At 71.9% G+C, this 57,080-nt stretch carries 50 protein-coding genes and 5 tRNA genes (1 of these 55 running past the window's edge); 16 read left to right on the top strand and 39 right to left on the bottom strand.

What is annotated here, in order from left to right; all coding sequences use genetic code 11:
* A protein-coding gene (locus E6R18_RS26965) for a hypothetical protein (protein ID WP_003965961.1) crosses the window boundary here: on the bottom strand, positions 1-328 show its 5' portion. Its footprint begins 266 nt before the window's first position; 328 of the gene's 594 nt are visible here — the first part of the coding sequence; its start codon is at positions 326-328; its stop codon lies beyond the left edge, outside the window.
* Between the two features lie 554 nt (positions 329-882).
* Here E6R18_RS26965 and E6R18_RS26960 point away from each other — a divergent pair.
* Positions 883-1,731, top strand: coding sequence for a methyltransferase domain-containing protein (locus E6R18_RS26960; protein WP_136319492.1), 849 nt, complete (start codon positions 883-885; stop codon positions 1,729-1,731).
* A 58-nt stretch (positions 1,732-1,789) separates the two neighbouring features.
* Here E6R18_RS26960 and ffh read toward each other — a convergent pair whose 3' ends face one another.
* The 5 genes from ffh to E6R18_RS26935 all read right to left on the bottom strand — a co-directional run bounded on the left by ffh (position 1,790) and on the right by E6R18_RS26935 (position 9,504).
* Positions 1,790-3,343 carry a signal recognition particle protein gene (gene ffh, locus E6R18_RS26955; protein ID WP_136319491.1) on the bottom strand — a complete coding sequence of 518 codons (1,554 nt, stop codon included), beginning with the start codon at positions 3,341-3,343 and terminating at the stop codon, positions 1,790-1,792.
* A gap of 110 nt (positions 3,344-3,453) precedes the next feature.
* Complete coding sequence (locus E6R18_RS26950) at positions 3,454-5,907, bottom strand: [protein-PII] uridylyltransferase (RefSeq protein ID WP_136319490.1); 2,454 nt, start codon at positions 5,905-5,907, stop codon at positions 3,454-3,456.
* 50 nt (positions 5,908-5,957) lie between these two features.
* On the bottom strand, positions 5,958-6,296 hold the full coding sequence (locus tag E6R18_RS26945) for a P-II family nitrogen regulator (RefSeq protein WP_003965965.1): 339 nt from the start codon (positions 6,294-6,296) through the stop codon (positions 5,958-5,960).
* Positions 6,293-7,648: an ammonium transporter gene (locus tag E6R18_RS26940; RefSeq protein ID WP_136319489.1), complete on the bottom strand. Its 1,356-nt coding sequence runs from the start codon at positions 7,646-7,648 to the stop codon at positions 6,293-6,295. The genes E6R18_RS26945 and E6R18_RS26940 overlap by 4 nt, the downstream gene beginning before the upstream one ends.
* A gap of 380 nt (positions 7,649-8,028) precedes the next feature.
* Complete coding sequence (locus E6R18_RS26935) at positions 8,029-9,504, bottom strand: hypothetical protein (protein ID WP_136319488.1); 1,476 nt, start codon at positions 9,502-9,504, stop codon at positions 8,029-8,031.
* Between the two features lie 361 nt (positions 9,505-9,865).
* Here E6R18_RS26935 and E6R18_RS26930 point away from each other — a divergent pair, with 361 nt between their 5' ends.
* Positions 9,866-10,525 carry a bifunctional DNA primase/polymerase gene (locus E6R18_RS26930; protein ID WP_136319487.1) on the top strand — a complete coding sequence of 220 codons (660 nt, stop codon included), beginning with the start codon at positions 9,866-9,868 and terminating at the stop codon, positions 10,523-10,525.
* Positions 10,526-10,604: 79 nt separating this feature from the next.
* Here the strand turns inward: E6R18_RS26930 and ftsY are convergent, their stop codons facing one another.
* Positions 10,605-11,804, bottom strand: coding sequence for a signal recognition particle-docking protein FtsY (gene ftsY / locus E6R18_RS26925; protein ID WP_136319486.1), 1,200 nt, complete (start codon positions 11,802-11,804; stop codon positions 10,605-10,607).
* A gap of 124 nt (positions 11,805-11,928) precedes the next feature.
* Between ftsY and E6R18_RS26920 the strand changes: the two genes are divergently transcribed.
* Positions 11,929-13,320, top strand: coding sequence for a cytosine permease (locus E6R18_RS26920; protein WP_136319485.1), 1,392 nt, complete (start codon positions 11,929-11,931; stop codon positions 13,318-13,320).
* A 55-nt stretch (positions 13,321-13,375) separates the two neighbouring features.
* Complete coding sequence (locus E6R18_RS26915; RefSeq protein WP_136319484.1) at positions 13,376-14,341, top strand: LLM class flavin-dependent oxidoreductase; 966 nt, start codon at positions 13,376-13,378, stop codon at positions 14,339-14,341.
* Between the two features lie 70 nt (positions 14,342-14,411).
* Here E6R18_RS26915 and E6R18_RS26910 read toward each other — a convergent pair whose 3' ends face one another.
* The 4 genes from E6R18_RS26910 to E6R18_RS26890 form a co-directional block, all read right to left on the bottom strand.
* On the bottom strand, positions 14,412-15,830 hold the full coding sequence (locus E6R18_RS26910; protein WP_136319483.1) for a sugar porter family MFS transporter: 1,419 nt from the start codon (positions 15,828-15,830) through the stop codon (positions 14,412-14,414).
* A 209-nt stretch (positions 15,831-16,039) separates the two neighbouring features.
* Positions 16,040-19,732, bottom strand: coding sequence for an AAA family ATPase (locus tag E6R18_RS26905; protein WP_136319482.1), 3,693 nt, complete (start codon positions 19,730-19,732; stop codon positions 16,040-16,042).
* Between the two features lie 423 nt (positions 19,733-20,155).
* On the bottom strand, positions 20,156-20,368 hold the full coding sequence (locus tag E6R18_RS26900) for a hypothetical protein (protein WP_018551753.1): 213 nt from the start codon (positions 20,366-20,368) through the stop codon (positions 20,156-20,158).
* A gap of 437 nt (positions 20,369-20,805) precedes the next feature.
* Positions 20,806-21,087: an acylphosphatase gene (locus E6R18_RS26890; RefSeq protein WP_136319481.1), complete on the bottom strand. Its 282-nt coding sequence runs from the start codon at positions 21,085-21,087 to the stop codon at positions 20,806-20,808.
* A 143-nt stretch (positions 21,088-21,230) separates the two neighbouring features.
* Here E6R18_RS26890 and E6R18_RS26885 point away from each other — a divergent pair, with 143 nt between their 5' ends.
* A complete protein-coding gene (locus E6R18_RS26885) occupies positions 21,231-22,256 on the top strand; it encodes a CAP domain-containing protein (protein ID WP_136319480.1) in 1,026 nt (341 codons plus the stop codon).
* Positions 22,257-22,356: 100 nt separating this feature from the next.
* The gene (locus E6R18_RS26880) at positions 22,357-22,764 is read left to right on the top strand and encodes a helix-turn-helix domain-containing protein (protein ID WP_136319479.1); all 408 of its coding nucleotides are present in this window, start codon (positions 22,357-22,359) and stop codon (positions 22,762-22,764) included.
* On the opposite strand, the gene mutM is transcribed toward E6R18_RS26880, so the two are convergent.
* The 8 genes from mutM to recG form a co-directional block, all read right to left on the bottom strand.
* Entirely contained in the window at positions 22,740-23,621 is an 882-nt protein-coding gene (gene mutM / locus E6R18_RS26875) for a bifunctional DNA-formamidopyrimidine glycosylase/DNA-(apurinic or apyrimidinic site) lyase (RefSeq protein WP_136319478.1), read from the bottom strand. The genes E6R18_RS26880 and mutM overlap by 25 nt on opposite strands.
* 107 nt (positions 23,622-23,728) lie before the next feature.
* A complete protein-coding gene (rnc, locus tag E6R18_RS26870; RefSeq protein WP_136319477.1) occupies positions 23,729-24,553 on the bottom strand; it encodes a ribonuclease III in 825 nt (274 codons plus the stop codon).
* A gap of 19 nt (positions 24,554-24,572) precedes the next feature.
* Positions 24,573-24,746 (bottom strand): 50S ribosomal protein L32, encoded by a 174-nt coding sequence (rpmF, locus tag E6R18_RS26865; RefSeq protein ID WP_003965982.1) that lies wholly within the window; start codon positions 24,744-24,746, stop codon positions 24,573-24,575.
* Positions 24,747-24,748: 2 nt separating this feature from the next.
* The gene (locus E6R18_RS26860) at positions 24,749-25,357 is read right to left on the bottom strand and encodes a DUF177 domain-containing protein (protein ID WP_136319476.1); all 609 of its coding nucleotides are present in this window, start codon (positions 25,355-25,357) and stop codon (positions 24,749-24,751) included.
* Positions 25,358-25,566: 209 nt separating this feature from the next.
* Positions 25,567-26,724, bottom strand: a complete 1,158-nt coding sequence (locus E6R18_RS26855) for a cell division initiation protein (RefSeq protein WP_136319475.1) — start codon at positions 26,722-26,724, stop codon at positions 25,567-25,569.
* 110 nt (positions 26,725-26,834) lie between these two features.
* A complete protein-coding gene (coaD, locus tag E6R18_RS26850; RefSeq protein WP_206308436.1) occupies positions 26,835-27,314 on the bottom strand; it encodes a pantetheine-phosphate adenylyltransferase in 480 nt (159 codons plus the stop codon).
* 26 nt (positions 27,315-27,340) lie between these two features.
* On the bottom strand, positions 27,341-27,925 hold the full coding sequence (rsmD, locus tag E6R18_RS26845) for a 16S rRNA (guanine(966)-N(2))-methyltransferase RsmD (RefSeq protein ID WP_136319473.1): 585 nt from the start codon (positions 27,923-27,925) through the stop codon (positions 27,341-27,343).
* Positions 27,926-28,045: 120 nt separating this feature from the next.
* Positions 28,046-30,265, bottom strand: a complete 2,220-nt coding sequence (gene recG, locus E6R18_RS26840; protein WP_206308435.1) for an ATP-dependent DNA helicase RecG — start codon at positions 30,263-30,265, stop codon at positions 28,046-28,048.
* Between the two features lie 175 nt (positions 30,266-30,440).
* On the opposite strand from recG, the gene E6R18_RS26835 reads away from it, so the two are divergent.
* Positions 30,441-32,354 carry an HSP90 family protein gene (locus tag E6R18_RS26835; protein ID WP_136319471.1) on the top strand — a complete coding sequence of 638 codons (1,914 nt, stop codon included), beginning with the start codon at positions 30,441-30,443 and terminating at the stop codon, positions 32,352-32,354.
* Entirely contained in the window at positions 32,351-35,275 is a 2,925-nt protein-coding gene (locus tag E6R18_RS26830) for a tetratricopeptide repeat protein (RefSeq protein WP_136319470.1), read from the top strand. The genes E6R18_RS26835 and E6R18_RS26830 overlap by 4 nt, the downstream gene beginning before the upstream one ends.
* Before the next feature lie 304 nt (positions 35,276-35,579).
* Here E6R18_RS26830 and E6R18_RS26825 read toward each other — a convergent pair whose 3' ends face one another.
* Positions 35,580-37,214, bottom strand: a complete 1,635-nt coding sequence (locus E6R18_RS26825; RefSeq protein WP_136319469.1) for a DAK2 domain-containing protein — start codon at positions 37,212-37,214, stop codon at positions 35,580-35,582.
* Between the two features lie 270 nt (positions 37,215-37,484).
* Between E6R18_RS26825 and rpmB the strand changes: the two genes are divergently transcribed.
* Positions 37,485-37,670: a 50S ribosomal protein L28 gene (rpmB, locus tag E6R18_RS26820; protein ID WP_003965989.1), complete on the top strand. Its 186-nt coding sequence runs from the start codon at positions 37,485-37,487 to the stop codon at positions 37,668-37,670.
* A 119-nt stretch (positions 37,671-37,789) separates the two neighbouring features.
* On the opposite strand, the gene thiD is transcribed toward rpmB, so the two are convergent.
* Positions 37,790-38,599, bottom strand: a complete 810-nt coding sequence (gene thiD, locus E6R18_RS26815) for a bifunctional hydroxymethylpyrimidine kinase/phosphomethylpyrimidine kinase (RefSeq protein ID WP_136319468.1) — start codon at positions 38,597-38,599, stop codon at positions 37,790-37,792.
* A gap of 10 nt (positions 38,600-38,609) precedes the next feature.
* Positions 38,610-39,581 (bottom strand): thiamine-phosphate kinase, encoded by a 972-nt coding sequence (locus E6R18_RS26810; protein WP_136319467.1) that lies wholly within the window; start codon positions 39,579-39,581, stop codon positions 38,610-38,612.
* 242 nt (positions 39,582-39,823) lie between these two features.
* On the opposite strand from E6R18_RS26810, the gene E6R18_RS26805 reads away from it, so the two are divergent.
* Together E6R18_RS26805 and E6R18_RS26800 are read left to right on the top strand one after the other, a co-directional pair.
* The gene (locus E6R18_RS26805; RefSeq protein ID WP_136319466.1) at positions 39,824-40,057 is read left to right on the top strand and encodes an Lrp/AsnC ligand binding domain-containing protein; all 234 of its coding nucleotides are present in this window, start codon (positions 39,824-39,826) and stop codon (positions 40,055-40,057) included.
* Between the two features lie 53 nt (positions 40,058-40,110).
* Positions 40,111-40,566: a DUF3515 domain-containing protein gene (locus tag E6R18_RS26800; RefSeq protein ID WP_136319504.1), complete on the top strand. Its 456-nt coding sequence runs from the start codon at positions 40,111-40,113 to the stop codon at positions 40,564-40,566.
* 49 nt (positions 40,567-40,615) lie between these two features.
* Here E6R18_RS26800 and E6R18_RS26795 read toward each other — a convergent pair whose 3' ends face one another.
* Genes E6R18_RS26795 through E6R18_RS26785 form a run of 3 tightly spaced genes read right to left on the bottom strand, consistent with a single transcriptional unit; the run spans position 40,616 to position 43,593 of the window.
* The gene (locus E6R18_RS26795; RefSeq protein ID WP_136319465.1) at positions 40,616-41,773 is read right to left on the bottom strand and encodes a D-alanine--D-alanine ligase family protein; all 1,158 of its coding nucleotides are present in this window, start codon (positions 41,771-41,773) and stop codon (positions 40,616-40,618) included.
* A 60-nt stretch (positions 41,774-41,833) separates the two neighbouring features.
* The gene (locus tag E6R18_RS26790; protein ID WP_136319464.1) at positions 41,834-42,844 is read right to left on the bottom strand and encodes an NAD(P)H-dependent glycerol-3-phosphate dehydrogenase; all 1,011 of its coding nucleotides are present in this window, start codon (positions 42,842-42,844) and stop codon (positions 41,834-41,836) included.
* The gene (locus tag E6R18_RS26785) at positions 42,841-43,593 is read right to left on the bottom strand and encodes a lysophospholipid acyltransferase family protein (protein WP_136319463.1); all 753 of its coding nucleotides are present in this window, start codon (positions 43,591-43,593) and stop codon (positions 42,841-42,843) included. The genes E6R18_RS26790 and E6R18_RS26785 overlap by 4 nt, the downstream gene beginning before the upstream one ends.
* Positions 43,594-43,754: 161 nt before the next feature.
* On the opposite strand from E6R18_RS26785, the gene cofC reads away from it, so the two are divergent.
* Positions 43,755-44,438, top strand: a complete 684-nt coding sequence (cofC, locus tag E6R18_RS26780; RefSeq protein WP_136319462.1) for a 2-phospho-L-lactate guanylyltransferase — start codon at positions 43,755-43,757, stop codon at positions 44,436-44,438.
* A gap of 9 nt (positions 44,439-44,447) precedes the next feature.
* Positions 44,448-44,651, top strand: coding sequence for a hypothetical protein (locus tag E6R18_RS26775; RefSeq protein ID WP_018551731.1), 204 nt, complete (start codon positions 44,448-44,450; stop codon positions 44,649-44,651).
* 98 nt (positions 44,652-44,749) lie between these two features.
* On the opposite strand, the gene E6R18_RS26770 is transcribed toward E6R18_RS26775, so the two are convergent.
* From E6R18_RS26770 to leuC, 4 genes are all read right to left on the bottom strand, one after another.
* The gene (locus tag E6R18_RS26770; protein WP_136319461.1) at positions 44,750-45,418 is read right to left on the bottom strand and encodes an HU family DNA-binding protein; all 669 of its coding nucleotides are present in this window, start codon (positions 45,416-45,418) and stop codon (positions 44,750-44,752) included.
* 143 nt (positions 45,419-45,561) lie between these two features.
* Positions 45,562-45,789 (bottom strand): hypothetical protein, encoded by a 228-nt coding sequence (locus tag E6R18_RS26765; protein WP_136319460.1) that lies wholly within the window; start codon positions 45,787-45,789, stop codon positions 45,562-45,564.
* Between the two features lie 104 nt (positions 45,790-45,893).
* Positions 45,894-46,487 carry a 3-isopropylmalate dehydratase small subunit gene (leuD, locus tag E6R18_RS26760; protein WP_136319459.1) on the bottom strand — a complete coding sequence of 198 codons (594 nt, stop codon included), beginning with the start codon at positions 46,485-46,487 and terminating at the stop codon, positions 45,894-45,896.
* A gap of 2 nt (positions 46,488-46,489) precedes the next feature.
* Complete coding sequence (gene leuC, locus E6R18_RS26755; RefSeq protein ID WP_136319458.1) at positions 46,490-47,956, bottom strand: 3-isopropylmalate dehydratase large subunit; 1,467 nt, start codon at positions 47,954-47,956, stop codon at positions 46,490-46,492.
* Between the two features lie 173 nt (positions 47,957-48,129).
* On the opposite strand from leuC, the gene ndgR reads away from it, so the two are divergent.
* Positions 48,130-48,846: an IclR family transcriptional regulator NdgR gene (ndgR, locus tag E6R18_RS26750; protein ID WP_003966003.1), complete on the top strand. Its 717-nt coding sequence runs from the start codon at positions 48,130-48,132 to the stop codon at positions 48,844-48,846.
* Positions 48,847-48,929: 83 nt separating this feature from the next.
* Here ndgR and E6R18_RS26745 read toward each other — a convergent pair whose 3' ends face one another.
* The gene (locus tag E6R18_RS26745; RefSeq protein WP_136319457.1) at positions 48,930-49,427 is read right to left on the bottom strand and encodes a DUF4188 domain-containing protein; all 498 of its coding nucleotides are present in this window, start codon (positions 49,425-49,427) and stop codon (positions 48,930-48,932) included.
* Between the two features lie 87 nt (positions 49,428-49,514).
* Between E6R18_RS26745 and E6R18_RS26740 the strand changes: the two genes are divergently transcribed.
* Positions 49,515-50,156 carry a MerR family transcriptional regulator gene (locus E6R18_RS26740; protein WP_136319456.1) on the top strand — a complete coding sequence of 214 codons (642 nt, stop codon included), beginning with the start codon at positions 49,515-49,517 and terminating at the stop codon, positions 50,154-50,156.
* A 69-nt stretch (positions 50,157-50,225) separates the two neighbouring features.
* Here the strand turns inward: E6R18_RS26740 and E6R18_RS26735 are convergent.
* From E6R18_RS26735 to E6R18_RS26695, 9 genes are all read right to left on the bottom strand, one after another.
* Positions 50,226-50,301: transfer RNA gene (locus E6R18_RS26735), tRNA-Glu, on the bottom strand.
* Positions 50,302-50,328: 27 nt separating this feature from the next.
* Positions 50,329-50,400: transfer RNA gene (locus E6R18_RS26730), tRNA-Gln, on the bottom strand.
* Between the two features lie 12 nt (positions 50,401-50,412).
* A tRNA-Glu gene (locus E6R18_RS26725) sits at positions 50,413-50,485 on the bottom strand.
* A gap of 60 nt (positions 50,486-50,545) precedes the next feature.
* A tRNA-Glu gene (locus E6R18_RS26720) sits at positions 50,546-50,618 on the bottom strand.
* A gap of 27 nt (positions 50,619-50,645) precedes the next feature.
* Positions 50,646-50,717 (bottom strand) — tRNA-Gln (locus tag E6R18_RS26715).
* Between the two features lie 85 nt (positions 50,718-50,802).
* Complete coding sequence (locus E6R18_RS26710) at positions 50,803-51,522, bottom strand: HAD family hydrolase (protein WP_136319455.1); 720 nt, start codon at positions 51,520-51,522, stop codon at positions 50,803-50,805.
* Positions 51,523-51,631: 109 nt separating this feature from the next.
* A complete protein-coding gene (gene gltX / locus E6R18_RS26705; protein WP_136319454.1) occupies positions 51,632-53,104 on the bottom strand; it encodes a glutamate--tRNA ligase in 1,473 nt (490 codons plus the stop codon).
* Entirely contained in the window at positions 53,097-53,873 is a 777-nt protein-coding gene (locus E6R18_RS26700; protein WP_136319453.1) for a fumarylacetoacetate hydrolase family protein, read from the bottom strand. The genes gltX and E6R18_RS26700 overlap by 8 nt, the downstream gene beginning before the upstream one ends.
* A gap of 90 nt (positions 53,874-53,963) precedes the next feature.
* The gene (locus E6R18_RS26695; protein WP_136319503.1) at positions 53,964-54,155 is read right to left on the bottom strand and encodes a hypothetical protein; all 192 of its coding nucleotides are present in this window, start codon (positions 54,153-54,155) and stop codon (positions 53,964-53,966) included.
* Between the two features lie 579 nt (positions 54,156-54,734).
* Here E6R18_RS26695 and E6R18_RS26690 point away from each other — a divergent pair.
* Positions 54,735-57,080: nitrate- and nitrite sensing domain-containing protein (locus E6R18_RS26690; protein WP_136319452.1), on the top strand; the 2,346-nt coding region annotated here is incomplete at its 3' end.

Below are 57,080 nucleotides of genomic sequence, written 5' to 3'. Positions count from 1 at the left end.
CCTCGGGGTTGAGCGTGACCAGCGAGAAGCCGCTGCTGGGATGGGGCTCCTCGGCATGGTCGAGGCCCAGCTCCTCGGCGATCGCCAGGAATCGTCGGTTGTGGTAACGGCCGGCGCGTGAGGTGTCGCGGACACCTCTCGCGGCGGCGATGCCGTGGACTGCCTCATGGAGCAGTCGCTCGAAGGAGAGCTCGGCGCCACAGGCGGACGAGGACTCTCCGATCAGGGACTCGGGTGCGGCGAGATCGGGCAGCTCGGGGTGGTACCGCTGAATATCGGCCCACGCCTGCGCCAGCTCTGCGGCAAGTACAGGTGGTGTCGTGCTCACGTCGTGACCAACGAGCGCGGGGCCTCCGGTGTTCCGATTCCGGGCCATCCCAAATATTTTGCACGTACCAGTCAGTTGCCGTTCATGCGTCCTGACGAGGGCGGGTGCGCTGATCTGCGGAGAAGTCTCACAGCTCGCACCAAGCCGGTACGTAGCGGCGCGTACGCCCGGGCGCGTAGACGCGGTACGCGCCCCGGCGCCCGCGAGCGCCCGGCGCCGGAGATCCGGCGGTCGCGGAAACGCAGGTGGAGAGGGTACCCGCAGCGCCCTGACGAGCTCGACGTGCCCGTCCCGGCGTGTCGGGTGAGACTGGGACGGCAGAGACGGCAGAGCACGTGGCGGACTCCTGGGGCGCCCATGCCGTCCGGGTGCCCAGGAGCCGTGGCACGCCCGGGCGGTCTCGCGGGAACCATCCCCCGCAGACCCCTGGACGCGGCGGCGGATGCGCAGTTCTCTGGCATACGGGGGAATCGCGCGTACGGGGACGGGCCAACCGTCCACTCGGCACGACCGATCGGCACAACCGGCAACCTCGGCGGATTGGGGCGCATTCCATGACACCAACGCTCGTCCGGCACCACCGGCACACGGAGTCATCCGCTCCCGCGGACGACGGCTCCCGGGCCCGTGACTGGGCCGAGATCCAGGAACGGATGCTCGCACCGCTGTACGAAGCGGTGTACACGCGGCTGGAGGTCGGGCCCGCCACCCGGGTGCTCGGGCTCGGCTGCGGTTCCGGGCTCGCGCTGCTGATGGCCGCGGGCCGCGGCGCGCGGGTCACCGGCGTGGACACCGACCTCGAACGCCTCGCCCTCGCGCGGGCCCGGCTGCGGCCCGGCCCCGAGGACCGCGGCGCCCCGGCCACCGGCCCCCGCCTCGTGGACTCGGTCAGCGAGGCGGCGGCCGACGGGCCCCACGACCTGATCACCGCGTTCACCCCGATCGGCTGCGCGGCGGGCGACGGGGACGAGCTGGTACGGGCCCTCGGGACCGCGGTGCCGTCGGCGGGCCGGGGCTCCACGGTCGTCCTGGCCGGCTGGGGCCCGCCGGAGCGGTGCGCCACTTCGGCGGTGCTGGGGGTGGCGAGCCGCCTCGCCGAGGACGGGCGCACGCCGGGCAGCGGGTCCTGGCGCGGCCCGCGCCGCGACGATCTGGAGGACGTGGCCTTCCGGTCCGGGCTGAACCCGGACGGCTCGGGCCGGGTGGCCTGTCCGTTCGGTTACGCCGACATGGACAGCGCGGTACGCGGCCTGCTCTCGACCCGGCTGTTCGACGCGGCGGTGCGGGCGACGGACCGGTGGCAGGTGGAGAAGGAAGTGGCGGAGGCCCTGCACCCGCACCGGCGCCCGGACGGCACGGTGTGGATGTCCAACGTGTTCCGCTACCTGGTCTGCACGACGTGACACATGCCGAAGGGGCGCCCGCCGCACGGCGGACGCCCCTCGGTCATCGGCGCGGGCGTCAGCCCATGAACTTCTTGAACTCGTCGGGCAGCTCGAAGTCCTGACCGTCCTGGCCGGCCGGCAGACCGGGGACGCCGCCCTGGGCCGCCTGCTCGCGGCGGACCGCGGCGGCCTGCTCCTCGGCCTTGCGCTTCATCGGGTTGCCGCTCTTGCGCTTGCCCTTGGCCTGCTTGACCTGCTTCTTCTGCCGACCGGGGCCGCCACCCATGCCCGGCATCCCGGGCATCCCCGGCATGCCGCCGCCCTGGGCCATCTTCGACATCATCTTGCGGGCCTCGAAGAACCGCTCGACCAGGTTCTTCACGGCGCTGACCTCGACGCCGGAACCCTTGGCGATACGGGCGCGCCGCGAGCCGTTGATGATCGTCGGCTCGGCGCGCTCCTTCGGGGTCATCGACTTGATGATCGCGGCGGTGCGGTCGACGTCGCGCTCGTCGATGTTGTTGATCTGGTCCTTGATCTGCCCCATGCCGGGCAGCATGCCGAGCAGCTTGGAGATGGAGCCCATCTTGCGGACCTGCTCCATCTGGGCCAGGAAGTCGTCCAGCGTGAAGTCCTTGCCGCCCTTGCTGGACGCCAGCTTGGAGGCCATTTTGGCGGCCTCTTCCTGGCTGAAGGTCTTCTCCGCCTGCTCGATCAGGGTGAGCAGGTCACCCATGTCGAGGATGCGCGAGGCCATGCGGTCCGGGTGGAACGCGTCGAAGTCCTCCAGCTTCTCGCCGTTCGACGCGAACATGATCTGCTTGCCCGTGACGTGGGCGATCGACAGGGCGGCACCACCGCGGGCGTCGCCGTCGAGCTTGGAGAGGACCACCCCGTCGAAGCCGACGCCGTCGCGGAACGCCTCGGCGGTGTTGACCGCGTCCTGACCGATCATCGCGTCGACCACGAAGAGGATCTCGTCCGGGCTGACGGCGTCGCGGATGTCCGCGGCCTGCTGCATCAGCTCCTGGTCGATGCCGAGCCGGCCGGCGGTGTCCACGATGACGATGTCGTGGACCTTGGTCTTCGCGTACTCGATGGAGTCCTCGGCAACCTGGACCGGGTCACCGACGCCGTTGCCCGGCTCGGGGGCGTACACCGCGACGCCGGCGCGGTCGGCGACGACGCTCAGCTGGTTGACGGCGTTGGGGCGCTGGAGGTCGCAGGCGACGAGCAGCGGGGAGTGGCCCTGGCCCTTGAGCCAGAGGCCGAGCTTTCCGGCGAGGGTCGTCTTACCGGCGCCCTGGAGGCCGGCGAGCATGATCACGGTGGGCGGGTTCTTGGCGAACCGCAGCCGCCGGGTCTCGCCGCCGAGGATGGAGATGAGCTCCTCGTTGACGATTTTGACGACCTGCTGAGCGGGATTCAGCGCCTGGGAGACCTCGACGCCGCGCGCCCGCTCCTTGACGTTGGCGATGAAGGACCGGACGACGGGCAGCGCCACGTCGGCTTCGAGCAGGGCGATACGGATCTCGCGAGCCGTGGCGTCGATGTCCGCCTCGGACAAGCGGCCCTTGCCCCGGAGGTTCTTGAAAGTCGCGGCAAGGCGGTCGGAGAGAGTATCGAACACGGCGCTCGTCGGTCCTCAGGGTCGGGGGCGGGTGGAGTCAGTCGGTTCCCAGGGTATCCGGACCCCGGAGAACGCCAAGCCCTCGCCCGGCACCGTACGGGGGGGCGGGTTCAGCCGAGCGCCTTCTCGACCTCCTGGGCCAGCTGTGCCGCCCGCTTCGCGGACAGCGGTTCGCCCTCCGCGTCCGTGACGTAGACCGTGTCCACGGCGTTCGCCCCCAGCGTCGACACATGCGCGCTGCGCACCCGTACCGTGCTCCGCTCCAGTGCGTGGCCGATGCGGTGCAGCAGGCCCGGGGCGTCCTGGGCGCGGACCTCGATCACCGTGGCCAGGCGGGAGCCGGCCGGCGCGACCGTCACCCTGGGCGGCGGGGCCTTCGCACCGCGCCGCCGGGGGTGGGCGGCCTCGCGTTCGGCGAGGCGGGCCGGGATGTCCAGGGTGCCGTCAAGGGCGCGTACGAGGTCGGCGCGGAGCCGGGCCGCCTGGGGCAGTGAGCCGTACTCGGCGGCGACCCGCCAGCTGAGCAGCAGCAGGTCCGCGGTGTCCCCCAGCTCGGTGGGCAGCTCCACGGCCCTCAGGTCGGCGGCGCGCACGGTGAGGCGGTGCAGGGCGAGGACTCCGGCGGCGGCGGGCAGGACGCCCGGCCGGTCCCGGAGCGCGATGAGGAGTTCTACGCCGACGGGTTCCGGGGCGCCCTCCTCGTGCGGGGTCTCGGGCCGGGTGTGCAGGGCGAGTACGGGTTCGCCGGTGCGCAGGGCTTCGACGGCCAGGCGTTCCTGCTCGGTGGTGGGGGCGGCCTGCTCGGGCTCTTCGGGGGCCTCGCCGGCGAGGACCTGGGCGACGCGTTTGACGAGCTCGGTGACGAGGGAGGCGCGCCAGGCGGACCAGGCGGCGGGCCCGGTGGCCAGGGCGTCGGCCTCGGTCAGGGCGTGCAGCAGCTCCAGGGTGGCGGCGGTGCCGACCGCGTCGGCGACGGCGCGGACGGTCGCCGGGTCGTCCAGGTCGCGCCGGGTGGCGGTCTCGACGAGCAGCAGGTGGTGGCGTACGAGGGTGGCGATGACGCCCACGTCGTGGGCGTCGAAGCCGATCCGGGCGGCCATGTCGCGGGCGATGACCTCGCCGGCGACGGAATGGTCGCCCGGCCGGCCCTTGCCGATGTCGTGCAGCAGGGCGGCGACGAGCAGCAGGTCGGGGCGGCCGACGCGGCGGGTGAGCGCGGCGGCACGGACGGCCGTCTCGACGAGGTGGCGGTCGACGGTCCAGGTGTGGACGGGGTTGCGCTGGGGGCGGCAGTGGACCCGTTCCCAGTCGGGCAGGAGGCGGGTGATCAGCCCCTCGGCCTCCAGGGCCTCCCAGACGGGGACGGTGGCCTCGCCCGCGCCGAGGAGGGTGACGAGTTCTTCGCGGGCCTCGGCCGGCCACGGCACCGGGAGCGGCTTCGCGGCGGTGGCGAGGTGGCGTACGAGGTGGCGCGAGAGGGGCAGTCCGGACTGGGCGGCGGCGGCGGCTGCCCGCAGGACGAGGACCGCGTCGCGTTCGGGGCGGGCGGTGCGGGCGAGGACCGCCTCGCCCTCGGCCTCGACCACGCCATCGGCGAGCGGGGTCCGTTCGGGCGCCGGGTTGCGGCCACCGCCGAGCAGGGCCCGCAGCCGGGGCCGGGCCGAGCGGGCGCGCAGCACCCGGTTGACCTCGCGCCAGGTGACGTCGGTGGCGTAGGAGACGGTGCGGGCGGCCTCGTAGACCTGGCGCAGCAGGGCGTCGGCGTCGAGGAGGCCGAGGGCTTCGGCGACCTGGTCCTGTTCCTGGAGGGCGAGGCGGTCGGTGGCGCGGCCGGTGGTGAGGTGGAGGGCGTCGCGGGCGTCGAGCAGGACGCGGCGGGCCTCGGCGAGCCCTTCGCGGGGGGCGTCGGCGACCCAGGAGGCGGCGACGGCGCGCAGGGCGGTGGCGTCGCGCAGGCCGCCCCGGGCCTCCTTGAGGTCGGGTTCCAGGAGGAACTGGAGCTCGCCCTGGCGTTCGGCCCGTTCGCGGCAGAGTTCGTGGAGGGCGGGGAGGCGTTTGGGGGCCTGGTTGCGCCAGTCGGCGAGGATCGCGGTGCGCAGGGAGGCGACGAGGCCGAGGTCGCCGGCGACGGGCCGGGCGTCGAGCAGTCCGAGCTGGACCTTGAGGTCGTCGCCGGCCGTCTTCCGGGCCTCGGCGGGGGTGCGGACGGAGTGGTCGAGGGCCAGGCCGAGGTCCCAGACCGGGTACCAGGTCCGGTCGGCGAGGGCGGCCACGGCAGCGGCGTCGGCGGTGCCGTCGTGCAGGAGGAGCAGGTCGAGGTCGCTGCGCGGGGAGAGTTCGCCGCGGCCGTAGCCGCCGACCGCGACGAGGGCGGCGCCCCGGACGCCGGCGTGTTCGGCCGCGCCGGTGAACAGGGCGGTCAGCCAGGCGTCTGTGAGGGAGGCGAGGGCCGCACGGCGCGGCGGCCCGGGCCGCTCCTTCTCCTGGAGAAGGCGCAGCCGGGCCGCCGCGTAGCCGCTGGGTCCCGGGTCCTCGGGTTCCGTGGTGGTTCCGGTGCTCGTCACCCAGCTGCCCTTCCGTGTGCGCGACCGTGCGAATCAGTGGACCGGAGCGGTCAGAGCGCGTCCGGGCCGCGTTCGCCCGTGCGGACCCTGACCGCGGTCTCGACCGGGACGCTCCAGACCTTGCCGTCACCGATCTTGCCGGTGCGGGCGGCCTTGACGACGACCTCGATGAGCTGTTCGGCGTCCTCGTCCTCGACCAGGACCTCGATGCGGATCTTGGGGACGAGGTCGACGGTGTACTCGGCGCCCCGGTAGACCTCGGTGTGGCCGCGCTGGCGCCCGTAGCCGCTGGCCTCGGTGACGGTGAGGCCCTGGACGCCGAATGCCTGGAGGGCTTCCTTGATCTCGTCGAGGCGGTGGGGCTTCACGACTGCGGTGATGAGCTTCATGCGTCCACCTTCTTGTTCGTCGGGGCGGCCGGCGTGCCGGGGGCGGCGGATGCGGTGGTGCGCGGGGCCGCGCCGCCGCCGGCGCCGCTGAACTCGTACGCGGTCTCGGCGTGTTCGACCTGGTCGATGCCGGAGACCTCGTCGTCCTCGTCCACGCGCATCCCGAGGGTCTTGTCGATCAGGAAGGCGAGGGCCGCGGAGAGGAGCAGAGAGTACGCGAGGACGGCGAGGACCCCGACGGCCTGCTTGCCGAGCTGGCCGAGCCCGCCCCCGTAGAAGAGGCCCTTGGCGTCGGACTGGACCCCGCCGGTGGCGAAGAAGCCGACGAGGAGGGAGCCGATGACGCCGCCGACGAGGTGGACGCCGACGACGTCCAGGGAGTCGTCGTAGCCGAGCTTGTACTTGAGGCCGACGGCCATGGCGCACAGCACACCGGCGATGGCGCCGACCGCGATGGCGCCGAGCGGGCTGACCGCACCGCCCGCCGGGGTGATCGCGACGAGTCCTGCGACCGCGCCGGAGGCGGCGCCGAGGGTGGTGAAGGAGCCGTGGCGCAGCTTCTCGTAGCCGAGCCAGGCGAGCATCGCGGCGCCGGTGGCGACCTGGGTGTTGACGAACATGACCGCGCCGACGCCGTCGTCGTTGCCGAGCCAGGAGCCGGCGTTGAAGCCGAACCAGCCGAACCACAGGAGGGCGGCGCCGAGCATGACGAGCGGCAGGCTGTGCGGCCGCATCGGGTCCTTCTCGAAGCCGACGCGCTTGCCGATCACCAGGATCACGCCGAGGGCCGCGGCGCCGGCGTTGATGTGGACGGCCGTACCGCCCGCGAAGTCGATGACGCCGAGCTCGTACAGCCAGCCGCCCGCGCCCCAGACCCAGTGCGCGACCGGGAAGTAGACGACGGTGGCCCAGAGGGTGATGAACAGGGCCCAGGAGGTGAACTTCACCCGGTCGGCGAGGGCGCCGCTGATCAGGGCGGGTGTGAGGACGGCGAACATCAGCTGGAACACCGCGAAGACGTAGACCGGGATGGTGGTGCCGTCCCAGAGTTCGTTGACGCCGATCCCGCTGAGGCCGAGGAAGTCCTGGCTCCGGCCGATGACCGAGCCGGCGTCGGTGCCGAAGGCGAGGCTGAATCCGTAGAGCACCCACAGGATCGTGACGATCCCGAGGCTGATGAAGCTCATCATCAGCATGTTGAGGGTGCTCTTGACGCGGACCATGCCTCCGTAGAAGAAGGCGAGGGCCGGGGTCATGAGCATCACCAGGGCCGAGCAGATGAGCATGAAGCCGGTGTTGGCGGCAGACAGCGCCGGGGCGTCTGCGGCAAGCGTCGTGGTGCCTGGGGGCATCGGCGTCTCCTCGTCGTCGGTGCGGCCGCGTGCGGGCGATGGGGGCACAACCACGTGCGGGACCACTGGGGAAGGCGTGCGGGCCGGTTATGCGCCCGAGATTCGCGCAGCGCGGTTTCGCCCGTCGCGCCGCGGTGTTTCGCCGCAGTGACCAAGAGGGCCGCCGTGTTACGTCCCCATGAACCACCCGTGCCGTGCCCGCGCTCGCGCCCACTCTGCGGCTCGGGCCGCATACGGTGCGGATACGACGCTCCGGCAGGGGAACGACCACACGAACCGGCCACGGCGATCACCCGTTGACCTGGCAATGGGGGGAGCCGAAGTCGGTCTGTGCGGGGTGATCGTCGTGGCCGGGGCTTGAGGGGTTTTCCGTGGTCGCGCTAGACGGCTTCCACGGTTTCGGGCAGCTGTTCGATGAGGAGTTCGGTGAGCCGGGCGACCTCGGGTACGTCCCCGAAGTCCCTGGCGGCGGTGTCGACGGTCTTGCGGAGCCGGGTGTTGACGCGCTCGGAGCGGACCTTCTTGGCGACGCGCAGCGCCTGCTCGGCCGGCACGGTGGACTCCTCGGGCTCGCCCTTGAGGAGGTGGACGGTGGCGAGGCCGATCAGATTGAGCGCGTAAGAGCGCTGGTGCTCGTCGTCCTCGCCGAAGAGCTGGACCGCCTTCCGCATGACGGGCTCGGCGAGCGAGGCGTACGTGGGGCTGCGCCCGGCCACGTAGGCGAGGTCGCGGAAGGAGTGCGAGTTCTCGCCGTTGAGCTCGGCCTCGGAGAAGAAGCGGATCCAGTCGGGTTCGGGCTCGCCGTCGATACCGGCGTCCAGGAAGGTGTCCTCGGCCATCCGGACCGCCCGCTTGCACTTGCTGGGCCGGCCCATGTTGGCGTAGGCCCGGGCCTCCATCGCGTACAGCATGGCCTGGGTGCGCGGGGTCGCGCAGTCCCGGCTGCCGTACTGGGCGAGGTGGATCAGCTCCAGGGCGTCGTCCGGGCGGCCGAGGTGGATCATCTGCCGGCTCATGCTGGACAGGACGTACGAGCCGAGCGGCTTGTCGCCGGCCTCCTTGGAGGCGTGCAGGGCGAGTACGAAGTACTTCTGGGCGGTGGGCTGGAGGCCGACGTCGTAGCTCATCCAGCCCGCCAGCTCGGCCAGTTCGGCCGCGCATCGGAACAGGCGTTTGGAGGTGGCGGCCGGCTGCGGCTCCTGGAGCAGGTCGGTGACCTCGTGGAGCTGGCCGACGACGGCCTTGCGGCGCAGTCCGCCGCCGCACTGCGCGTCCCACTGGCGGAACATCGCGGTGGTCGACTCCAGCAGGTCCAGCTCGGGGCCGGAGAGCCGGGAGGGGCGGCGGGAGGCCCCGGCGGGCTCCGGCTCGGCCGGGCCGGAGGGCGCGACCGGCACAAGCCAGCGCTGCATGGGCTCGATGAGCCCGGGTCCCGCGGCGAGGGCGAGGGAGCTGCCGAGGAAGCCCCGGCGGGCGAGCATCAGGTCGCTGCGCGAGAACTCGCTGAGCAGGGCGACGGTCTGCGGGCCCGCCCACGGCAGGTCCACCCCGGCTACGGAGGGTGCCTGGTGCGGGGTGCGCAGTCCCAGGTCCTCGACGGCGACGACGCTGCCGAAGCGCTCCGAGAACAGCTCGGACAGGATGCGCGGGATCGGCTCGCGCGGCTGCTCGCCGTCGAGCCAGCGCCGCACCCGGGAGGTGTCGGTGCTGATGTGGTGGGCGCCCATCTGGCGTGCCCTGCGGTTCACCTGCCGCGCCAGCTCGCCCTTCGACCAGCCGCTGCGCACGAACCAGGACCCCAACTGCCCGTTCGGGCGCTTACCGGCATTCGTCTCGCCTGCGCCGCTGCCACTCACGGATAAGCCCCCATCCCGCCGAATACTGTCGCGCGAAGCATTATCAGAATGCCGCGAACTCGTGTCGCCCGTACGGGCGTTGCGCCCGATCGAACAGAAAGTCGGGTTGCCTCCGGCATACCCGTGGGCGCACATACTTCCATGGTTCGTGTACCGACGGTAATCCTACGGTCACCGGCCCGGCGAGCGCCTTTGCGCAATCGCCACCATTCGCCACCCCTTCGACTGAACGCCACCCGCGCGGGGCGCGATTCACTTGACAGGGCGATCAGCAGGAGGCGCAGGGATGCGTCCGGGGGCGCGCGGACGGTTGTGCGCTCCCGTTCGTAACCACCGGCGAGTCCGACCCGTTGGAGGGGGCATGGGCTTCACGATCGGCGGCATCCGCGAGATGCGAACCGGCGCACGGCGCCGCGGCCGTGCCATCGACGGCACCGCGGTGGCGGAGTACACGGGTCTGTGGGGCTGGGCCGTCGTGCCGGGCGCGCGCGCCGCGGACGGCGCCTGCTCCTGCGGGGACACCGGCTGCCCCGCCCCCGGCGCGCACCCGCTGGACTTCGCGCCCGAGGTGCCCGCCGGGGCGACGCTCGACGTGGCGGCGCGCGCCTGGGCCGAGGTGCCGGGCGCCTCGATGCTGCTCCCGGTGGGCCGCAGCTTCGACGTGCTGGACGTGGCGGAGACGGCCGGGCGCCGGGCCCTGGTGCGGATGGAGCGGATGGGGCTGCCGCTGGGCCCGGTCGCGGTGACCCCGCAGGGCCGGGCGCAGTTCTTCGTCGCGCCCGGCGCCGCCGACGAGCTCCCCGGGCTGCTGTACCGGATGGGCTGGGACGACGCGGGGCTGGACCTGCGGGCGCTCGGCCCCGGCTGCCACATCACCGCGCCGCCGTCCGACCGGGGCGGGCTCGGGCCGGTGCGCTGGCTGCGGCCGCCCGGCCCGGAGAGCGCGGAGCCTCCCGAGGCCCGGCTGCTGCTCGGCACGCTGGCGTACCTCTGCCACCGCTGGGCGGCCCCCTGCGCCTGAGCCGCGCGAGCCCGCCCGGCAGCACGAAGCCCGGCCGCACCGCGTGTGCGACCGGGCTTCGTGCGTGGTGTCCTTCGGGTCAGTCCCCGATCAGGGCGTCCACGAACGCCTCGGGCTCGAACGGGGCCAGGTCGTCCGGCCCCTCGCCGAGTCCGACGAGCTTGACCGGTACGCCCAGCTCGCGCTGGACGGCGATGACGATGCCACCCTTGGCGGTGCCGTCGAGCTTGGTGAGGACGATGCCGGTGATGGCGACGACCTCGGCGAAGACCCGCGCCTGCACCAGGCCGTTCTGCCCGGTGGTGGCGTCGAGGACGAGCAGGACCTCGTCCAGCGGGCCGTGCTTCTCCACGACCCGCTTGACCTTGCCCAGCTCGTCCATCAGGCCGGTCTTGGTGTGCAGCCGGCCCGCGGTGTCGATGAGCACCACGTCGGCGCCCTCGGCGATGCCCTCCTTGACGGCGTCGAAGGCGATGGACGCCGGGTCGCCGCCCTCGGGTCCGCGCACGGTACGGGCTCCGACGCGCTCGCCCCAGGTCTGGAGCTGGTCGGCGGCGGCGGCGCGGAAGGTGTCGGCCGCGCCGAGCACGACGCTGCGGCCGTCGGCGACGAGCACCCGGGCCAGCTTGCCGGTGGTGGTGGTCTTGCCGGTGCCGTTGACCCCGACGACCATCACGACACCGGGGGTCTCCAGGCCGCCCTCCGTCTTGACGGCGCGGTCGAAGTCGGTGCCGAGCAGGGTGAGCAGTTCCTCGCGCAGCAGGGCGCGCAGCTCCTCGGGGGTACGGGTGCCCAGCACGCGGACGCGCTCGCGGAGCCGTTCCACCAGTTCCTGGGTGGGGGCGACGCCGACGTCGGCGGTGAGGAGGGTGTCCTCGATCTCCTCCCAGGTGTCCTCGTCCAGGTTGTCCCGGGACAGCAGGGCGAGCAGCCCCTTGCCGAGGGTGTTCTGCGAGCGGGCGAGGCGGGCCCGCAGCCGGACGAGCCGTCCGGCGGTGGGCTCGGGGACGTCGAGCGCGGGGGCGGCGGGCGCCTCCGGTTCGACGGTCTCGGGGGCGGCCTCGGCGGGCGGGGCTCCGACCTCCTCGATGGTGCGGCGCGATTCCTCGCGCGGCGTTTCGGCCTCCTCGCCGACATGGGGCTCGGCGGGAGGAGTGATGGTCGGCGTGCTCGACGGCGCCGGGGGCAGCTGCTTCTTCTTGCGGCTGCTGACCACGAGCCCGCTGATCACGCCGACCGCGACCAGGGCGATGACTACAGCAAGGATGACGAATTCCATAACCCACCCAGTATCAGTCACCCGGCCCGGCAATCGGGGAAGGGCGGGGTGAGGCACAGCTCCGGGGGCGTGCGTGTCCGCCTGTTCGTTATGCGCTGTATGCCGGAAAGGTACGATCCTGGCCGTGGAGACCCGTGGCCTGGACCCCGTGCCCGACGAGGAGCGGACCGGCCGGGTCCGCGCCCTCTTCCCCACCTGGGCCGCGGCGAACATGACGGTGCTGCTGCTCACCGTCGGCGCGGGGCTCATGGTGCTCAACCGGCTGAGCTTTGGGCAGGTGCTGGTCGTGGCGGTCACCGCGCCGCTGCTCTCGTTCGGCCTGGTGGGCTTCATCTCGGTGGCGGGGAAGCGCGGCGGCGCCCCCGGCATGGCGCTGTCCCGGGCCGTTTTCGGCCAGCGGGGCAATCTGGCGCCGGGGGCGCTGATCTGGGTCGCCCGGTGGGGCTGGGAGACGATGAACGCGGTCACCGGGGCGTACGCCCTGCTGACCGTGGGCGATGTGCTGTTCGGCGTACGGAGCACGACCGCCCTGGTCACGGGGACGCTGGTGGCGTTCGTCGCGGGCAGCTTCCTGCTGTCGGGCCTGGGGCTGCGGGCGCTGCGGGTGTGCTGCACCTGGTCGGCGTACCTCTTCGGCGCCTTCAGCGTCCTGGTGCTGGTGCGTCTGGCCGTCACCTCGCCGTGGCGGGAGGTCCTGGAGCGGCCGCCCGGTCCGGTGTCGATGGTGCTCGCGGGCATCGGCACGCTGACGGCCGGCGGGATCAGCTGGGCGCCGTCCGGCCCGGACTTCAGCCGCTATCTGCCGCGTTCGACCTCGGGCCGGGCCATGGTCGCGGCCACCGTGGGCGGGGCGGCCGTGGTGTTCCCGCCGATGGTGCTGATGGGCGCGGTGATGGCGGTGGCGACGCCGGGCCTGGCCGTCACGGGTGATCCGGTCTCCTTCATCGGCGTCCTGCTGCCGACCTGGCTCTCCGTTCCGTATCTGGTCGTCACGGTCACCGGGATGGTGCTGATCAACGCGATGTCGATGTATTCGGCCGGATTCACCGCGCAGACCCTGGGCTTCTCGGTCCCGCGCGCCTGGGCCGTCGGGGTGAACGCGGCGATCAGCCTGCTGCTGGGGTCGCTCCTGATGATGGTGGCGAGCAGTTTCATCGACGCGTTCGTCTCCTTCCTGAATCTGCTGGCGGTGACGTTCTCGGCCTGGATCGGGGTCTTCGCCACCGACATGGTGCGCGGTCGCGCCTACGATCCGGTGGCGCTCATGGACACCACCGCGACCAGCGCCTACTGGTACACGGGAGGCGTCGCGTGGCCCGCCGTCGCGGCCTGGGCGGCCGGTCTCGCGGTGGGGCTGCTCTTCACCGGCGCGGAGTGGTTCACCGGCCCGCTCGCCGGTACCTGGCCCGGGCGCAGCGGCCTGGGCTGGGCGGTCGCGGTCCTCGTCTCGGGCGGCCTGTACGCGGCGCTGCCGCGCCCGGGCACCGGACGCCGGGCCGCATCCCTACACTTCTGACGCCCCGTCAGCTATGGTCGCCGCCCCGTCCCGGCCGCCCGAAGGGGACCGCGTCATGGCCTTCACCGTCGTACGGTTCAACCTCGTCGATCCGGGCGCCACGCCCGAATCCCTCTCGGCCCGCTACCGTGCGGCGCTGGAGATGGCCGCGTACGCCGACGCGCACGGCGTGGACACCGTCCAGACCGAGGAGCACCACGGGGTCGCCGACTCCTGGCTGCCCTCCCCGTTCGTGCTCGCGGCGGCCGTGTTCGGCGCGACGCGGCGGATCGCGGTGACCGTCTCGGCGGTCATCGGCCCGCTGCACGACCCGCTGCGGCTGGCCGAGGACATCGCGGTGCTCGATCTGCTGAGCGCGGGCCGGCTGGCCACGGTGGTGGGGATCGGCTACCGGCGCGAGGAGTACGAGCGGGCGGGCGTCGCGTGGGCGGAGCGCGGCCGGCTCCAGGACGAGCTGCTGGAGACGCTGCTGAGGGCGTGGAGCGGGGAGCCGTTCGCGTTCCGGGGCCGTACGGTGACGGTCACCCCGCGCCCGTTCACCCGCCCGCATCCGCTGCTGCTGGTGGGCGGGAGTTCGCGGCCGGCGGCGCGGCGGGCGGCGAGGCTCGGGCTGCCGCTGTTCCCGAGCGCGCACCTGCCGGAGCTGGAGGCGTACTACCACGAGCAGCGCGCGGTGCACGGTACGGACGGGTTCTGCATGATGCCGTCGGCCGAGACGCCGCTGCTGCATGTCTCCGAGGACCCGGACCGGACCTGGGCCGCGTACGGGGAGCACTTCCTGCACGAGGCGCGTACGTACGCCTCGTGGCAGTCCGATGAGATCCGTTCGGCCGTCCGCTCGGCGGCGACGACGGTGGCGGAGTTGCGGGACGAGGGCGTCTACCGGGTCGTCACCCCGAAGGCGTGCGCGGCGCTGGCCGGTGAGCTCGACAGCCTGGTGCTGCATCCGCTGTGCGGCGGGATGCCGGTCGAGGAGGGGTGGCGGAGCCTGCGGCTGTTCTGCGGGGCGGTCGGCACATGAGACGCGTACGGCCCCGGGTCGCGGGTGCGAGCCGGGGCCGTACGGGTTCGAGGAGCGGGGCAGCGGGGAGTCAGCCCATCTCCTCCAGCGCCTTGCCCTTGGTCTCCTTGACGAACTTGATGACGAAGGGGATCGAGAGCGTGGCGAAGCAGGCGTAGATGATGTACGTGCCCGACAGGTTCCAGTCGGCGAGGCTCGGGAAGCTCGCGGTGATCGCCCAGTTGGCGATCCACTGCGCCGATGCGGCGACGCCGAGCGCGGCGGCGCGGATGCGGTTGGGGAACATCTCGCCGAGGAAGACCCAGACGATGACACCCCACGACAGGGCGAAGAAGAGCACGAAGACGTGGGCGGCGATGAGCGCGACCGTGCCCTGGGTGGTGGGCAGCTTGCCGTCGACCAGGTCGGCGGAGAAGGCCCACGCCTCGAAGGCGAGGGCGACGGCCATGCCGCAGGAGCCGACGAGGGCGAGCGGGCGGCGGCCGACCCGGTCCACCAGGATCATCGCGATGACGGTACCGATGATGTTGATGATCGAGGTGGTGAACGAGTAGAAGAACGAGTCGGTCGGGTCGATGCCGACGGACTGCCACAGCGTCGCCGAGTAGTAGAAGGCCACGTTGATGCCGACGAGCTGCTGGAACACCGAGAGGCCGATGCCGACCCAGACGATGGGCAGGAAGCCGAAGCGGCTGCCCAGCAGGTCCTTGAAGCTGGACTTGTGCTCGCGGCGCATCGCGGTCTCGATCTCCTCGACCCGTGCGTCGAGGTCGACGCCCTTGCCCTCGACCTCTTCGAGGATCTTCCGGGCCCGCTCCCGCTTGCCGATGGAGAGCAGGAAGCGCGGCGACTCGGGGATCGCGAACGAGAGCAGCCCGTAGAGGATCGCGGGCACGACCATCACGCCGAGCATCCACTGCCAGGCTTCCAGCCCGGCGATCTTGCCGCGCTGGTCGCCGTCGGCGATCTGCAGGATGCCGTAGTTGACCAGCTGGGAGATGGCGATGCCGATGACGATCGCGGCCTGCTGGAAGGAGCCGAGCCGGCCCCGGTAGGCGGGCGGTGAGACCTCGGCGATGTACGCGGGGCCGATCACCGAGGCCATGCCGATCGCGAAGCCGCCGATGACGCGCCAGATCGCCAGGTCCCAGAGCGCGAACGGGAGCGCGGAGCCCACGGCGCTGATGGTGAACAGGGTGGCGGAGATCTGCATGCAGCGGATGCGGCCGATGCGGTCGGCGATCCGGCCGGCCGTGGCGGCGCCGATCGCACAGCCGATCAGGGCGATGGCGATGACCTGGGCGAGCGTGCCCGAGCCGATGTCGTACCGGTGGCGGATCGCCTCGACGGCGCCGTTGATGACGGAGCTGTCGTAGCCGAAGAGGAAGCCACCCATAGCGGCCGCGGCGGTGATGAAGATGACGTGGCCGAGGTGGTCCGGGTGGGCCGACCTGGCTCCGGACTCCGGTCCCTGCGATGTGCTGGTCACATGAACTCCTGATGCCTGGCCGCAACGACAGGCGTGGGGGGTGAGCTCCTCCCAGTGGTACACAACTTTTTACCGGCTACCACTTGAAGGCAAAGCAGACGCCGCAGAGACTATGCCTTCAAGTTTTGAAGTCAACACCGGGGTAGGAGCCGAGAACGATCTCCGCGTACCCCAAAGGTCAGGTTGAAGTCCTGAAGATGGGAAAAAGCTCAGCGAAGCCGCTGGCTGATGACCTTGGAGACGCCGTCGCCCTGCATCGAGACGCCGTACAGCGCGTCGGCGACCTCCATCGTCCGCTTCTGATGCGTGATCACGATGAGCTGCGAGCTCTCCTGGAGCTCCTCCATGATCCGGATCAGCCGCTGGAGGTTGGTGTCGTCGAGCGCCGCCTCGACCTCGTCCATCACATAGAACGGGCTCGGCCTGGCCTTGAAGATCGAGACCAGCAACGCCACTGCCGTCAGGGACCTTTCGCCGCCTGACAGCAGGGAGAGCCGCTTGACCTTCTTGCCCGGCGGCCGTGCCTCGACGTCCACTCCGGTGGCGAGCATGTTGTCCGGATCGGTCAGGATCAGCCGCCCCTCACCGCCCGGGAACAGGCGCGAGAAGACGCCCTCGAACTCGCGGGCGGTGTCCCGGTATGCCTCGGTGAAGACCTGCTCGACCCGCTCGTCCACCTCTTTGACGACCTGCATCAGATCGGCCCGGGTCTTCTTCAGGTCCTCCAGCTGCTCGGAGAGGAACTTGTGCCGCTCCTCCAGCGCCGAGAACTCCTCAAGGGCGAGCGGATTCACCTTCCCGAGTTGCTGATACGCCCGTTCGGCAGACCTGAGCCGCTTCTCCTGCTCGGCCCTGACGAACGGCCTCGGCAGGTTGCGCGGATGCTCCGGGTCCTCGGGCAGCTCCTCGCCCTCGGCTGCCGGCGACGGTGGCACCGGCTGGTCGGGTCCGTACTCGGCCGCCAGCCCGGCCGGCTCGACGCCCAGCTCCTCCAGCGCCTTCGTCTCCAGCTGCTCTATCCGCAGCCGCTTCTCGGCACCCAGCACCTCGCCCCGGTGCACCGAGTCCGTCAGCTTGTCGAGCTCCGCCTTGAGGTCGCGGCCCCGCAGCCGCTCGGCCGCCAGCTCGCGCTCACGCTCCCCCTTCGACGCCTCGGCCGCCGCCCGCTCCCGCTCCGCCCGTACGACGGACACCTCGACGTGGGCCAGCAGCTGCCGGGCGCCCGACGCCACGGCGGAGGCCACCTCGGCCTCGTGGCGCAGCCGGGCGCGGCGCCGCTCGGCCCGGGCCCGCGCCTCGCGCTCGGCCCGCGCGGCCCGGTCCAGCGAGTCGGCGCGCCCGGCGAGCGCCTTGACGCGTTCCTCGTGCGTACGGACCTGGAGACGGGCCTCCATCTCGGTCTGGCGGGCGTTGGCACCGTCGGCCGCGAGCCGGTCGCGCACACCGGTGTCCGGCTCGTCGTCCGCGCCGTCCCCGGCCGCCTCCTCGGCGACGAGCAGCCGTTCGGCCAGCTCCTCGGCCTCCTCGGTCGCCCGCTCCAGCGCCTCCTGGGCCCGGGCGGCCGAAGCGTCCATGCGCTCGGCCTCACCGGCGGCGCCCCGCGCCTGCCCGGCCAGCCGGCCGAGCTGCTGGGCCACCCCGGACTTCTCCCGCTCCGCGGCCCGCCGGCGCTCCCCCAGCTCCTCGACCAGCGCCGCCGACGCGGTCCGCCGCTCGGCCGCGAGGCGCTGCGCCTCGGCCAGTTCGGTGCAGCGCACGGCGAGTTCGGCGAGTTCGGCGGCCGCCTCGTCCACGGACGCCTGCACTTCGAGCAGGCTCGGCGCGCCCGCGGAGCCGCCGTGCGCGAAGTGCGCGGAGAGGAGGTCCCCCTCGCCCGTCACCGCCGTCAGCTCCGGATGGGCCGCCACCAGATCCTCGGCGTCCTCCAGTGTGGCGACGACCACCATGTCCCGCACCAGCCTGCGGACGGCGGCCACCAGTTCGAGGGGGCCGCCGACGAGGTCCGCGACGGCGGGCGCCCCGGGGCCGGCGACGACGACCGGAACCGGCTGCCGGTCGGCGGCGGTGCCCGTGTGCTCCGGGGCGTCCGCGGCCTGGGTGCTCTGCCCGGGAAGGACGACCTGCGGCGGATGCGCCTGCGCGCCCTGCCCGGGTACGTGGCCCACCGCGTCCGCGCCCCGCGGCCCGCCGCCCAGGAGCAGGGCCGCGCGCCCCGCGTCCTGCTTGCGCAGCAGCCGGATCGCCTCGGCCGCCGTGGCCGGGTCCGTCACCGCGACCGCGTCCGCCGCCGCGCCCAGCGCCGCCGCCACCGCGACTTCGTGCCCCGGGGCCACCGTCAGCAGCTCCGCCGCCGGTCCGAGCACCCCGGTCAGCCGGTCGCGGGCCCCGAGCAGCACCCCCGTACCGTCCTTGCGCCGCAGCCCGAGGGCGAGCGCGTCGTGCCGGGCCGCGAGGGCGGCGCGCCGGCGTTCGGCGGCGGTGGCTTCCTCGCGGGCGCCGGAGAGCGCCGACTCGGCGTCCTTAAGCTCGCGCCGGGCGGCCTCGTGGCGCTCGCCGAGTTCGGTGTCCCCCGCGTCCAGGCCGTCGACCTCGGCCTTCAGCTGCTCGTACTCCTCCTGGGCCGCGACCGCCCGCTCGCGCGCCTCGTCGCGGGACGCGGCCAGCCGGTCGATCTCCGCCTGGGCCGAACCGGCACGGCTGCGGGCGGCGTTGACCTGGCCGTGCAGCCGGGCGAGCCCTTCGCGGCGGTCGGCCAGGGCGCGGGCGGCGTCCTTGAGCCCGCGCTCCTCGGCCGCCAACGCGCGCTCCAGCTCGGCGCGGTGGGACGCGGTGTCCTCCAGCGCGTGTTCCGCCGCCTCCAGGGCCGCGGTCAGTTCGGCCTCCTGCTCGCGGATGCGGGCGGCCTCCCGCTCCATGTCCTCGGGGTCGCGGCCCCGCCGCTCCTCCTCGGGCGGCGCGCTCGCGCTCTTCACCCGGGCGTCGGCCAGCGAGATCGTGCCGCGTACCCGTTCGGCCAGCTGGGACAGCTCGTACCAGGTCTGCTGGGCGCGCTGGAGCCGGGGCGTCAGCCGCCGCACCTCGTCCTCCAGCGCGGCCTCGCGTCCGAGTGCGGCCTTGAGCTCCGCCTCGGCGGCCTCCCGGCGCTGCTTGAGCGCGGCCTCGTCGGCGATCTCGCCACGCAGGGCGGTGCGCAGCGTGACGAGGTCGTCGGCGAGGAGGCGCAGCCGGGCGTCGCGCAGGTCTGCCTGGATGACGGCGGCCCGGCGGGCCACCGCCGCCTGCCGGCCGAGCGGTTTCAGCTGCCGCCGCAGTTCGTCGGTGAGGTCCTGCACCCTGGCGAGGTTCGCGCCCATCGCGTCCAGCTTCCGCAGCGCCTTCTCCTTGCGCTTGCGGTGCTTGAGGACGCCGGCCGCCTCCTCGATGAAGGCGCGGCGGCCCATCGGGTCGGCATGGAGGACGGAGTCCAGCTGGCCCTGGCCGACGATGACGTGCATCTCGCGGCCGATGCCGGAGTCGGAAAGCAGTTCCTGGATGTCGAGCAGCCGGCACGTGTCGCCGTTGATCTGGTATTCGCTGCCGCCGTTGCGGAACATGATCCGCGTGATCGTCACTTCGGCGTACTCGATGGGCAGCGCGCCATCGGAATTGTCGATGGTCAGCGACACCTCCGCCCGGCCCAGCGGCGGCCGGCCGGTGGTCCCGGCGAAGATCACGTCCTCCATCTTGCCGCCGCGCAGGGATTTGGCCCCCTGCTCCCCCATGACCCAGGAGAGCGCGTCCACCACATTGGACTTGCCCGACCCGTTGGGGCCGACCACGCAGGTGATCCCGGGTTCGAAACGCAGAGTCGTGGCGGAGGCGAACGATTTGAAACCGCGCAGGGTCAGGGCCTTGAGGTGCACGCCGCCGGACTCTACCTTTCGCTCTCGGTTTCACCGATGAAGGTGCAGGGCACATCAGACGGTAAGGGAAGGGGTGTACGTCCGGGGCGGAGCTGCGCGGGGCGAAGGGGAAAGAAAGAAGGGACGCCGAAGCGTCCCCTGTAATTCTGTGGATCACGCGCCGTCATGAGCGGTCGATCATGCGCCGTCATGAGCGGTCGATCATGCGCCGTCATGAACAACCGATCGTGCGCCGTCATGAACAATCGTGCGTGACCATGAAGACGCGCGTTACCGGATCAATGACGAGGCGGAAGAGAAGCAGATCAACACGATTCTGCGGCCGTCCGGCCTGCTATTGACCTTCAGTGATCCGGTGGTGATCCGGCGATGTGCCCGTGCGGTTGGCGTGCGCGGCCCGACCGGCCCATGGGGGCCTCCAGGTCAGGTCAGTGCCGGCTCCGCCTGGGGTACGTCGATGTCGATGCTGTCGAGCAGCGACTCTTGGTGCTGAGCGGCGGCGTTGAGCGCGTCGTTCTCGTCCTGAATGCGTACGAGTTCGGACTCGAGGTCCTGGACGCGCTGCTGGAGCCGTCGCATCTCGGCGAGGAGTCGCGGGTCGGAACCGCCGACGTAACCGAGAAGCGCCTTTGCCATGATGGATGGTCCTCCACAATGAGTGACCGACCGATGCGGTGTGGGTCGTGAGGGATCGCACCCGCGGTGCTCGGCAGTGCTCTGTGTCACTGCTGTCCTGCTGCCTACCAGCTCTGCCGAACAGCTAAGGTGCGCGGGGATTTCAGAGTCTCACCAAAAAGTTTGACGGTCAACACGATCACATCCCTCAGAGGCGGGCGTCCCGGGGGCGCGCAGCGAGACGATCATGCGGCGCGACTCTCCAGCGGGGCCCTCAGGGGTCCGGAGATCATCGTTAGTGCGGCAGCCTGGCACGCGAACCGAATCTTGGCAACCATCAGGTTATTCCGCAGGTCATTTCGGGTGTGCGCGCGACGGGGGCACGTGCCGTCACCCCGCGCCGCGCGTCGAACACGGCCCGAACACGAGCCCTTTCCAGAGCCCCGTTCCCAGCCGGATCAGCGGATCGCGAACCCCTCGTATCCCCCGCGCGGCGTGTCCCAGATCTCAGTGACGCCGTCAACGCGCCCGGGTGTGTCGTCCGACCGCAGCCACTCCAGAAGACGGTGGCAATTCTCACGCCGGCCCTCGGCCACGACCTGCACCCTGCCGTCGTCCAGATTGAGGACGAAGCCGGTGAGGCCCCCGATCTCCAAAGCGTTTGCCCTGGTGAACCAGCGGAACCCTACTTGCTGTACTCGGCCGCGTACCCAAGCGGTGAGTCGTACATCTTCGTTCATGCCCGAACGCTAACCGGCCAATTGCTCGTGGCTCACTTCTCGACGAATCGCCATGGCGTACAGTCCCCTCGCAAAAGCTTCACTCGTTCGGGTGAGCGTGGGGCGTCGAAAACGGCGTCCAGGTCGTCAGAAGGGCACAGCAGATGGGACGCCATCGACGCATCGCCGCAGCTCCCGCCGCTGAAGAGCCCGCGGACGGGGCCTCCGGCCGGCGCCGGGAAGCGGGCCGCAGAAAGCGCTCCGCGATACCCGTGCGCACGGGACTGATAGGCGTCTCGGCTGCTATGGCCGTCGGAGCCGTGGCCGTGGCCTCGGGTCTGCTGCCCGGCGGCGACAGCTACACCGTGGGCGGCGGCCCGACCGCCGACCAGGTGCGCTCCCAGGCCGCCCCCGACCTGCTCACCCAGGGCGGCGCCACCGCCTCGCCCGCCGACCGAGCCTCCGCTTCGGCTACGGCGAGCCGGGGCACCGACCGCTCGGCCGGGCCCGTGAAGACGCGTTCCGCCAAGTCCGGCTCGCCCTCCCGGTCGGCATCCGCCTCCGCGACCGCGTCCGCCTCGGCCTCGCCCTCCGCTTCCGCTTCGCCCTCGAAGACGGCCTCGCCGACGAAGACCGCGGCCGGCAAGAAGGCACCCGGCAAGAAGAAGGAGACGGCCAAGCCCTCCGCTGCCACCTCCCGGGCCCCCGCCACCAAGGCCGCCAAGACCTCGGCCCCGGCGGCGCCCGCCGCCCCTAAGCCCTCGTCCTCCGCGCCCGCCGCCCCGAGCAGGGCCGGCACCCCGGCCGCCACCGCGTCCTCCGCCCAGGCCGCCGTGCTCGCCCTGGTCAACCAGGAGCGCGCCAAGGTCGGCTGCAGCCCGGTCACGGCGAGCGCGTCGCTGGCCTCGCTCGCCCAGAACTTCAGCGACGACATGGCGGCACGCGGCTTCTTCGACCACACCGACCCCGACGGGAAGACCCCCTGGGACCGGGCCGCCGCGGCCGGCGTCTCGGGGCTCGGCGGCGAGAACATCGCCCGCGGACAGGCCGACGCCCAGGCCGTGATGGACGCCTGGATGAACAGCGACGGCCACCGAGCAAACATTCTCAACTGCGACTACAAGACCCTCGGCGTCGGTGTCCACCTCGGGGCCGGCGGCCCCTGGTGGACCCAGGACTTCGGCTTCTGACCCGCGCCACCTCCGTCCCCACCGCCCCGTACGCCCCACTCGCTTCCTGCCGGATTCCGCTGTCCCGGAGAAAGCGCTGTGCGGGCGTACGCTGGTTTTCATGGACCAGAGCACCGCATCGTCCGAGGAGCGGCAGGACGTCGTACCCCCCTTCGACGTGTTCTCCAAGCAGTGCCCCTCGCGCGGCCTGCTGGAACACGCCACCGGCCGCTGGGGCAGCCTCACGCTCGGCGCCCTGTACGCGGGGAGCCTGCGCTTCAACGCGCTGCGACGCCGGGTCGACGGGGTGAGCGAGAAGATGCTGTCCCAGACCCTGCACGCGCTGGAGCGGGACGGTCTGGTGCACCGCGAGGCGCAGCTCGTCAATCCGCCCCGCGTCGACTACGAGCTGACCCCCCTCGGGCGCGAGGTCGCGGAGCGGCTGCTCGGGCTGATCCACTTCGTGGAGGGCCGCATGGACGAGGTCCTGGCGGCGCGGGAGCGCTACGACGCGGCGCGCGAGGTCTGAGTCCGGGTGCGGGGCGGGCGCTGGCAGCGCGGGCAGTAGTAGCTGGACCGGTTCATCCAGGGGCGCCGCGCCATCGCCGTACCGCAGCGGTGGCAGGGCTCGCCCTCGCGGCCGTAGGCGTCGAGCGACCGGTCGAAGTAGCCCGACTCGCCGTTCACGTTCACGTAGAGGCTGTCGAAGCTCGTGCCGCCCTGGGCCAGGGCCGCGTTCATCACGTCGCGGACGTGGCCGAGCAGCTCGGCGGACGCGGGGCGGGTGAGCGTCGCGGTCGGCCGGTCGTAGTGCAGCCGGGAGCGCCAGAGCGCCTCGTCCGCGTAGATGTTGCCGACCCCGCTGATCAGCGACTGGTCGAGCAGCGCCCGTTTGACCGTGGTGCGGCGCAGGCGCAGCGCCGTGTGGAAGGCGGCGTCGTCGAAGGCCGGGTCCAGGGGGTCGCGGGCGATGTGCGCGATGATGTCGGGCAGGCCGTCCGTGGTGTTCTCGTGGAGCGAGAGCCCGCCGAAGGTGCGCTGGTCCACGAAGCGCAGTTCGGTGCCGACCGAGTCGGCGAACCCGATCCTGATCCGCAGGTGCTTCTCGTCGGGCGCCCCCTCGGGCCGGACGAGGAGCTGGCCGCTCATGCCGAGGTGGCCGAGGAGCGAGTCGGCCGCGTCGTCCAGCGGCACCCACAGGTACTTGCCGCGGCGCATCGCCGTCCCGAAGCGCGCGCCCGCGAGCCGGGCCGCGAAGTCCACGCCGCCCGCGAGGTGCCGGCGGACCGCGCGCGGGTGCAGGACCTCGACCTCGGCGGCCGTCCGCCCGGCGACCCAGCGCTCCAGACCGCGGCGGACGACTTCGACCTCGGGCAGTTCGGGCACGGTGTCGCTCCTGGGGTGGGACTGAGGGTGAAACGCGAATGGGGTACGAAGGTACGCGGACAGGGAGAACCCCCCGGTGCGCGCAGGCGCCGGGGGGTTCTCGCAGGTCAGGCGGGAGCGACGTCCGTGGAGGGCGACGGGTCGGCAGGGGTGTCGGCGGCCCCTCCGTCGGCTGCGGCCTTGGCCGTGGCCTCCCGTGCTTCCGCGGCGGCGCTGATCTCGCGCCAGGCGGACTCGGCCGCCTGCTGCTCCGCTTCCTTCTTGCTACGGCCGGTGCCGGTGCCGTACGAGACACCACCGACGCGAGCAGCAGCAGTAAAGGTCTTCTCGTGGTCCGGGCCGGTCTCCGTGACGAGGTACTCGGGGACTCCGAGGCTCTCGCTCGCGGTGAGCTCCTGGAGGCTGGTCTTCCAGTCCAGGCCGGCGCCGAGGTTCGAGGACCTGTCGATCAGCGGGTCGAAGAGCCGGTGGACCAGCTCCGAGGCCGCGTCGAGGCCCTGATCGAGATAGACCGCGCCGATCACCGCTTCCAGGGTGTCGGCGAGGATGGATGCCTTGTCCCGGCCACCCGTGCCCTCTTCACCGCGGCCGAGCCGGATGAAGGAGCCGAGTTCGAGGCCGCGGCCCACTTCCGCAAGCGCACGCGAGTTGACCACCGCGGCCCGCAACTTGGCCAGCTGGCCTTCGGGCAGGTCGGGGTGGGTGCGGTACAGCGTGTCCGTGACCACCAGGCCGAGCACCGAGTCCCCGAGGAACTCCAGCCGCTCGTTGGTGGGCAGACCGCCGTTCTCGTACGCGTACGAACGGTGGGTCAGCGCACGCACCAGAAGGGCGGACTCGAGCTGATACCCGAGCCGCCCTTCCAGAAGCGTGTGGGACGAGGCTGTGTTGACGTTGTCTGCCTGCTTCTTGGCGTGGGACAACTCAGACATCGGGCCTCTCACCAGCCGCTCAGACCTCGAGGACCTGGCGCTTGTTGTACGTGCCGCAGCTGGGGCACGCGATGTGCTGCAGCTTCGGCTCCTGGCAGCGCTCGCACGAAACCAGGGTGGGGACCGCAGCCTTCCACTGCGACCGGCGGTGGCGCGTGTTGCTGCGCGACATCTTCCGCTTCGGAACAGCCACGGCTACTTCTCCTGCTTCTTGTCGACGCCGGGTGCGGCGCCGCCCATGTTGTCCTTCTCGCCGTCCTGAACGGTCTCGGCGAGTCCTTGCAGTGCCGCCCAACGTGCGTCGACGGCATCGTGGTGGTGGCCCGGATTCTCGTCCAGCCTGATTCCGCATTCGGAACACAGACCGGCACAGGTCTCCTTGCACACCGGCTGCATCGGCAGTGCGAGCACCACCGCATCACGCAGCACCGGTTCGAGGTCGAACAAGCCGTCCTCGAGGAAATACCTGTCCTCGTCGTCCTCGGCGTCGTCGACCGGGTCCGCGGTCTTGCCGCGGTTCCGGTCATCGGCGTCAGGGTACGAGAACATCTCCTGGAAGTCCGCCTCGACCTTGCGGCTCAGCGGCTCCAGACACCTTACGCACTCCCCCTCGGCCGTCGCACGGGCGGTGCCGGTGACGAGCACACCTTCCATGACGGATTCGAGGCGGATGTTCAGCTCCACCGGGGCGCCTTCCGGCACTCCGATGACGCCGCCGATACCGAGGTCGGCGGGGGCGTCCGCCGTGCGGGTCAGCCGCTGCATGGCACCGGGACGCCGACCCAGCTCGTGCGTATCGAACACGAGGGGGTTTCGGTGGTCGAGGTGGCCGTTCAGGGCTTCTCCTGCTTTCGGATCGAACGCGTCACGCGCGGTGGGGGCGGGGAGGGACTGACCGGTCCGGAGTCGAAGCGGGCAGCCGGGATCGCGGACATACGCGCGACGAGGATCCAGGATACTGGACACACCGCTCAGCTCCCAATCCGGGCCTGACCTGCGTGACCTCCTGGGGATCAGCGTTCCTGTTCGTACCGACGAAGCTGGTCCAGGTCGATCATGCTGGTGTCGAACAGGCTGGTCTCGTCCAGGGCGCCCTCGCCGTGCTGCTGGAGGGGCTGCTGTCCCTGTGCCGACTGCTGCCAGGCGTCGTAGCCGCCCTGCGCCGGCATCGCGGGCCCGGCCTGGTCGTAGCCCTGCTGCTGGTAGGCGGCGTACGGGTCGGGCTGCTGCTGGTAGCCGTAGACGTCCTGCTGGGAGTGCGTGGGCTGCTGCTGGTCCTGGTAGGCGTCCTGCTGGGAGTGCGTGGGCTGCTGCTGGTCCTGGTAGGCGTCCTGATGGGGCTGGTCCTGGTAGCCGTACGTCTGCGCGTACTGCGGCTCCGGCTGGGCGGCGTACTGCGGCTCGCCCTGCTGGGGGATGTGGAGCGGCTGCGGGGCGGCCACCTCGGCCAGTCCGGCCCAGTGGTCCTCGTCGCTGGTGTGGCCCTGGCCGCCCGCCGCGTCCTGGGCGGCGATGTGCGCGCCCAGCTCGTCGGTGGCGACCCGGCCGTGCAGCTTCTGGCGGCCCCGGCCGACCGCCTCCAGGGTCTTGGCGAGCACCGCCTCGAAGGCGCCGAGCTTGGTGTCCACGTACTCGTCGGCGCGGCGCTGGAGCGTGGCCGGGTCGGCGCTGCGCTCGGGGGCGTCGGCGAAGTCCGGGTCCTCGTAGCCCTGCTCGTCGAAGCCCTGGCCGCGGCCGAGGAGCTTCTCGCGGCCCCGGTCGACGGAGCCGATGGTCTTGGTGAGGACGACCTCGAAGTTGGCGAGCTTGCTGTCGACGTACTCGTCGGCCTCGGCGCGGACCTCGTCCGCCTCCTTGCGGGCCTCGGCGAGAATCCGGTCGGCCTCGGCCTGGGAGCGCCGGGCGATCTCGGTGTCGGAGATCAGGTTGCCGCGCTCGGCGTGGGCGTTCTCGATGATCCGGCCGGCCTCCTGGCGGGCCTGCTCGACCAGCTGCTCGTGGCCGCCGATGACCTCCGCGGCCTGCGCGAGCGAGCCGGGCAGGGCGTCGCGCACCTCTTCGAGCATCGAGAGCAGTTCGGCGCGGTTGACCACGCAGGACGCCGACATGGGCATGGACCGGGCGCTCCCGACCGTCTCGACGATCTCGTCGAGCTTCTTCTGCACGTCCACCGTGTGCTCGCCACTCTCTACTGCCGATTGGAGACGGACGGGACGACTGTACGGCCAGTCGGCGCCCGTCCGACACCTGCGGGGTGCACGGCTGACGCCCCGTCAGTGCCTCAGCGCTGGGCGAGGCGTTCGGTCAGGGCCTCGTGGACGACCGGGGGCAGCAGGTGGGAGACGTCGCCGCCCCAGGTCGCCACCTCCTTGACCAGGGAGGACGACAGGAAGCTGTAGGTGGGGTTGGTCGGCACGAAGAGCGTTTCGACGCCGGAGAGCCCGTTGTTCATCTGGGCCATCTGGAGTTCGTAGTCGAAGTCGCTGACGGCCCGCAGGCCCTTCACGATCGCCGGGATGTCGCGTTCCTTGCAGAAGTCGACCAGCAGCCCGTGGAAGGACTCGACCTGGACGTTGCCGAAGTCCGACGTGACCTGGCGGATGAGCTCTATCCGCTCGTCGACCGTGAACAGGCCCTTCTTGGACTGGTTGATCATCACCGCGACATGTACGACGTCGTACAGCTTCGAGGCGCGGCCGATGATGTCGAGATGTCCGTTGGTGATGGGGTCGAAAGACCCCGGGCATACGGCGCGGCGCAACTTGATTCCCTCGCTCTCCGGTCCGGTCATCGTGCGTCTTCGCACGTAGCGGCGGCGCGACCGTACCAAAGCGTTCCCTCGCCGTAGCGACGGGCCCGCAATGGCTCGAAACCCTTGGGCCAGCTGAATTCTCCGCCTCTGGTGCTGCGTTCCACGGTGACGAGCGCGTCGGCTGTGAGCCACCCCTGGGCACGGAGTGTGAGCAGTATCTCGCCAAGATCGTCGTCGGTGACGGCGTACGGCGGGTCCAGGAAGACCACGTCGTACGGCTCCGCGGGCGCCGGGCCGGTCACGATCTGTTCGGCTTTGCCGCTGCGGACCTCGGCGCCGGGCAGGCCCAGGGTGCGGGCGTTGTCCCGGACCGTGCGGACGGCCTTGGTGTCGGCCTCCACGAGCAGGGCGTGGGCGGCGCCCCGGGAGAGCGCTTCGAGGCCGACGGCTCCGGAGCCTGCGTAGAGGTCGGCGATCCGGACCCCGTCCAGGGTGCCGAGGAGCGCCTGCCAGGTGGAGAACAGGCCCTCGCGCGCCCGGTCGGATGTGGGACGGGTGCCGGTGCCGGGCGGGACGGCCAGGCGGCGTCCGCCGGCCACGCCGGCGATCACGCGGGTCATGGGTGACTGGTCCTCGGGTCGGGGCGGCGCGCGGGGTGGAGCGGGCGCCGTGCCTCCCACGATATGGCGTCGGCGCGGGCGGGGCGCCCCGGGGCCGGGCGGGGCGGGGGCCCGCACTGCTCATCCCTTCTCCAGGTACTCCTCGCGCTCCTTGTCGAGCAGGGCGTCCAGGGCGGTGCGCAGCTCGGGCAGGTGCTCCAGCTCGGGGTCGGCGGCGACGACGGTGACGGCCTCCTGGCGGGCGGCGGCGATGACCTCCTCGTCGTCGATGACGCTCAGGACCCGCAGCGAGGAGCGGACCCCGGACTGGGCCTGGCCGAGTACGTCGCCCTCGCGGCGCTGTTCGAGGTCGATGCGGGACAGCTCGAAGCCGTCCAGGGTGGCGGCGACGGCGGAGAGGCGGGCGCGGGCGGGGCTCGCCTCGTGGGCCTCGGTGACCAGCAGGCACAGGCCCGGGGCCGAGCCTCGGCCGACCCGGCCGCGCAGCTGGTGCAGCTGGGAGACGCCGAAGCGGTCGGCGTCCATGATCACCATCGCGGTGGCGTTGGGAACGTTGACGCCGACCTCGATGACGGTGGTGGCGACCAGGACGTCGGCCTCGCCGGCGGCGAAGCGGCGCATCACGTCGTCCTTGGCGTCGGGCTGCATCCTGCCGTGCAGCACCTCGACGCGCAGGCCGCTCAAGGGGCCCTTGGAGAGCTGGTCGGCGATCTCCAGGACGGCGAGCGGCGGGCGCTTGTCCGCCGTCGCCTCCTCCTCGGCGGTCTTCTTCTTCCCCTTCTTCTTTCCGGCGTCGTCCTCGTCGTCGCCGATGCGGGGGCAGACCACGTACGCCTGGTGGCCGTTCTCCACCTCTTCGCGGACCCGTTCCCAGGCGCGGGTGAGGAAGTGGGGTTTGTCCTTGGCGGGGACGACATGGCTGGCGATGGGCGAGCGGCCGGCCGGCAGCTGGTCGAGGACGGAGGTCTCCAGGTCGCCGAAGACCGTCATGGCGACCGTGCGGGGGATGGGGGTGGCGGTCATGACGAGCAGGTGCGGCGGCTGCTTGCCCTTGGAGCGCAGGGCGTCGCGCTGCTCCACGCCGAAGCGGTGCTGCTCGTCCACGACGACCAGGCCCAGGTCGTGGAACTTGACCTTGTCCTCGATCAGCGCGTGCGTGCCGATGACGATGCCGGCCTCACCGGTGACCAGGTCGAGCAGGGCCTGCCGGCGCGCGGCTGTGCCCATGGAGCCGGTGAGCACAACGACCTTGGTGCCCTGGTCGGAGCCCCCCAGCATGCCCCCCTCGGCCAGCTCCCCCATCATCTCGGTGACCGAGCGGTGGTGCTGCTGGGCGAGGACCTCGGTGGGGGCGAGCATGGCGGCCTGCCCGCCCGCGTCGACCACGGCGAGCATGGCGCGCAGCGCGACCAGCGTCTTGCCGGAGCCGACCTCGCCCTGGAGGAGGCGGTGCATCGGGTGTTCGGTGGCGAGGTCGTCGAAGATCTCCTTCGAGACCTTGAGCTGGCCGTCGGTGAGGGTGAACGGCAGCTTCGCGTCGAAGGCGTCGAGGAGGCCGCCGGGCGCGGGGCGGCGGGCGACGGCCGGGAGCTGGGTGTCGGCGAACCTGCGGCGGGCCAGGGCGACCTGGAGGACGAACGCCTCGTCCCACTTCAGCCGGTCCCGGGCCGCCGCCACGTCGGCCTTGGTCTGCGGCCGGTGGATCTTCAGCAGGGCCTCGGGCAGCGAGGTGAAGCCGCGCCCCTCGCGCAGGGCCTCGGGCAGCGGGTCGACGGCCTCCCGGGCGCTGGGCAGCACCGCGTCGACCGCCTTGGCGATCCGCCAGGAGTCGAGCTGCTTGCAGGCGGGGTAGATCGGCAGCAGCTTGCCCGCGAAGGCGTCCACGGCCTCGCTCGCCCCGGCCTCGTCGTCGTCCGCGGCGTCGAGCAGCTGGTACGTGGGGTGGGCGAGCTGCATCTTGCGGTTGAAGACGGAGACCTTGCCGGCGAACATGGCGCGCCGGCCCGGCAGCAGGTCCTTGTGCGGCTTGTGGACGCCGTGGCCGAAGAAGACCAGCTGGAGCCGGCCGTGGCCGTCGGTGAGGGTCACTTCGAGGCGCTTGCCGCGTCCCCCGTTGAACGTCAGCACGCGGGCGTCGGCGACCTGGGCGACGACCGTGACGTGCTCGTCGAGCGGGAGGTCGGTCAGCGCGGTGAGGCGGCCGCGCTCCTCGTACCGGCGCGGGTAGTGATGCAGGAGATCACCGACCGTGTGCAGGTCGAGGTGCTCGGCCATCACCTTCGCGGTGGCGCCACCGAGCAGCTTCTTGAGGGGTTCGTCGAACGCAGACACGCGATCCATTGCACACCACGGCAGTGACAGTTGTCCGACGGGCACCGCCGGTCACCCCGGAAACTCCTGGTCAGAATCGTGTTGCGACCCTAGGATCGGCTCCCCCACGCCTCTCACTCGCGGTCACCTCCCGAGGGACCGCCCGACCCGCGCTGCCGAAAGTCCCCCCACCGGCGCTGCGACGATGACATCTGAGACTTCAGCAACCGATTCCGCCGCCGCCCGGGAACCGCACACCTTCCAGGTGGATCTGCGCGGACTGGTCGACCTCCTCTCCCACCACCTCTACTCCTCGCCCCGGGTCTATCTGCGCGAGCTGCTGCAGAACGCCGTGGACGCCATCACGGCCCGGCGGTCCGAACAGCCGGACGCGCCCGCGCTGGTGCGGCTGTACGCCGAGGGCGGCCGCCTACGGGTGGAGGACAGCGGCATCGGTCTGACCGAGGCCGATGTGCACAGCCTGCTCGCCACGATCGGCCGCAGCTCCAAGCGGGACGGTGCCGACTCCCTCGCCTCGGCGCGTGCCGGGTTCCTCGGCCAGTTCGGGATCGGGCTGCTGGCGTGCTTCGTGGTGGCCGCCGAGATCCGGGTCGTGAGCCGGTCCGCGCGGACGCCCGGGGAGCCGCCGGTGGAGTGGTGCGCCCGCGAGGACGGTTCGTACACCGTCCGTACGCTGCCCGACAGCGCGCGCCCGGAGCCCGGGACCACCGTGCATCTGACCGCCCGGCCGGGCAGCGCCGAGTGGCTGGAGGAGGAGCGGGTGCTCGCTCTGGCCCGTGACTTCGGTTCGCTGCTGCCGTACGACGTCCGGGTCGGCGAGGAGGCCGTCACCGCGCTGCCCGCCCCTTGGGACCGGGCGTATCCGAGCCCGGCCGCTCGGCGGGTGGCGCTGGCGCGCCACTGCCACGAGCAGTTCGGCTTCTCGCCGCTGGACACCATCGACCTCGCCCTGCCGCTCGCCGGGATACGCGGGGTGGCCCACGTCCTGCCGTCGGCGGTGAGCCCGGCGCAGCGCGCGGGCCACCGGGTCCATCTCAAGGGCATGCTGCTGACGGACCGGGCGGAGGAACTGCTGCCGGAGTGGGCGTTCTTCGTGCGGTGCGTGATCGACACGGACAGCCTGCGGCCCACCGCCTCGCGCGAGGCGCTGTACGCGGACGAGACGCTGGCGGCCGTACGGGAGGCGCTGGGCGACCGGATCAGGGAGTGGCTGACGGGTCTCGCGGCGGGTGATCCGGAGCGGCTGGCGCAGTTCCTGTCCGTGCACCACCTGGGCGTGAAGTCGCTGGCCCGGCACGACGAGGCGATGTGGCGCACGATGCTGCCGTGGCTGCCGTTCGAGACGACGGACGGGCGGCTGTCGCTGGAGGAGTTCGCCCGGCGCCACCCGGTGGTGCACTTCACCCGGTCCGTGGAGGAGTTCCGGCAGGTCGCGCCGATCGCGTCCGCGCAGGGCATCGGGGTGGTCAACGGCGGTTACACGTACGACACCGAGCTGGTCGAGCGGCTGCCGGCGGCCCGGCCGGGGACGGTGGTCGCGGAGCTGGACGCCGATACGGTGACGGCCCATCTGGACGCCGTGGACCCGGCCGAGGAGCTGGCGCTCAGTCCGTTCCTCGCGGCGGCGCGGGCCCGGCTCGACCCGCTGGGCTGCGATGTGGTGCTGCGCGCCTTCCACCCGGTGACCACCCCCGCACTGCACCTGGACGACCGGTCCGTCCGCCACGAGCAGGCCAGGGCCGAGGCCGAGGAGCAGGCGGACGACCTGTGGGCGGGCATCCTGGGCTCGTTGCGCGGCAGTGCGCCGCGCGCCCGGCTCGTACTGAACCAGCTCAACCCGTTGATCCGCCGCATCGGTTCGCTGGACACCCCGGAGCTGGCGGTGACCGCGACGGAGGCACTGTACGGGCAGGCCCTGCTGATGGCGCAGCGCCCGTTGCGGCCGGCCGACTCGGCGCTGCTGAACCGGGCCTTCATGGGGCTCCTGGAGTGGGCCGCGCCCCCGGCCGCGCCCCCGGTCGCGCCCCCCGCCGCGCCGCTCGGCGCCGCATCCCCCGGCGGCCCGCCGCCCGTGAACCCTCAGGAGGACGGCCGATGAGCGCCGACATCGCGACGATCCGCCAGGCCCTGCGGGACATGCAGGCCGAGCCGGAGGGGCCCGCGCGCAACGCCCGCGCGGAGCGGCTGCTGACCGAGGCGGAGCAGACCGGGGACACGGCGCTGGTGATCGAGGCGCTCGTCCATCAGTTGCAGGTCTACAACTACAGCTCCGAGAAGGACAAGATGTTCGTCCCCTTCGCGCGGCTGCTGAAGCTGTGGGACGAACAGCCGGGCGACTTCGACCGGTTCATGACCCACCATCTGTTCTGGATGTTCAAGTGGGTCTCCAGCTCCATGATCGACCAGCCGCACATCCCGCTCGCCGCCATCGAGAAGTGGCAGGCCGAGATGGCCCACCGCTACCGGCTCGCCGGCCACTCGGAGCGGGCCGTGCGCCACGGCGAGCTGACGATCGCCCGGCACCTGGGCGACCTGGAACGCGGTGAGCGGGCCCACCGGGCCTGGCTGGCCGCCGACCGGGACCGGATGGCCAACTGCCACGCCTGCGAACTGCACGGGCAGGGCTCCTGGCAGGTGCTGCGCGGGCAGGACGAGGAGGGGCTGAAGACCTGGGCGCCGGTGCTGGAAGGTGAGCACGTCTGCGCGCACGAGCCGCACGCCGTGCTGGCCTCCTCCCTGCTGCCGCTGCTGCGGACGGGGCGGGCGGATCAGGCGCGGGCGCACCATCTGCGCGGGTACCGGATGGTCCGGCCGATGGAGAGCATGCGCTACTCGGCCGCGCTGCACATCGAGTTCTGCGCGCTGACCGGCAACGAGGCCCGGGCGCTGGAGATCCTCGCGGAGCGGCCGGCGTACTTCACCGACAGCGGGAACCCGGGCAGCCTGATGAGCTTCCTGGCCGTGACCGCCCTGCTGATGGACCGGCTCGTCGCGCTGGGCCACGGCGGGCAGTCGGTGCCCGGCCCGGCGGGCACCGAGTGGACCGCCGCGTCGCTGGCCGTCGAGGCCCGTACCCGGGCGCTGGCCCTGGCCGCCCGCTTCGACGAGCGCAACGGCAACGGGTACGTGACGCAGGAGCTGCGCACACGCCTGGCTCAGGTCCCGCTGCTGGACCGGCTGCCGCTCGGGGTACGGGCGGCGCGGCCGATGAGCGCGGCACCGGCCGCCCCCGTACCGCCGGCCTCCGGCGCCGGGGACGCGGACGCGCCGGACCTGGCCGCGCTGCTGGCCGAGGCGCACCGGCTGGCCGAGGCGCTGCGCCCCGAGGCCGGGGACGCCTGGCGGGCGGTCGCCGCGCGCACCGAGCGGGAGGGGGCCGTCCTCGCGCCCCTGGACCGGGCGACCCTGGAGGACCACCTCGCGATGGACGGCACCCTGCCGCCCGCCGAGGCGGCGCGGGCGTTTCGTACGGCGGCCGGGCTGTACGAGGCCGGGGGCGACGCGGGCGAGGCCGTCGCGGCGAGCGCCAGGGAGACCTTCGCCCGTGCGCTGGGCGGGGAGACCGACGAGGCGGCGGTGCTGATCGCACCGCTCGTGGAGCGGGCCCTCGCGCTGCACGCCGGGGGCGGGGCCACCGCCCGGCAGGCGTCCGGTGTCCTGGTCTGCCGGGCCCGGATCGTCGAGCAGCGGATGCTGCGGGCGACGGACGAGGAGTCGCACGACGCCGCCGTCGCGGACCTCGAACGGGCGGCGCGCGAGGTGCTGGCGTTCACCGAGCCGCGGCGCGACGAGGGGCGGCTCGCCACCCGGATCGCGGAGGCGCTGGGCTGCCTCGGGGACGTCGCCGCCCACCGGGGCGACGCGCCGACCGCCCTCGGGCTGTACGAGCGGGCCGCCGCCGAGGCGCACGACGCGGGACTGCCCTGGAGTGCCGTGGACTACGAGGTGCGGGTGGCGCGGACCGCGGCCGGACTGGAGGACCACGCGACGGCGGAGCGGGCCGCGCGCTCGGCGCTGGAGCACGGGGACACGTTCGTGAGCCCGTCCGGCCGGGCCCGGCTCCGTCTTCAGCTGGCCGACCTGCTCGCCGCGACGGGGCAGATCGCCGAGGCGGCGGACCTCGCCCTGGACGCCTCGCACTGGGCGGACGAGGCCGGCGAGAGCGGGACGCTGGGTGTCTACGCCCGGCACCAGCTCGGCGGCCGGCTGCTGTGGCTGGGGCGGGCGGCGGAGGCGGCGGCCGTGCTGGAGGCCGTCCTGCCCGACGTCTCGGCCGAGGACCACGGGGACGGCATGCTCGTCCAGACGCTGTGGTGGCTCGGCGAGGGGCTGATGGCGCTCGACGAGCCGAGGGCGGCGGCGGAGCACTGGCTGCGGGCGGCGGACATCGCCCGTACGTGGCCGGAGCAGCACGACCACGCGATGCTCGCCCAGCTCGCCGGGCAGGCCCTGTACCGGGCCGAGCTGAACCCGGAGGCCGAGCAGGCTTACGCCCGTGCCGGGGAGCTGTGGCGGGCGCTGGACGAGGCGCAGTCGCTGGTGCGGACCCTGCGGGTGCGGGCCTGGATCGCGCTGCGGGAGGGCCCCTCGGGGATGGGTGCGGCGCGGGCGTTCATGGCCGAGGCGGCACGGGAGTGCGCGGCGCGTCCGGAACTGCGGGCGGAGCTGGCCGCCACGTACTGGCAGACCGCCGAACTGCTCGCCCAGTCCTGCGAGGGCGAACCGGGCGAGGCGGCGGACGATCCGCTGCGGGTGGTGTACGAGGAGGCGCTCGGGTACGTCGAGCGGGCGGCGGAGACCTTCCAGGAGGCGGGGCCCGAGCAGCTGGCCGCGCGCACGGGCGCCCTGCTGATGGCCGCATGGCTGGAGGCGGACCTGGGCCGCGGCCGGGCGGCGCTGGGGCGGGCGGCGCAGGTGGTGGCCGCGTACGAGGGGGTGCGGGAGGGCGCGGACGAGACGGTGGACGCGCGGCGGGCGGAGGTGGAGTCGGTGCGGGCGTATGTGGCGGAAGCGGCGTAGGCCCTGGCGGGCGGGGTGGGCTTCGGGGGCGGGGCGGTGGTGTGGCGCCGGGTTCGTCCGGCGTGCCCCCTCGTCCTCAATCGCCGGACGGGCTTTCATTCGCGGGCCCGGTCCGCGAGCGCGAGGGCCCGGTTGTGCGGGTTCCGTCCTCAATCGCCGGACGGGCTTGAATGCGCGGGCCCCGTCCGCGAGCGCGAGGGCCTGGTTGTGCGGGTTCCGTCCTCAAACGCCGGACGGGCTTGGGTGTGCCGGACGGGCTTGGGGGTGCCGGGTGGGCTCGCTTGTGCGGGCGCGGGTGGGCTGCTTACTCCACTCCGATCAGCAGCGGAGCGTGCTGGTGGCCGCCGTTGTAGACCGTGGTGTCCACCGCCAGGTAGCCCTCGCGGACGTGTTCTTCCAGGGTGTCGGCCAGGGCGGGCGGGGTGTCCTCGCCCAGGACCAGGGTGACCAGTTCGCCGCCCGCCGCGAGCATGCGGTCCAGGACCTTGCGGGCGGTGCCGGGGACGTCCTGGCCGATGACGGCCACGTCGCCGTCGATCAGGCCCAGGATGTCGCCGGCCTGGCAGACGCCGGCCATGGTCCAGGACTGCCGTTCGGCGACGGCCAGTTCGGCGTAGCGGGTGGCGCCGGCCGCCGCGGTCATCGCGACCACGTCCTCGTCGAAGCTGCGGTCGGGCTCGTGGACGGCCAGGGCCGCGATGCCCTGGACGGCGGCCCTGGTCGGGACGAGGGCGACCCGGATGCCCTGGGCCCTGGCCTGTTCGGCGGCGGCAGCGGCGGTGTGGCGCAGGCCGGCGTCGTTGGGCAGCAGGACCACCTCGCGGGCGTGGGCGCGGCGGATCGCGTCCACGAGTTCGCCGCTGGCGGGCGGCTCCCCGGGCCGGGCGAGGACCGTCGTGGCGCCGGCCTGCTCGCACAGGCCGGCGAGGCCGTCGCCCGGGACGACCGCGACGACCGCGCGCCGGGCGGGTTCGGGGCGGGCGTGCGCCCGGTCGGCGGCGAAGTGCGTGATGCGGATGCGGTACGGGCGACCGGCCTCGACGCCGGCCTCCACGGCGGCCCCCGCGTCGTCCACGTGCACATGGACGTGCCACAGGCCGTCGCCGCCGACCACCACCAGGGAGTCGCCGAGGCCGTCCAGCCGGGTCCGCAGCCGCTCGACGGCCTCGTCACCGGCCTCCAGGAGGTAGATGACCTCGAAGGCGGGGCCGCTTCCGGACCCCTCGGCGGCCGGGCACTCCCCGGTGCCGGAGGGCGGCGGGACGAACGGGGCGGGGTTTTCGTACGGCCGCTCCGGGGCCCGTCCGGAGACGGCTTCGACCAGGGCGCCGAGCAGGGTCACCAGGCCGCGCCCCCCGGCGTCGACCACCCCGGCCCTGGCGAGGGCGGGGAGCTGTCCGGGGGTCGCGTCCAGGGCGGTGCGGGCGCCTTCGTACGCCGCCCGGGCCACCTCGGCCGTGTCCGCGCCGGGCGGTGCGCTCCCCGCCGCACCGGCGGCCCGGTCGGCGACGGTCAGGACGGTGCCCTCGACGGGGTGGGCGACGGCTTGGCGGGCGGAGGCGGCGGCCCGGTCGAGCGCCAAGCGGAGCCGGTCGCCGCCGGTGCCCTCGGCGAGCACCTCGGCCATGCCCCGCAGCAGCTGGGCCAGGATCGTGCCGGAGTTGCCCCGGGCGCCGATCAGCGCCCCGTGGGCCATGGCCCGTACCGCGTCCGCGGCACACGGCACCGAGGTGCCGGTCTCGTGGGCGGCGAAGACCGCTTCGACGGCGGCCGCCGCGGATTCCACGGTCAGGTAGAGGTTGGTGCCGGTGTCCCCGTCGGCGACGGGGTAGACGTTGATCGCGTCGATCGCCGCGCGCTCGCGGCCGAGCGCCTCCAGGGCCAGGGAGCACCAGGTCCGTACCGCGACGGCGTCCGGTTCGTCGGCGGTCTGCGGCACCTGGAAGTCCTCCTCGGAACAGGGACTCGGAACACGTACGGGGGCGGCTGGCTGCACCGCAGGGTAGCTCCGGCCGGCGGGTGCGGGCGGCCCGGGGGCGGGGCGGGCAGGTGGGGAACCCATGGTAGTTTCGTATCTCCGACGCAGCCGTTGTATGCTGCTTCGGTTGCCCGACGAGAGTCGGGACATTCCCCCGGTACCGCCACTTCAGTCAATGAATCCGGCGTGCCGGAATTCACTGTAAGTGCATCTGAAGTTTTGGAGTGACCCGTGGCTGCCAACTGCGACGTTTGCGGCAAGGGGCCGAGCTTCGGCAACAGCATTTCGCACTCGCACCGCCGTACGTCCCGTCGCTGGAATCCCAACATCCAGCGCGTGCGTGCCGTGGTCGGGCGGACGCCGAAGCGGCTCAACGTCTGCACCTCGTGCATCAAGGCCGGCAAGGTCGCGCGCTGACGTTCCCGTCGTAGCGCAGCCCTACCGGTTGCCCAAAAAGCCGGTCCATCTCGGTGGACCGGCTTTTTGCTGTGTCCGGGCGGCGAGCGCCTGTGCCCCGCAGGGCGGGGCGGCGGGGGTCAGCCCGCGTCGCGCAGCCGCCAGCCGTGGCCGACCGGGCCGATGCCGGTGCCCAGCGGGAAGCCCGCCTCGATCGCCCCGGTGACGTACGCCTTGGCGGCCCGTGCGGCCGTCGGCACGTCGGCGCCGCGCGCCAGGTGGCTCGCGATCGCGGAGGCGAGGGTGCAGCCGGTGCCGTGGGTGTGGCGGTTGTCGTGGCGGGGGGCGCGCAGCCAGTGCTCCTCGCTGCCGTCGGTGAGCAGGTCGACGGGTTCGCCGGGCAGGTGGCCGCCCTTGACCACGACCCAGCGGGGCCCGAATCCGAGCAGGGCGGCGGCGGCCCGGCGCATTCCGGGCTCGTCGGTGACGGTGATGCCCGTGAGCTGGGCCACTTCGTCGAGGTTCGGGGTCGCCACGGTCGCGACGGGCAGCAGCTTCGTACGGACCGAGTCGAGGGCCTCGGCGGCCAGGAGCGGGTCGCCGTGCTTGGAGACGCCGACCGGGTCCACGACGGCGGGGGCGTCGGTGGCGGCGAGGAGTTCGGCGACGGTCTCGACCAGGTGCGCGGAGGACAGCATGCCGGTCTTGACGGCGTCGACGCCGATGTCGTCCACGACACTGCGGTACTGGGCGCGCACCGCCTCGGCGGGCAGTTCCCAGGCGCCCTGGACGCCCAGGGAGTTCTGGGCGGTGACGGCGGTGAGCACGCTCATCCCGTGCGTGCCGAGCGCCAGCATCGTCTTGAGGTCGGCCTGGATGCCCGCACCGCCGCCGGAGTCGGATCCGGCGACGGTGAGCACGCGGGGAGGTACGGAGGGGGATATCGGCATACGCCGCAATCTACTGGGCGTCCTCGATGTCGCCGAAGTGGTCCCAGCCGTTCTTGCTGGTCCAGGGCGCCCCGTCGACCGTCACCTGGGGCAGCGCCGAGGGGTTGAGGACCTCGCCGATCACCCTCCAGCGGGCCGGCAGCTTCACGTCGGGCGGGAAGGTCGCGACGATCGCGTGGTCCTCGCCGCCGGTCAGCACCCACTGGAGCGGGTCGACGCCGACGGCCTGCCCGATGTCCGACATCTGGGACGGCACGTCGATGAGCCCGGAGCGCAGGTCGATGCGGACCTTGCTGGCCTCGGCGATGTGCCCGAGGTCGGCGACGAGCCCGTCGCTGACGTCGGTCATCGCGGTGGCGCCGAGCCCGGCGGCGGCGGGGCCCGCGTGGTACGGCGGTTCGGGGCGGCGGTGGGCCTCGACGAAGGCGCGGGGCGAGCGGAAGCCCCGGGAGAGCACGGCGTACCCGGCGGCGGACCAGCCGAGCCAGCCGGTGACGGCGACGACGTCCCCGGGCTGGGCGCCGGCCCTGGTGACGGGTTCGTGGTTGCGCAGGTCGCCGAGCGCGGTGATCGCGACGGTGATGGTGTCGCCGCGCACCACGTCACCGCCGACCACGGCCGCCCCCGCGACCTGGCACTCGTCGCGCAGGCCGTCCATCAGTTCCGCGGCCCAGGTGACCGGGAGTTCGGCGGGGACGACGAGGCCGAGGAGCAGTGCGGTGGGCACGGCGCCCATGGCGGCGATGTCGGCGAGGTTCTGCGCGGCGGCCTTGCGGCCCACGTCGTACGCCGTCGACCAGTCGCGCCGGAAGTGCCGTCCCTCCAGCAGGATGTCCGTGCTGGCCACGACCCTGCGGTCGGGGGCGGTCACGACCGCGGCGTCGTCGCCCGGGCCGAGCCGGACCGCCGGAGTGGTGGTGAGCCGGGACGTGAGCTCTCTGATGAGCCCGAACTCCCCCAACTCGCCCACGGTTGCCTTCACCGAGTCTCACCTCTCATCTGTCGGACCGGGCGGTCGCCCGGCCTGTCCCCCGTGCGCGCCGCCCCAGTCGCGGTCGCGTGCCGTCACTGCTGTCGGTACTGTCAAGAGATACGTCAACTTGTGCGTTCTGTACGCCACGCTGGGGCGTCATCCGGCCCGCAGGTCTCCCCGCGGCCCACGACGACGCGATAACGTGGCGTCCCTTTCCCCCACATGATCCTCGTGGCCGCCCTGGAGGTTCCGTGGTACAGGCGTACATCCTCATTCAGACCGAGGTGGGCAAGGCGTCGACCGTCGCCGAGACCATCTCCGAGATCCCGGGAGTGACCAAGGCAGAAGACGTCACCGGCCCCTACGACGTGATCGTGCGCGCCCAGGCCGACACGGTCGACGAACTCGGACGCATGGTGGTGGCGCGGGTCCAGCAGGTGGACGGCATCACCAGAACCCTGACCTGCCCGGTCGTTCACCTGTAGCCCCCGTCTACGCTGGGCCGGTGACGTCCTCCCGCCGCCGGCTCCCACACCCCGTGCTCCTCGGTCCGTCCGCCGCCCTGCTGTTGATGGCCGCGGCGGGCTGCTCCCCGGGCGACGCGACGGCGTCGGTCGCGGTGCCCAGCCCGTCGCCGGAAGCCGCAGCCTACTGCCGTGCGCTGGACAAGGAACTGCCGGATACCGTCGCCGGTCTGGAGCGCAAGGACCCCGGTCCCGGTTCGGAGCTGACCGCCGGGTGGGGGGACGGGGCGATCGTACTGCGCTGCGGAGTGCCGCGCCCCGCCGAGATGGACGACGACCAGTCGAAGGGCATCACCGCGGACGGCGTCAACTGGATGCTGGAGCAGCGGGAGGACGACGGCCCCCGGCTGACGACCACCCTGCGCAAGGCGTACGTCGAGGTGACGTTCTCGAAGGCGTACGCGCATGACACGACCCCGCTCGCGGCTCTCGCCCCGGCGGTGAAGAAGACGGTCCCGAGCCGGCTGTAGGGCGTGCGCTCACCGCTTCGGGAGCGCACGCCCTTCGCCGCGCCGGGTGTCAGCGCAGCCCGGTCGGCCGGTCGAGCGCCGCCTGGATGAGCCGGTCCACCAGCTGCTGGTAGCTGACGCCGCTCTCCTGCCACATGCGCGGGTACATGGAGATCGGGGTGAAGCCCGGCAGGGTGTTGATCTCGTTGATGACGAAGCCGCCGTCCTCGGTGAGGAAGAAGTCGGCGCGCACCAGGCCCTCGCAGGACGCGGCCTCGAATGCCTCGACCGCGAGCCGCTGGACCTCGGCGGTCTGCTCGTCGGTGAGCGGCGCGGGCACGATCCCGGAGGCCGCGTCGATGTACTTGGCCTCGAAGTCGTAGAAGTCGTGCGCGGTGACGGGCGGGATCTCGGCCGGCACGCTGGCGCGCGGCCCGTCCTCGAACTCCAGGACGCCGCACTCGATCTCACGGCCCCGCAGCAGCGACTCCACCAGGAACTTGGGGTCGTGGCGGCGGGCCTCCTCGATCGCCTCGTCCAGTCCGGAGGCGTCCTCGACCTTGGTGATGCCGATGGAGGAGCCGGCCCGGGCGGGCTTGATGAAGAGCGGCCAGCCGTGCTCGGCGGCGAAGTCCGTGATGCGTGCGCGGGCGGCGGCCCGGTCGTTGTCCCACTCGCGGGGGCGGACCACCACGTACGGGCCGACGGGCAGGCCGAAGGAGGTGAAGACGCGCTTCATGTACTCCTTGTCCTGGCCGACGGCCGAGGCGAGGACGCCGGCGCCCACGTACGGCACGCCGGACAGCTCCAGGAGGCCCTGGAGGGTGCCGTCCTCGCCGTAGGGGCCGTGCAGGACGGGGAAGACGACGTCGACCTCGCCGAGCGCCTTGGGGACCGAGCCGGGCTCGCTGTAGACCACTTCGCGGCTGCCCGGGTCCACGGAGAGCACGACGCCGCCCTCGTCGGACTCGGCCAGCTGGGCCACGTCCGGCATCTTCCGGTCCGCGATCGCCATGCGTTCGGGCTCGTCGGCGGTGAGCGCCCAGCGGCCGTCCGTCGTGATGCCGATCGGCAGGACGTCGTACTTGGTCCGGTCGATGGCGTTCAGGACGGCACCGGCCGTGACCACCGAAATGCCGTGTTCGGAGCTGCGGCCGCCGAACACGACGGCCACGCGCGGCTTGCGGAGCTGCTGCTCCGTGCTCTGGGGGAGGTTCTCGCTGCTCATATCGCGATGAGCGTACCTGCTGGTACCGGTCGCGTCAGCGCGGCACGGGCCGCCCGGGGGTCAGTGCCGCTCGGCCTTGGCGCTGCGCGACATGAGCTCCTTGAGGGCGACCAACGGCGGCTTGCCCTCGTGGACGATGCTGACGACCGTCTCGGTCAGCGGCATGTCGACGCCGTGCCTGCGGGCCAGGTCCAGTACCGATTCACAGGACTTGACGCCCTCGGCGGTCTGCTTGGTGACGGCGATCGTCTCCTGGAGCGTCATGCCGCGGCCGAGGTTGGTGCCGAAGGTGTGGTTGCGCGAGAGCGGCGAGGAGCAGGTGGCCACCAGGTCGCCGAGACCGGCGAGTCCGGAGAAGGTCAGCGGGTCGGCGCCCATGGCCGCCCCGAGCCGCATCGTCTCGGCGAGGCCGCGGGTGATGAGGGAGCCCTTGGCGTTGTCGCCGAGCCCCATGCCGTCGGCGATGCCGACGGCGAGACCGATGACGTTCTTGACGGCCCCGCCGAGTTCGCAGCCGACCACGTCGGTGCTGGTGTACGGGCGGAAGTACGGAGTGTGGCAGGCGGCCTGGAGGCGGCGGGCGACGGACTCGTCCCGGCAGGCGACGACGGCCGCGGCGGGGCGGCGTTCGGCGATCTCCTTGGCGAGGTTGGGGCCGCTGATGACGGCGACGCGGTCGGCGGAGACCTCGGTGACGTCCTCGATGACCTCGCTCATCCGCTTGGCGGTGCCGAGTTCGACGCCCTTCATCAGGGAGACCAGGACCGTCTGCGGCTCCAGGTGCGGGGCCCAGTCGGCGAGGTTGGCGCGCAGCGTCTGGGAGGGCACGACGAGGACGGCGTAGTCGGCGCCGCGCAGCGCCTCGGCCGCGTCGGTGGTGGCCCGGACGGAGGCGGGCAGTTCGATGCCCGGCAGGTAGCCGGGGTTGGTACGGGTCGCGTTGACCGTCTCGGCGACCTCGGCCCGGCGGCCCCAGAGGGTGACGTCGCAGCCGGCGTCGGCGAGGACGATGGCGAAGGCCGTGCCCCATGAGCCGGTTCCGAAGACGGCGGCCTTCGCGGGGTGTGTCACGTGAGTCCCTCTCCTTGGGCCTTGCGCCGCTGTTCGGCACGGGCCTTGCGGTGATCGTAGGGCTCGGCGGGGGCCTGCTGCCCGCGGATCTCCTCCAGCTGGGCGGTGACCGCGTGCATGATGGCCTCGGTGGCCTCGCGCAGCACCTCGGGCGTCGGCTCCTTGTCGTAGAACCGGGAGAGGTCGACGGGCGGGCCGGCCTGGACCTTGAGGGTCTTGCGGGGCAGGAGGCGGACCTTGTTCTCCGTGGCGTAGGGCGGCATGACCTCGTTGGCGCCCCACTGCGCGACCGGGATGACGGGGGCCCGGGTCATCAACGCGACGCGGGCGGCGCCGGTCTTGCCGGCCATCGGCCACATCGCGGGGTCGCGGGTGAGGGTGCCCTCGGGGTAGAAGCAGACGCACTCGCCGCGCTCGATGGCGCCGACGGCGGCCCGGAAGGCGTCCAGGGCGTTGGTCGTCTCGCGGTACACGGGGATCTGGCCGGTGCCGCGCAGCATCATGCCGACGAAGGGGGCCTTGAACAGACCGGCCTTGGCCAGGAACCGGGGTACCCGGCCGGTGTTGTACTGGAAGTGCCCGTACGAAAGCGGGTCCAGGTACGAGTTGTGGTTGACCGCGGTGATGAATCCGCCAACGGCCGGAATGTGCTCCATTCCCCGCCAGTCGCGCTTGAACAGAACCACCAGCGGCGGTTTTGCGATGACCGCCGCCAGGCGGTACCAGAAGCCGATTCTGCGGCGGGACACTCGGACACCTTCCTCTATGGACCTGACTGTGGAGCTGATTGCTGCCTGCCTACCGACGGTCAAGTCTCGCCCCAGGCCCCTGCTCTGTCGAGAACACCGTACGCCCCGCCTCCTGGAGTGCCCCTCCGGGTCGGCGCACCGGCAGGCGAGAATAGGCGGCCATGCGCACCGAGGGAGAGACCGCCACGAACACCGACCCGACCGGCCACTGGTCCCTGGTCGTCCCGTTGAAACCCCTGGCACGGGCCAAGAGCAGGCTGGTGCCCGCGTCGGGCGCCCTGCTGCGACCCCGTCTGGCCCTCGCCTTCGCCCGGGACACGGTGGCCGCCGCGCTCTCCTGTCCGGCCGTGGCCGATGTGGTGGTCGTCACGGACGACGCGGCGGCGGGGGCCGCGCTGGCGGCGCTCGGCGCCCGGATCGTGCCCGACACCCCGGCCGCGGGGCTCAACGCGGCCCTGGCGCACGGTGAGCGCGTGGTCCGGGCGGCCAGGCCCGGCGCGGCGCTCGCCGCGCTCAACGCGGATCTGCCCGCACTGCGTGCGGCGGAATTGTCCCGGGTCCTCGAATTCTCCGCCGCTTTTCCCCGTGCTTTTGTTCCCGATGCGGCGGGAATCGGAACAACATTTCTGTCGGCCGGTCCGGGAGTGGAATTGCGGCCCGCTTTCGGCGGGCGTTCGCGGTCGCGCCACCTGGCGTCGGGCGCGGTGGAAATCACGCTGACGGGCATCGATTCGGTGCGCCGGGACGTGGACACCGGCGACGATCTGCGGGTGGCGCTGGCACTGGGCGTCGGCCCGTTCACGGCGGGGCGCTGGGCCGCCGGGGCCTTCGCGCCGGACCGATAGTCTGCACCCATGCAGGCGACCTCGTACACGTACGACCCCGTGACCCGCACCGGCAGTGTGCTGCTCGACGACGGCACCCCGGTGGACTTCGACGCGCCGGCGTTCGACGCCGGCGGTCTGCGGCTGCTGCGTCCGGGTCAGCGGGTGCGGATCGAGGGCGAGGGCGAGGGGGCCGGGCTGCGGATCACCCTGGTGACGCTGCAGACGTTCTGAGGGCCTTGCCGGGGGATGCTCCCCCGGACAGCCCGCGGGCCGGGCTCCCCGAGGGGAGCCCGGCCCGGCGCGTGTGAGGAGCCCTGTGCGGCCCGGTCTCACTTCTTGCGTGCGGTGGCCTTCTTGGCCGTGGTCTTGCGCGCGGTGGTCTTCTTCGCGGGCGCCTTCTTCGCCGTGGTCTTCTTGGCGGGCGCGGTCTTGGCGGCGGTGGTCTTCTTGGCCGCCGTCGACTTCGCCGCCGCGGGGGTCGCCTTCTTCGCGGCCGCCGTCGTCGTCTTCTTCGCCGGCGAGGTCTTCGTCGCGGTGGTCTTCTTGGCGGCGGTGGTGGTCTTCTTCGCCGGGGTCGCCGTCTTGGCGGTGGCCTTCTTCGCCACGGCCTTCTTCGCGGTGGCCTTCTTGGCGGCGGCCTTGGCCGTCGTACGGGTGGAAGAACCGCCCGAGAGGCTGCCCTTGGGGGCCTTCTTCACGGCCACGTCGTTCTTGGGGAGCTTCTTGGAGCCGCTCACCAGGTCCTTGAAGCCCTGGCCCGCGCGGAAGCGGGGCACCGAGGTCTTCTTGACCCGCACGCGCTCACCCGTCTGCGGGTTGCGGGCGTAGCGGGCGGGGCGGTCGACCTTCTCGAACGAGCCGAAGCCGGTGACCGAGACCCGGTCCCCCGCGACAACCGCACGGACGATCGCGTCGAGCACCACGTCGACGGCGTCCGCGGCCTGCTGACGGCCGCCGACCTTGTCGGCAATCGCTTCTACGAGCTGCGCCTTGTTCACGTCTTCCCCTTCGGAGACATTGCCGGAACGAATGTGTTCAGGCTTTTTCGCACGTTAGGCAGATATATACCGCAAATCAAACACGAAACGGGCTAATCACCCTAGTGCCGCAACGAAGTCGACCGCTGCGCAGTTCTGCGGAGTCAGTCACCTTCGGGGAATCGGCCCTCGTCGAGGTCCTTCATCAACCGGTCCAGACGCCTTGCCGCGCCCGGGAGATCGTGCTTCGCCGTGGCCGTGACGACCAACAGCTTCCGGTTCAGCGCCATCCTTACGCCGTCCGGGACTTGCAGTGAGCGCACCCGTGAGTGCGCTTCCTTCAATTGGTCGGCGACTTGGCCGTAAAGCTTGAGTTGGCTGTCGCGTTCCATGCACCGATTGTGCCATCTGGGGCGAGTTGTCGCCCGACGGGGTCCCAACAAACGACTGCGCCCCCTACCAGAAGGCAGGGGGCGCAGTCTTGGAAACGCGCTGATCAGACCTGAATCGTACGGGGCTTGTAGGCCGGCCTGGCCGTCTCGTACGCCGCGATGTCGGCTTCGTTCTGCAGGGTGAGGCTGATGTCGTCCAGCCCGTTGAGCAGGCGCCAGCGGGCGTTCTCGTCCAGCTCGAAGTCGGCGGTGATGCCCTCGGCGCGGACTTGGCGCGTCTCCAGGTCGACCGCCACCTCGGCGGTCGGGTCGGCCTCCGTCAGCTCCCAGAGCGCGTCGACCACCTTCTGGTCCAGAACCACGGTCAGCAGACCGTTCTTCAGCGAGTTGCCGCGGAAGATGTCGGCGAACCGGGAGGAGACGACGGCCTTGAAGCCGTAGTTCTGCAGGGCCCAGACGGCGTGCTCGCGGGAGGAGCCGGTGCCGAAGTCGGGGCCGGCCACCAGGACCGACGCGCCCTTGCGCTCCGGGCGGTTGAGGACGAAGTCCTCGTCCTTGCGCCATGCCTCGAAGAGCCCGTCCTCGAAGCCGTCCCGGGTGACCTTCTTCAGCCAGTGGGCGGGGATGATCTGGTCGGTGTCGACGTTGCTGCGGCGCAGCGGGACGGCCCGGCCGGTGTGCGTGGTGAAAGCTTCCATGGTTATCGGACTCCGGCAGGCGTACGGGCTTCGGACAGGTCGGCGGGCGAGGCCAGGTGGCCCAGCACGGCGGTGGCGGCGGCGACCTGCGGGGAGACCAGGTGCGTACGTCCGCCCTTGCCCTGCCGGCCCTCGAAGTTGCGGTTCGAGGTGGAGGCGGAGCGCTCACCGGGGGCCAGCTGGTCGGGGTTCATGCCGAGGCACATCGAGCAACCCGCGTGCCGCCATTCGGCGCCGGCGGCGGTGAAGACCTTGTCCAGGCCCTCGTCGACGGCCTGGAGGGCGACCCGGACGGAGCCCGGGACGACCAGCATCCGTACGCCGTCGGCGACTTTGCGGCCGTCCAGGATCGCGGCGGCGTTGCGCAGGTCCTCGATGCGGCCGTTGGTGCAGGAGCCTACGAAGACGGTGTCCACGCTGATGTCGCGCAGCGGCTGGCCGGCGGTCAACCCCATGTACTCCAGGGCCTTTTCGGCGGCGTTGCGCTCCGAGGCGTCCTCGTACGAAGCGGGGTCGGGGACGCTGGCCGACAGGGGCGCGCCCTGGCCGGGGTTGGTGCCCCAGGTGACGAACGGCGCCAGTTCGGCGGCCTCGATGACCACCTCGGCGTCGAAGACCGCGTCGTCGTCGGTGCGCAGCGTCTTCCAGTACGCGACGGCCGCGTCCCAGTCCTCGCCCTGCGGGGCGTGGTCGCGGCCCCGGAGGTAGTCGAAGGTGGTCTCGTCGGGGGCGATCATGCCCGCCCGCGCACCGGCCTCGATCGACATGTTGCAGATGGTCATCCGGGCCTCCATCGAGAGCTTCTCGATGGCGGAGCCGCGGTATTCGAGGATGTAGCCCTGGCCGCCGCCGGTGCCGATCCGGGCGATGATCGCGAGGATCAGGTCCTTGGCGGTGACGTCGTCGGGCAGTTCGCCGTCGACGGTGATCGCCATCGTCTTCGGGCGCGCCATCGGCAGCGTCTGGGTGGCGAGCACGTGCTCGACCTGGCTGGTGCCGATGCCGAACGCGAGGGCGCCGAACGCGCCGTGCGTGGAGGTGTGGGAGTCACCGCAGACGACGGTGGTGCCGGGCTGGGTCAGTCCCAGCTGCGGGCCGACCACGTGCACGACGCCCTGCTCGACGTCGCCCAGCGGGTGCAGCCGGACGCCGAACTCCGCGCAGTTCTTGCGCAGCGTCTCCAGCTGGGCCCGGGAGACCGGGTCGGCGATCGGCTTGTCGATGTCGAGGGTCGGGGTGTTGTGGTCCTCGGTGGCGATGGTGAGGTCGAGGCGCCGCACCGGGCGTCCGGCCTGCCGCAGACCGTCGAACGCCTGCGGGCTGGTCACCTCGTGCAGCAGGTGCAGATCGATGAAGAGGAGGTCGGGCTCGCCCTCGGCGCGCCAGTGGGGGCTCCCCTGGTCGAGCGAAGTCGAGACCTTGGGGATGACGTGGTCGTCCCAAACCTTCTCCGCGAGTGTCCTACCCATCGCTTTCCCTCCGGCCGGCGTCATCGCCGGCCCAACTAGAGATTCGGTGCGCCCCCGTCCGTCCCCCGAGCGGGGCGGTGGCTACGGGCCGTTGTGGGGCCGCTGGTACAGGTTCGCAACTTCCCCGGAAAATTGAACTTGCGTTTCACAGAGTGAGACGCGAGTATCGTCGTATGGACAACTCTAGCGGCGTCGGCGTTCTCGACAAGGCAGCTCTGGTATTGAGCGCCCTGGAGTCCGGGCCGGCCACCCTCGCCGGGCTGGTCGCGGCGACCGGGCTCGCACGACCTACGGCTCACCGGCTGGCCGTGGCACTGGAACACCACCGGATGGTGGCGAGGGACATGCAGGGCCGGTTCATTCTCGGCCCCCGGCTCTCCGAGCTGGCGGCGGCGGCGGGCGAGGACCGCCTGCTGGCGACGGCCGGACCGGTGCTCACGCATCTGCGGGACATCACCGGCGAGAGCGCCCAGCTCTACCGCCGGCAGGGCGACATGCGCATCTGCGTGGCGGCGGCGGAGCGGCTGTCCGGTCTGCGGGACACCGTGCCGGTCGGCTCCACGCTCACCATGAAGGCGGGCTCGTCCGCGCAGATCCTGATGGCCTGGGAGGAGCCGGAGCGCCTGCACCGCGGCCTCCAGGGCGCCCGCTTCACGGCGACGGCGCTCTCCGGCGTGCGGCGGCGCGGCTGGGCCCAGTCGATCGGCGAGCGCGAGCCGGGCGTGGCCTCGGTCTCGGCCCCCGTGCGCGGCCCGTCGAACCGGGTGGTCGCCGCCGTCTCGGTCTCCGGACCGATCGAGCGCCTGACCCGGCACCCGGGCCGGATGCACGCCCAGGCCGTCATCGACTCGGCCGCACGGCTGAGCGAGGCGCTGCGCCGCACCGGCTGAGCAGCCGGTCCCGCCCCCGCGCCTCCCTCTCCCCCGTGGCCGCCCCAGCGTCGTGGCGGCCCCCTTCCCACTCCCTCACCGCGTCACTTCGCGCCCGATCGGTGCGCGAGGCGGTCCGCCGCCCAGCGGCCCCGCCCCTCGATCGGCAGCGACCCGGTCGCCGCGGCCAGTCCGAACGCCGGCATGTCCGCGTAGACGGACTCGTAGCCGCCCTCGGGCACGATGTAGGTCTCGTGCCACAGCCCCACGTGCTGCCGGGACTTCTTCTCCTTGCGGTTGAGCATCGCCCACGCCTTGCGGTGGAACATGTCGGGCGCCGAGGCGTACGCGTAGAGCCTCTCCTTCGACTCCCAGTACTGGACGACGTAGTACGTCCTCGGTGAGCCGGTCAGCAGGACGTGGCCGAGCAGGCCCCTGGACCTCTCCGCCCTCAACTCCCGCAGCATGCGCACCATCGCCAGCATGACCGGGAGCCAGTGGTGCACGCCCCTGAAGTGGTTGATGCGCATCCCGATGAGCAGGACGACGACATCCCCCTCGGCTGCGGCGGTCGTCCGTCCCGGCATGAGTTTCGCGAACACGTGCGCCCCCTGGAGTGTTGGAGAGTGCCACTATCCAATGGTTGGATAGTGGCACTGCCCAAGGGGTGGCCGCAAGGGAAGGGACACATGCGACTCTCGGAACTCAGCGAGCGGAGCGGCATCGCGACCGCGACGATCAAGTACTACCTGCGCGAGGGGCTGTTGCCGCCGGGCGAGCGGGTGAGCGCGACGCAGGCCGAGTACGACGAGAGCCATCTGCGCCGGCTGCGGCTGGTGCGGGCGCTGCTCCAGGTCGGCCGCCTGCCCGTGGCCACGGCCCGCGAGGTGCTGGGCCATGTCGACGACGACTCCCTGGGCCGGACGATCCGGCTGGGCGCGGCCCTCTGGGCGCTCCCGCACGGCCCGGAGCCGGACGAGGAGGCCCCGGAGACGGCGGCGGCCCGCGCGGAAGTGGACGCCCTGCTGGACCGGTTGGGGTGGACCCACGCGCGGGAGATCGGCGAACTCTCCCCGGTCCACCGCTCGCTCGTCGCGTCCCTGGCCACCCTCGTCCGCCTCGGCTATCCGTACGAGAGCGCGTATCTGGAGGAGCACGCCCGGCTGATGCACCAAGTGGCCGTGCAGGACCTGGATCTGATGGAGACCCATCCGACCGCGTCGCAGCAGGTGGAGATGGCGGTGGCCTCGGCGGTGCTGTACGAGCCGCTGCTGATGTCCCTGCACCGGCTGGCCCAGGAGGAGGAGTCGGCCCGGCGGTACGGGTACTGAGCGGGCCGGTCTCCGCCCGTACAAGCGAAAGGCCCCTCACCGAAGTGAAGGGCCTCTCCTGTTGCTCTGTGGTACCCCCGACCGGATTCGAACCGGCGCTACTGCCGTGAGAGGGCAGCGTGCTAGGCCGCTACACAACGGGGGCTGGTTGCTCCGAGGAGCTTGTACTGCGCTGGGCTACCAGGACTCGAACCTAGAATGACGGTACCAGAAACCGTAGTGTTGCCAATTACACCATAGCCCATGGTGTTGCAAGTACCCCCGACCGGATTCGAACCGGCGCTACTGCCGTGAGAGGGCAGCGTGCTAGGCCGCTACACAACGGGGGCCCTAGCGATCCTGCATCGAGAGCGTGGGTGCGACCCAGATGATCTCGCGGGAAGGATCTGTACCCCCGACCGGATTCGAACCGGCGCTACTGCCGTGAGAGGGCAGCGTGCTAGGCCGCTACACAACGGGGGCTTGTTCCTGCAACTTGCTTGTACTGCGCTGGGCTACCAGGACTCGAACCTAGAATGACGGTACCAGAAACCGTAGTGTTGCCAATTACACCATAGCCCACTGAAACGCAACCCCTGGGGGCTTTGTTTCTGTCTGCGCTTCCCGGCCGGATCTTTCGGCCCGCTCGGGCGGCGCAGGAAGAACATTACCCGAAGGTGTCCGACGCTCCAAAACGGGTATTGCCCGCGAGCAAGGCGGGAAGCTGGTCGAGGGCCGTGATCCGGACCAGTTCCGGACGTCCGCCCCGGCCGCCCCGGTCCAGCCAGACCCCGGTGAGACCGGCGGCGGTGGCCCCGGCGGCGTCGATGTCGGGTTCGTCCCCGACATACAGCACCTCGTGCGTGTCGAGCCCCAGCGCCTCGCAGGACGCCAGGAACGCGCCGGCGTGCGGCTTGGAGACACCCAGCTCCGCCGCGCACAGCAGGGACTCGAACCGGTCGCGCACCCCGAGCACGGTCAGCTTGCGGTGCTGCGACTCCAGCGCCGAGTTGGACAGCACGGCATGCCGGTACGCCCCCGCCAGGGCGTCGAGTACGGGGACGGCGTCCGGGAAGAGCGACCAGGCGGACTCGTAGTGGGCGACATGGCGCTCGAACCAGGCATCGGCCTCGGTGTCGTCCATGGAGCGGCCGAGGAAGTCCCTGGCCCGGTCACGGCGCTGGCCCGGCCAGTCGGTCTCCCCCGCCGCGAACCGCGCCCAGTGGCGCCGGGTGAGCCGCTGCCAGGCGTCCACGGCCTCGTCCGCCGTGGCGTACCCCCCGGGCAGCCCCTCCGCCGCGAGATGCCGGGCCATGCCGGTTACGGAGGCCGCCGTGTGGTCGAAGATCGTGTCGTCGATGTCCCAGAGGACGGCTCTGATGGGCATACGGCCACGCTACCGCTCGGAGGCGGCGCTCAGAACTGCTGTTGCCGCACGCACCGGGGGCCGGGGCCCCGTGAAGGGCGCCCCGGCCCCCGGTGCGTGCGGAGCGGCGTTACGCGGCCAGCTTGGCCAGGGCCGCGTCGATGCGGGCGATCGTCTTGTCGCGGCCCAGGATCTCCAGGGACTCGAAGAGGGGCAGGCCGATCGTGCGGCCGGTGACGGCGACGCGGACCGGGGCCTGGGCCTTGCCGAGCTTCAGGCCGTGCTGCTCACCGGCGGCGAGGACGGCGGCCTTCAGGGCGTCGGCGTTCCAGTCGGCGGCGATCAGCGCGGCGCGGGCCGTGACCAGGAGGGCGTCGGAGCCCTCCTTCATCGCCTTGGCCCAGGACGCCTCGTCGTGCACCGGCTCGTCCAGGAACAGGAAGTCGACGTTGGCGGTGATCTCGGAGAGCACCGTGACCCGGGTCTGGGCGTGCGGGGCGATCTCGGCGAAGACCTCCGCGTCGAAGGACTCCGGGGCCCAGGGGGCGAACGGGGCCTTCAGCCAGGGGCCGCACGCCTCGGTGAAGGTCTGCACGTCCAGCCGGCGGATGTGCTCCGCGTTGACGTGTTCGCACTTCTTGAGGTCGAAGCGGGCCGGGTTGGCGTTGACGTCCTTGATGTCGAACGCGGCGACCATCTCGTCGATGTCGAAGATGTCGCGGTCCTCCGCGATCGACCAGCCGAGCAGCGAGAGGTAGTTGAGCAGCCCCTCGCGGACGAAGCCGCGCTCGCGGTAGAGGTTGAGCGATGCCTGCGGGTCGCGCTTGGAGAGCTTCTTGTTGCCCTCGCCCATGACGTACGGCAGGTGGCCGAAGGCCGGGGTCTCCTTGGCGATGCCCAGCTCGATGAGCGCCCGGTACAGGGCGATCTGGCGCGGGGTGGAGGAGAGCAGGTCCTCGCCGCGCAGGACGTGGGTGATCTCCATCAGCGCGTCGTCCACCGGGTTGACCAGCGTGTAGAGCGGGGCCCCGTTGGCGCGGACGATGCCGTAGTCCGGGACGTTCTCCGGCTGGACGGTGATGTCGCCGCGGACCAGGTCGGTGAAGGTGATCGCCTCGTCGGGCATCCGGAAGCGGACGATCGACGCGCGCCCCTCGGCCTCGTACGCGGTGCGCTGCTCGTCGCTCAGGTCGCGGCAGTGGCCGTCGTAGCCGGACGGGCGGCCGGCGGCGCGGGCGGCGTCGCGGCGGGTGTCGAGCTCCTCGGTGGTGCAGTAGCAGCGGTACGCGTGGCCGGCCGCGAGGAGCTTGTCCGCGACCTCCTTGTAGAGGTCCATGCGCTGCGACTGGCGGTACGGGGCGTGCGGGCCGCCGGCCTCGGGGCCCTCGTCCCAGTCCAGGCCCAGCCAGCGCATGGCGTCGAGGAGCTGCTCGTAGGACTCCTCGGAGTCGCGGGCCGCGTCGGTGTCCTCGATGCGGAAGACCAGGGTGCCCTGGTGGTGCCGGGCGAACGCCCAGTTGAAGAGAGCCGTCCGGACCAGACCGACGTGCGGGTTGCCGGTCGGGGAGGGACAGAAACGTACACGTACAGCTGCGTTAGCCACGCTTGATCACCTTGTTGGTGAGAGTGCCGATGCCTTCGATGGTGACGGCGACCTCGTCGCCGACGTGGAGGGGTCCGACCCCTGCGGGAGTACCGGTGAGGATCACATCGCCCGGGAGCAGCGTCATGGCTTCCGTGATGTGGACGACCAGGTCCTCGATGGTCCGGATCATGTCGCTCGTCCGGCCGAGCTGGCGTTGCTCGCCGTTGACCGTCGCCTGGATGGCGAGGTCGCCGGGGTCGAGGTCGGTCTCCACCCAGGGGCCGAGGGGGCAGGAGGTGTCGAAGCCCTTGGCCCGGGCCCACTGCTTCTCCCGCTTCTGGGCGTCGCGGGCGGTGACGTCGTTGGCGCAGGTGTAGCCGAAGATGACGTCCTTGACCCGCTCGCGCGGCACTTCGCGGCACATCCGGCCGATGACCACGGCCAGCTCGGCCTCGTGGTGCACCTCGTCGGAGAAGGAGGGGTACTCGATGGCGTCGCCGGAGCCGATCACCGAGGTGGTGGGCTTGAAGAAGGCGACGGGGACGTCGGGGACCTCGTTGCCGAGTTCGGCGGCGTGCTCCGCGTAGTTGCGGCCGATGGCCACGACCTTGTTGGGGAGCACGGGCGGCAGCAGCCGGACCTTGTTCAGCGGGACCTTGGTCCCGGAGAGCTCGAACTCGGAGTACGGGATGCCCTTGATGATGTCGAGGACGAGACCGTCGGGCCCGTCGCCCTCGACCGCGCCGAAGGCGACATTGCCGTCGATGGAGAACCTGGCGATGCGCACGGGTTGCTGTCGCCCCTCACTTGCTTGCTGGGTGCCTGAAAAAGACTGACGCTCCAGGCTAGCGCGGGTGAGGGGCGCTTCCGTGCGGGTCTACTCCGCGGCGGCGGGGGTGGCGGCGGGGGCCGTCATGAGGATGGTGCGGCGCGGGTTGGCCGTCTGCGTCGGCAGTGCGACTGCGTGCTCCGGCCGTTCCGGCCTGCGCAGCGTCTCGGCGTCCTCGAGGTGCGCCAGCGTGGTGCGCCGGGGGTTGGCGATGTTGCGGAGCGTCGTGGTCGTCTTCATCTGCCGTACGGACCCTGTCGTCGGGGCGCCGCCCGCGGGGGCGCCGGTTGTCGGTTCTGCCATCCCAGTAAAGCGTCAGGCTAAACATTCAATTCCCTCCGGGCGCCCGGAAGAGACGGCGATCATCATGTGAGTTTGCTCACGAACACTGGGACAATTCCCTCAATTCGGACGGTCAACCCGGAGAGTCGAATCGGACATTGCACCACTGAATGAGCCATTCCGCTCCTGATCATGGCGACTGGGACACCCCCCACCCCCACCGGGACCGCCCCCAATGGTCCGTTATGTCACTGAACGGCCTCCACGGCTTGTTACGCGGCCATCACAACGTGTCACGCAGGTCACAGCCCGGTACCTGGCCCTTGTTGGAGATCCGCCACTGTGCTGAAATTCCACGCACCGCCGCGGGTTTCAAGCCGGCGCGCAGGGGGCGCAACGCAGCGCCGAGTGGCGGCGGGAAGGGGAAGAGCGCCGGTCACTCAAAGACCACCATGGGGCAGGACAACGCCCCACCACGCCGACACCGTTTTCTCCGTTCACGACGGAGGAGCGCCTGGTCCAGAGGTTGCGACGCTAGTGCAGGGACGTTTCAAGAGGGATGGCAGCGCTGCGGCGGAGCAGGAGCCGCGCGGCGGGACCGATCGCGGTCCCTCGGCCCAGCACGCCCAGAACCCCGGGCCGGCCGCCGCCGGTGACCACGGCGACCGCGACCGGCGCCCCGGAGCCGCACCGGCCGACGGCACCTCCGATCAGGCCGCCGCGCCCAAGCCGCGCGGCCCCGTCAACACGGGCTCGCGCGTAGCCCTGCGTAACTGGCGCATCAGCACGCGCCTGGTCTCCCTGCTCGCCCTCCCCGTGGTCGCCGCGACCACGCTGGGCGGTCTGCGCATCAACGACTCCATGAACGACATCCAGCAGCTGGAGCACATGCAGCTGCTGACCAGGATGACGAAGCAGGCGACCGCGCTGGCCCAGGCGCTCCAGGAGGAGCGCGACCAGTCGGCGGGCCCGCTGTCCAACGGAGTGGCCCCGACCGACTTCAAGGTCACCACGCCGCGCGAGAAGACCGACCACGCGAAGAAGGCGTTCCTCGCCGCGACGTCCGACATCGGTGACACCACCGGTGACGAGACGCTGGAGAGCATCCACGCCAGCGTCCAGCAGATCGCCGCGCAGCTCGGCTCCATCCGTGACATCCGCAAGCAGGCGTACGCCAAGGACAGCCCGAGTCTCCAGACGGTCGACGCCTACAGCCAGCTGATCACCTCGCTGCTGAGCCTGTCCCAGGACATGGCGCAGGCGACCAGCAGCCCCGAGATGATCAAGCGGACCCGTGCGCTGGCGGCGTTCTCCTCCGCCAAGGAGTACGCCTCGATCCAGCGCGCCATCATCGCCGCCGCGCTGCCCGGCAGCGGCGACGAGAAGCCCGACCTCGACCGCAACGACCAGCAGTTCGGTCTGGCCGCGCAGCGCAAGGAGAGCGCGGCCCGCAACTCCTTCGAGTCGGTCTACACCTCCACCGGCAAGAGCGCCGACGAGCTGACCTCGACGCTCGACGACGGCCACCCGGACATCAAGGCCGCGGACACGTACGCCAAGAAGATGCTGGAGAACCCGACGGCCATGAGCGGCGCCTCCTCGCGCCGTTCGTACATGGACTGGTACGACCAGGACTCCACCAAGATCAATGCCATGAAGGTGGTCGAGGAGACCCTCCTCAGCGACATGGAGAGCAAGGCGCGCGAGCTGCGCGACGAGTCCCAGCGCGAGGCGATCATCTCCGGTGCGCTGATCCTCCTGGTGCTCGGTGTCTCCCTGGTCGGCGCCTTCGTCGTCGCCCGGTCCATGATCCGCTCGCTGCGCCGCCTCCAGGACACCGCGACGCGCGTCGCGCAGGACCGGCTGCCCGAGCTCGTCAAGCAGCTCTCCGAGTCGGACCCGCAGGACGTCGACACCTCCGTCGAGTCCGTCGGTGTGCACTCCCGTGACGAGATCGGCAAGGTGGCCGCGGCCTTCGACGACGTGCACCGCGAGGCGGTCCGTCTCGCCGCCGAGCAGGCCCTTCTGCGGGGCAACGTCAACGCGATGTTCACCAACCTCTCGCGCCGTTCGCAGGGCCTCATCCAGCGCCAGCTCTCGCTCATCTCCGAGCTGGAGTCGCGCGAGGCCGACCCGGACCAGCTGTCCTCGCTCTTCAAGCTCGACCACCTCGCGACCCGTATGCGCCGTAACGGCGAGAACCTCCTCGTCCTCGCGGGCGAGGAGCCGGGCCGCCGGTGGACCCGTCCGGTGCCACTGGTCGACGTGCTCCGTGCCGCCGCCTCCGAGGTGGAGCAGTACGAGCGCATCGAACTGGCCGCGGTGCCCGCCACCGAGGTCGCGGGACGGGTCGTCAACGACCTCGTGCACCTGCTCGCCGAGCTGCTGGAGAACGCCACGTCGTTCTCCTCGCCGCAGACGAAGGTCCGGGTCACCGGTCACGCGCTGCCCGACGGCCGGGTGCTCGTCGAGATCCACGACACCGGCATCGGCCTGTCCCCCGAGGACCTCGCGGCGATCAACGAGCGGCTCGCCTCGCCGCCCACCGTGGACGTCTCGGTCTCCCGCCGCATGGGTCTGTTCGTGGTCGGCCGGCTGTCCCTGCGCCACGGCATCCGCATCCAGCTGCGCCCCTCGGACTCCGGCGGCACCACCGCGCTGGTCATGCTCCCGGTCGACGTCGCCCACGGCGGCAAGCAGCCGGCTCCCAAGCAGGCGCCCGGCCAGCAGGCCCCCGGCGGCCTGCTCGCCGGCAACAACGGCAACAGTCAGGGCCAGGGTCAGGGCCAGGCCGGACGGCTCGCGTCCGGGCCCGGCGCCCAGCGCGGCCAGGTCGGTGCCGGCTCCGGTCCCCGGGCCGCGCTGCCCGCCCGCGACGGCGGC

The sequence above is a fragment of the Streptomyces sp. A1277 genome, assembly GCF_004795015.1.
Classification (GTDB): domain Bacteria; phylum Actinomycetota; class Actinomycetes; order Streptomycetales; family Streptomycetaceae; genus Streptomyces.
Note: the sequence above shows the minus strand (reverse complement) of the source record. Positions and strands in the feature narration are given on the sequence as shown.

Bases quoted from the DNA above. Each gene is read 5' to 3' on its own strand.
- E6R18_RS26960 (WP_136319492.1), top strand. From the start codon at position 883: ATGACACCAACGCTCGTCCGGCACCACCGGCACACGGAGTCATCCGCT.
- E6R18_RS26945 (WP_003965965.1), bottom strand. From the start codon at position 6,296: ATGAAGCTCATCACCGCAGTCGTGAAGCCCCACCGCCTCGACGAGATC.
- E6R18_RS26940 (WP_136319489.1), bottom strand. From the start codon at position 7,648: ATGCCCCCAGGCACCACGACGCTTGCCGCAGACGCCCCGGCGCTGTCT.
- E6R18_RS26930 (WP_136319487.1), top strand. From the start codon at position 9,866: ATGGGCTTCACGATCGGCGGCATCCGCGAGATGCGAACCGGCGCACGG.
- ftsY (WP_136319486.1), bottom strand. From the start codon at position 11,804: ATGGAATTCGTCATCCTTGCTGTAGTCATCGCCCTGGTCGCGGTCGGC.
- E6R18_RS26915 (WP_136319484.1), top strand. From the start codon at position 13,376: ATGGCCTTCACCGTCGTACGGTTCAACCTCGTCGATCCGGGCGCCACG.
- E6R18_RS26900 (WP_018551753.1), bottom strand. From the start codon at position 20,368: ATGGCAAAGGCGCTTCTCGGTTACGTCGGCGGTTCCGACCCGCGACTC.
- E6R18_RS26890 (WP_136319481.1), bottom strand. From the start codon at position 21,087: ATGAACGAAGATGTACGACTCACCGCTTGGGTACGCGGCCGAGTACAG.
- E6R18_RS26885 (WP_136319480.1), top strand. From the start codon at position 21,231: ATGGGACGCCATCGACGCATCGCCGCAGCTCCCGCCGCTGAAGAGCCC.
- E6R18_RS26880 (WP_136319479.1), top strand. From the start codon at position 22,357: ATGGACCAGAGCACCGCATCGTCCGAGGAGCGGCAGGACGTCGTACCC.
- rnc (WP_136319477.1), bottom strand. From the start codon at position 24,553: ATGTCTGAGTTGTCCCACGCCAAGAAGCAGGCAGACAACGTCAACACA.
- rsmD (WP_136319473.1), bottom strand. From the start codon at position 27,925: ATGACCCGCGTGATCGCCGGCGTGGCCGGCGGACGCCGCCTGGCCGTC.
- recG (WP_206308435.1), bottom strand. From the start codon at position 30,265: ATGGATCGCGTGTCTGCGTTCGACGAACCCCTCAAGAAGCTGCTCGGT.
- E6R18_RS26835 (WP_136319471.1), top strand. From the start codon at position 30,441: ATGACATCTGAGACTTCAGCAACCGATTCCGCCGCCGCCCGGGAACCG.
- E6R18_RS26830 (WP_136319470.1), top strand. From the start codon at position 32,351: ATGAGCGCCGACATCGCGACGATCCGCCAGGCCCTGCGGGACATGCAG.
- thiD (WP_136319468.1), bottom strand. From the start codon at position 38,599: ATGCCGATATCCCCCTCCGTACCTCCCCGCGTGCTCACCGTCGCCGGA.
- E6R18_RS26795 (WP_136319465.1), bottom strand. From the start codon at position 41,773: ATGAGCAGCGAGAACCTCCCCCAGAGCACGGAGCAGCAGCTCCGCAAG.
- cofC (WP_136319462.1), top strand. From the start codon at position 43,755: ATGCGCACCGAGGGAGAGACCGCCACGAACACCGACCCGACCGGCCAC.
- E6R18_RS26775 (WP_018551731.1), top strand. From the start codon at position 44,448: ATGCAGGCGACCTCGTACACGTACGACCCCGTGACCCGCACCGGCAGT.
- E6R18_RS26765 (WP_136319460.1), bottom strand. From the start codon at position 45,789: ATGGAACGCGACAGCCAACTCAAGCTTTACGGCCAAGTCGCCGACCAA.
- leuD (WP_136319459.1), bottom strand. From the start codon at position 46,487: ATGGAAGCTTTCACCACGCACACCGGCCGGGCCGTCCCGCTGCGCCGC.
- leuC (WP_136319458.1), bottom strand. From the start codon at position 47,956: ATGGGTAGGACACTCGCGGAGAAGGTTTGGGACGACCACGTCATCCCC.
- ndgR (WP_003966003.1), top strand. From the start codon at position 48,130: ATGGACAACTCTAGCGGCGTCGGCGTTCTCGACAAGGCAGCTCTGGTA.
- E6R18_RS26740 (WP_136319456.1), top strand. From the start codon at position 49,515: ATGCGACTCTCGGAACTCAGCGAGCGGAGCGGCATCGCGACCGCGACG.
- E6R18_RS26710 (WP_136319455.1), bottom strand. From the start codon at position 51,522: ATGCCCATCAGAGCCGTCCTCTGGGACATCGACGACACGATCTTCGAC.
- E6R18_RS26695 (WP_136319503.1), bottom strand. From the start codon at position 54,155: ATGAAGACGACCACGACGCTCCGCAACATCGCCAACCCCCGGCGCACC.